29 protein-coding genes and 1 pseudogene are annotated in these 41,885 nt (G+C 40.2%); 12 read left to right on the top strand and 18 right to left on the bottom strand.

The annotated features are described in order from the left end of the window. Positions 1-452: 452 nt before the first annotated feature. On the bottom strand, positions 453-1,349 hold the full coding sequence (locus ACO1XM_RS13340; RefSeq protein WP_486229768.1) for a DUF1349 domain-containing protein: 897 nt from the start codon (positions 1,347-1,349) through the stop codon (positions 453-455). A 78-nt stretch (positions 1,350-1,427) separates the two neighbouring features. Here ACO1XM_RS13340 and ACO1XM_RS13345 point away from each other — a divergent pair, with 78 nt between their 5' ends. The 3 genes from ACO1XM_RS13345 (at position 1,428) to ACO1XM_RS13355 (ending at position 2,986) form a co-directional block, all read left to right on the top strand. Further along, on the top strand, positions 1,428-1,880 hold the full coding sequence (locus ACO1XM_RS13345) for a nucleoside deaminase (RefSeq protein ID WP_486229824.1): 453 nt from the start codon (positions 1,428-1,430) through the stop codon (positions 1,878-1,880). Positions 1,881-1,891: 11 nt separating this feature from the next. Then, positions 1,892-2,251, top strand: coding sequence for a DUF3127 domain-containing protein (locus ACO1XM_RS13350; RefSeq protein ID WP_486229770.1), 360 nt, complete (start codon positions 1,892-1,894; stop codon positions 2,249-2,251). Between the two features lie 126 nt (positions 2,252-2,377). Then, on the top strand, positions 2,378-2,986 hold the full coding sequence (locus ACO1XM_RS13355; protein ID WP_486229772.1) for a superoxide dismutase: 609 nt from the start codon (positions 2,378-2,380) through the stop codon (positions 2,984-2,986). A gap of 49 nt (positions 2,987-3,035) precedes the next feature. Here ACO1XM_RS13355 and ACO1XM_RS13360 read toward each other — a convergent pair whose 3' ends face one another. The 3 genes from ACO1XM_RS13360 to ACO1XM_RS13370 form a co-directional block, all read right to left on the bottom strand. After that, entirely contained in the window at positions 3,036-4,640 is a 1,605-nt protein-coding gene (locus tag ACO1XM_RS13360) for an ATP-binding protein (protein WP_486229774.1), read from the bottom strand. Between the two features lie 389 nt (positions 4,641-5,029). Next, the gene (locus ACO1XM_RS13365) at positions 5,030-7,306 is read right to left on the bottom strand and encodes a Tex family protein (RefSeq protein WP_486229776.1); all 2,277 of its coding nucleotides are present in this window, start codon (positions 7,304-7,306) and stop codon (positions 5,030-5,032) included. A gap of 110 nt (positions 7,307-7,416) precedes the next feature. Further along, entirely contained in the window at positions 7,417-8,715 is a 1,299-nt protein-coding gene (locus tag ACO1XM_RS13370; RefSeq protein WP_486229778.1) for a DNA recombination protein RmuC, read from the bottom strand. Positions 8,716-8,867: 152 nt separating this feature from the next. Between ACO1XM_RS13370 and rocD the strand changes: the two genes are divergently transcribed. Next, positions 8,868-10,106: an ornithine--oxo-acid transaminase gene (gene rocD, locus ACO1XM_RS13375; protein WP_486229780.1), complete on the top strand. Its 1,239-nt coding sequence runs from the start codon at positions 8,868-8,870 to the stop codon at positions 10,104-10,106. 233 nt (positions 10,107-10,339) lie between these two features. Here the strand turns inward: rocD and ACO1XM_RS13380 are convergent, their stop codons facing one another. From ACO1XM_RS13380 to ACO1XM_RS13405, 6 genes are all read right to left on the bottom strand, one after another. Beyond that, a complete protein-coding gene (locus tag ACO1XM_RS13380) occupies positions 10,340-11,152 on the bottom strand; it encodes a DUF4097 family beta strand repeat-containing protein (RefSeq protein WP_486229782.1) in 813 nt (270 codons plus the stop codon). Positions 11,153-11,197: 45 nt separating this feature from the next. Next, positions 11,198-12,091 (bottom strand): DUF4097 family beta strand repeat-containing protein, encoded by an 894-nt coding sequence (locus ACO1XM_RS13385; protein WP_486229784.1) that lies wholly within the window; start codon positions 12,089-12,091, stop codon positions 11,198-11,200. A gap of 41 nt (positions 12,092-12,132) precedes the next feature. Beyond that, the gene (locus ACO1XM_RS13390; RefSeq protein WP_486229786.1) at positions 12,133-12,909 is read right to left on the bottom strand and encodes a HEAT repeat domain-containing protein; all 777 of its coding nucleotides are present in this window, start codon (positions 12,907-12,909) and stop codon (positions 12,133-12,135) included. A gap of 1 nt (position 12,910) precedes the next feature. Next, positions 12,911-13,465 (bottom strand): RNA polymerase sigma factor, encoded by a 555-nt coding sequence (locus tag ACO1XM_RS13395; RefSeq protein WP_486229788.1) that lies wholly within the window; start codon positions 13,463-13,465, stop codon positions 12,911-12,913. Positions 13,466-13,665: 200 nt separating this feature from the next. Then, positions 13,666-14,181 (bottom strand): ribosome maturation factor RimM, encoded by a 516-nt coding sequence (rimM, locus tag ACO1XM_RS13400; protein WP_486229790.1) that lies wholly within the window; start codon positions 14,179-14,181, stop codon positions 13,666-13,668. Positions 14,182-14,262: 81 nt separating this feature from the next. After that, a complete protein-coding gene (locus ACO1XM_RS13405; protein WP_486229792.1) occupies positions 14,263-14,790 on the bottom strand; it encodes a 30S ribosomal protein S16 in 528 nt (175 codons plus the stop codon). Between the two features lie 187 nt (positions 14,791-14,977). Between ACO1XM_RS13405 and ACO1XM_RS13410 the strand changes: the two genes are divergently transcribed. The 3 genes from ACO1XM_RS13410 to lpdA all read left to right on the top strand — a co-directional run bounded on the left by ACO1XM_RS13410 (position 14,978) and on the right by lpdA (position 20,797). Further along, positions 14,978-17,701 carry a 2-oxoglutarate dehydrogenase E1 component gene (locus ACO1XM_RS13410; RefSeq protein WP_486229794.1) on the top strand — a complete coding sequence of 908 codons (2,724 nt, stop codon included), beginning with the start codon at positions 14,978-14,980 and terminating at the stop codon, positions 17,699-17,701. Positions 17,702-17,783: 82 nt separating this feature from the next. Then, positions 17,784-19,322: a 2-oxoglutarate dehydrogenase complex dihydrolipoyllysine-residue succinyltransferase gene (odhB, locus tag ACO1XM_RS13415; protein WP_486229796.1), complete on the top strand. Its 1,539-nt coding sequence runs from the start codon at positions 17,784-17,786 to the stop codon at positions 19,320-19,322. Positions 19,323-19,399: 77 nt separating this feature from the next. Then, positions 19,400-20,797 carry a dihydrolipoyl dehydrogenase gene (gene lpdA / locus ACO1XM_RS13420; protein ID WP_486229798.1) on the top strand — a complete coding sequence of 466 codons (1,398 nt, stop codon included), beginning with the start codon at positions 19,400-19,402 and terminating at the stop codon, positions 20,795-20,797. A gap of 184 nt (positions 20,798-20,981) precedes the next feature. Here the strand turns inward: lpdA and ACO1XM_RS13425 are convergent, their stop codons facing one another. After that, on the bottom strand, positions 20,982-22,163 hold the full coding sequence (locus ACO1XM_RS13425) for a lipoprotein N-acyltransferase Lnb domain-containing protein (protein ID WP_486229800.1): 1,182 nt from the start codon (positions 22,161-22,163) through the stop codon (positions 20,982-20,984). Positions 22,164-22,409: 246 nt separating this feature from the next. On the opposite strand from ACO1XM_RS13425, the gene ACO1XM_RS13430 reads away from it, so the two are divergent. From ACO1XM_RS13430 to ACO1XM_RS13440, 3 genes are all read left to right on the top strand, one after another. Continuing rightward, positions 22,410-25,436, top strand: coding sequence for a SusC/RagA family TonB-linked outer membrane protein (locus ACO1XM_RS13430; RefSeq protein ID WP_486229802.1), 3,027 nt, complete (start codon positions 22,410-22,412; stop codon positions 25,434-25,436). A gap of 34 nt (positions 25,437-25,470) precedes the next feature. After that, positions 25,471-26,793: a RagB/SusD family nutrient uptake outer membrane protein gene (locus ACO1XM_RS13435; RefSeq protein ID WP_486229804.1), complete on the top strand. Its 1,323-nt coding sequence runs from the start codon at positions 25,471-25,473 to the stop codon at positions 26,791-26,793. A gap of 153 nt (positions 26,794-26,946) precedes the next feature. Next, positions 26,947-27,966, top strand: coding sequence for an SPASM domain-containing protein (locus tag ACO1XM_RS13440; protein WP_486229806.1), 1,020 nt, complete (start codon positions 26,947-26,949; stop codon positions 27,964-27,966). 98 nt (positions 27,967-28,064) lie between these two features. Here ACO1XM_RS13440 and ACO1XM_RS13445 read toward each other — a convergent pair whose 3' ends face one another. The 3 genes from ACO1XM_RS13445 to ACO1XM_RS13455 form a co-directional block, all read right to left on the bottom strand. Further along, on the bottom strand, positions 28,065-30,047 hold the full coding sequence (locus ACO1XM_RS13445) for an OmpA family protein (protein ID WP_486229808.1): 1,983 nt from the start codon (positions 30,045-30,047) through the stop codon (positions 28,065-28,067). Positions 30,048-30,200: 153 nt separating this feature from the next. Next, positions 30,201-31,523 (bottom strand): sensor histidine kinase, encoded by a 1,323-nt coding sequence (locus ACO1XM_RS13450; protein WP_486229810.1) that lies wholly within the window; start codon positions 31,521-31,523, stop codon positions 30,201-30,203. Next, entirely contained in the window at positions 31,513-32,883 is a 1,371-nt protein-coding gene (locus tag ACO1XM_RS13455) for a sigma-54-dependent transcriptional regulator (protein ID WP_486229812.1), read from the bottom strand. The genes ACO1XM_RS13450 and ACO1XM_RS13455 overlap by 11 nt, the downstream gene beginning before the upstream one ends. Before the next feature lie 195 nt (positions 32,884-33,078). Here ACO1XM_RS13455 and ACO1XM_RS13460 point away from each other — a divergent pair, with 195 nt between their 5' ends. Continuing rightward, complete coding sequence (locus tag ACO1XM_RS13460; protein ID WP_486229814.1) at positions 33,079-35,451, top strand: ABC transporter permease; 2,373 nt, start codon at positions 33,079-33,081, stop codon at positions 35,449-35,451. Between the two features lie 253 nt (positions 35,452-35,704). After that, entirely contained in the window at positions 35,705-36,652 is a 948-nt protein-coding gene (locus ACO1XM_RS13465; RefSeq protein ID WP_486229816.1) for an AlbA family DNA-binding domain-containing protein, read from the top strand. Positions 36,653-36,669: 17 nt separating this feature from the next. On the opposite strand, the pseudogene ACO1XM_RS13470 reads toward ACO1XM_RS13465, so the two are convergent. The 4 genes and pseudogenes from ACO1XM_RS13470 to ACO1XM_RS13485 all read right to left on the bottom strand — a co-directional run. After that, positions 36,670-37,293 (bottom strand): annotated as a pseudogene (locus ACO1XM_RS13470) (DUF2306 domain-containing protein). Continuing rightward, positions 37,290-39,110 carry a WG repeat-containing protein gene (locus tag ACO1XM_RS13475; protein ID WP_486229818.1) on the bottom strand — a complete coding sequence of 607 codons (1,821 nt, stop codon included), beginning with the start codon at positions 39,108-39,110 and terminating at the stop codon, positions 37,290-37,292. Before ACO1XM_RS13475 ends, ACO1XM_RS13470 begins: the two are co-directional and overlap by 4 nt. Positions 39,111-39,438: 328 nt before the next feature. Next, the gene (locus tag ACO1XM_RS13480; RefSeq protein ID WP_486229820.1) at positions 39,439-40,146 is read right to left on the bottom strand and encodes a hypothetical protein; all 708 of its coding nucleotides are present in this window, start codon (positions 40,144-40,146) and stop codon (positions 39,439-39,441) included. Continuing rightward, the coding region (locus tag ACO1XM_RS13485; protein WP_486229822.1) for a hypothetical protein at positions 40,143-41,885 on the bottom strand (1,743 nt) is incomplete at its 5' end. The genes ACO1XM_RS13480 and ACO1XM_RS13485, both read right to left, overlap by 4 nt.

Below are 41,885 nucleotides of genomic sequence, written 5' to 3' on the forward strand. Positions count from 1 at the left end.
CGCTTTATTCGAATGATTTGGAAATATGCTTATGTCCTTTTATGCACCACCCACGGTAAAGGGCGCTTAGTGTTAAAAGTATATTAATCTAAACCAACTCCTTGTCTCTAGGCGGGGAGAGGTGTGACTAAAACGCCTCATCGATCACAGAGACATGAACAGATTTATTCAGCACATATTGAATTTCTTATGCTTTCTTACAGCATGCTCAGGCAAGGCCTTATGCTATCTTCGGCCTGGCAGGGTATGTGCGGATAGCATATAGCCTTGAATGAGTATGCGAGGCCCAACGGCCTGGGAGTGAAAACTCAAGTGGATAGCTTTATTCGAATGATTTTGAAATATTCTTATGTCCTTTTATGCACCACCTACGATAAAGGCCACTCAGTGTTAAAAGTATATTAATCTAAACCAACTCCTCGTCCCTAGAGGAGACGAGGAGTATAAGATAGTTACTCACCAATTATTTTCAGCAGTGCTTCGTTGCTTAATGAATAATCCACTAGTCTGTTCGTATAAACCTGATTAAGCCATTGCTTACCCGGATTAGGATCGTTGTAGTTTACAATAGGTTTATTGAAATGCACATAGTCAACCGTTAGTCTGAAATCGCATTTGCCAAGATGATCAAATTCTTCATTGTTAAATTTGAAAGGATCGCCCCATAAAATATTACCTGGCACTGCCGTGCTGTTGGTGTAGCAGTTTAATCCTATTTGTAAAACCGGTGGCCAGTCCACCAGGTAAAACCGATCATGCACAGTCCATGTTTTATCTTTATCGTATTTATACAACATAATAAAAGCATTGCCAATGCGCGTAATGCGCAACGTAATCCACTCCGCTTTGGCATCGCGCAATTTTAAATTTGATTTACTGTTGAGTGTATACTTTGTTTCGATTACCTGCTTACCACTTTCTTCGGCTACACCAGTCGTCATAAACATCCAGTTTTCTTCCTTGGCTTTCCACTGCTCTTTGCTTGTGCGTTTGGGAACGCGTACCATCAGTCCACCTAATGACCAAATGGTTTGTGAGATATCAGAAGAGAGTCCGCTAGCTTTGATGCGAGCGCGTACATCAAAATCACCAGCAACTTCCTTGTATAAAAAAGGAGCATTTTTATCTGCAAACCAGCCAGATGTACCAGGCTCAATAATGAGATTACCATCTTTTACTTCTTTCTTTTTGGCCTTGTCGGGCCAGCCTTCGGTGGTGTGCAGCCATTTCCAGTTTTGTAATTCATCGTCCTTTGTAAAATAACTATTTAATGAAGGCGTAGCCTGCTGAGAAAGGGCCGTTGCATAAACAAAGCATGCAAGCAGAAGTGTGGATAAAAATTTCATCATTTTGTTTTGATTAAAGAAGCATATACTGAAAAAGCGAAGGTCAAGTTTCATAGTTTTGTACCCCTACAAGTTGTATTTATGGCCATAGTGGAGGTTTTTACAGACGATTACTTTATGCAAGAGGCGCTGAAGGAAGCGCAAAAGGCATTGGCCATTGGTGAGGTGCCTGTCGGGGCTGTAGTTGTGGCCAATAACAGGATTATAGCCAGGGCGCACAACCAGACAGAGAAGCTGACCGATGCCACCGCCCACGCAGAAATGCTGGCGGTTACTGCCGCAGCGAATTTTCTTGGGTCAAAATACTTAACAGAGTGCACCTTATATGTTACCTTAGAGCCTTGTGTGATGTGTGCAGGTGCGCTGCACTGGGTACAGTTAAGTAAATTGGTGTTTGGGGCCAGTGATGTGCAAAGAGGTTATGGATTGATCAAGTCACCGATACTGCATGCAAAAACAGAGGTAGTTCGTGGTGTGAAAGAAGCGGAGAGCCGCACATTGATCAATACATTTTTTAAAAGTATCAGAGATTAAATTATAGTATAATGGACGTAAAAGGAAGAGTGATCCAGATTTTGGCAGAACAAACCGGAGCTGGAAAAAAAGGAACCTGGCGCAAGCAGGAATTTATTGTTGAGACACAAGGTCAGTATCCCAAGAAAGTTTGTCTTTCGATATGGGGAGATAAAATACAACAATTCGCCTTGTCAGTGGGCGATCAGGTTAGTGTATCTGTGGATTTAGAAAGCCGTGAATACAATGGCCGTTGGTATACAGAAGCACGTGCCTGGAAACTTGAGAAGCAAGGTGACAACGGAGGTGGTGCTGGTTACAGTGCGCCCCCTGCCTATGATACTTTTGATTCATCTTCTTCCACACAATCATCAGATGACCTGCCATTTTAATGGATTATGGTGAACAAATTTTGGAGTATTGTAGTTGTTAGAGTGTATTTCGAATCTGTCAAAAGCAGGTTGCGTGAATATGATGCAGATCATCAATTTAAATAGTTAAACCTTAATATATCAATTATGGCTTTTACATTACCCGCGCTTCCATACGCTACTACAGCCCTGGAGCCACACATCGATGCAAAAACAATGGAGATACACCATGGCAAGCATCACAATGCGTATGTTACAAATCTCAATGCAGCTGTTGCTGGCAAGCCAGAAGAAAACCTGAGCATTGAAGAGATATGCAAAAACATTTCAAAATATCCGGCTGCCGTTCGTAACAATGGCGGTGGACATTACAACCACAGCTTATTCTGGACAGTGATGGGACCAAATGCAGGAGGTGCACCAACAGGTGCATTGGCTGATGCGATCAATGCTGCTTTCGGAAACTTTGATGAGTTTAAAACCAAATTTGCAGCTGCAGGTGCAACGCGTTTTGGTTCAGGTTGGGCTTGGTTGATTGTAGGTGCTGATGGAAAATTAGCCATTACCTCTACACCTAATCAGGATAATCCTTTAATGGATGTGGCTGAAGTAAAAGGCACACCTATTCTAGGCTTGGATGTTTGGGAGCACGCTTACTATTTGAACTATCAGAACCGCAGACCAGATTATATTACAGCCTTCTGGAATGTGGTGAATTGGGCAGAAGTAGCAAAACGCTTTGCTGCTGCTAAATAATTACTGATTTTATTTTTAATGAAAGGCCTGATCAACGATCAGGCTTTTTTTATTTTACATAAGGCAGGTGAATGGTAAAGGAAGAGCCAGTTCCCCACTTTGATGACATGGTGATTTTACCTCCTAATCTTCCAATGGCCTCTTTTGCAATGTATAAACCAAGGCCTGAGCCAGATGAACTTGCCGTTCCTCTGAAGAACATATTGAAAAGTTTATCCTGATACTCTTCCCGCACGCCTTCTCCATTATCGCTTACTTCAATTAATTGCATGCCACTTACTGCATACGCATGTATGGTGATGGTGGGTTGGTGATCCTTGTATTTTTTTTGATACTTAATCGCATTAGACAACAGATTGTTAAGTGTTACACGCATTAATAACCGGTCACTGATGATATAAGGTGTTTCAAGATTGATACTAAATTCAATTTTATCAAAGCCTTCGAGAAACTCGAACTTATTGTTGATATCATAGATCAATTCGGCCAGATCAATTTTTTCGTATTGGATTGTGTTGCGGTTTGCACGTGAGTAATCCAGGACTTCTTCAATAAATTCCTCAAGTCGATTAACACTTTTATCAATCTTATCAATATAAATGTGCGATTGCTGTGGCTCTATTCTGCTGATGTTGACAAGACCTTTAATAGACTTTAAGGGTGCACTTAAATCGTGAGATACACTATAGACGAACCGATCAAGCTCCTCATTTTTTTGTTCCAGTTCAGCATTCATGAGTTCAGCCTTGCTCTTCTGTTCTTTTAGATCTCTCTCGGTTTCACTCAAGTCAGAAACCACACGGCCAACCAAAGCCGAAACGAACAGCATGGTACTCATCCCTAAGTGAACACTGAAGTATTGTGTGGATCCCTGTGTTATTAATAAGGATGAAGCAAAGTCGAATAAGGGCAATAAATAGCTGAGCATAAAAATGATTACATTAAGCACGATCGCGACTTCGAAGCCCCATCGCAAGGCAAAGAATGTGGCGCCAATGCCATAGATAAACCAATACTTATCAAAAGGAAAAAGCAACGACAAGACAACAAAAGTTGCGCAGACAAGGCTTAACTCAAAATAGGCTTGCTTTGAAATTTTTGGCTTATTGAATTTAATAGCCCATTTCCCTGAGCTTTTTGTTGGTTGAATGAAGTATAGCAAACAGATAGCTATTGGAAAAATGGTGATAAAATCAGATAACCAGAACATAGATACCTTATCCATGTCACCCTTCACAAATCCATAGTGGTATACATAGACTGAGTTAATGCATATTGGTATAACAATCCCCAGCAGAACAAAACGTAAAAAGTTATTAGTGTTTGAAAATGGTTGGAAGTTTTTGTTACTACTGAATTGAGTATAGAGCAACCATGATGAGAGCGCCACTGCCGCCTCATGTGTTGTCAGTACTAACATCTTAGGCGGAAATTTAGTTACGCCCCATATCATCATGGTAGTTATGCCATTGATGAAGATGACGGGTAAGATCTTCAGACCAAACCAATGGATATACAAGATGCCCAGCACGAGGGGTAAGTATAGCAGTAGTGAATTAGTAACGTTACCTAACTGATGTGAAAGGTAGGATAAGGTGACTAAGACAGTTTGAAGTACAATAAGTCGAAAAAGGTATTGGGCAGGCTTTTTCAAAAAAATGGTCGTTTTAACGAATATACTTAAAATTGAAAATAAAACGATCCATTAAAGTAAAACCTATTTTCCGTATAGATATAAATACTGTAGTTGTCTAGCAACGCAAGTGTTTACCTAATTAAGAAAGGTCGAGGACTTAATATTAAACTTATGCTTGAGCATGACATATGAATAAGCCTGAGCTCGAAAGTGCAGTAGGTTTTAATAAGCACAAAATTTTTTTGCAAATTTTTAAATCAAAAGAATGTAAGACTTATACGGAAAGTTGAAAGGTGCTATGTGGATACCTTAATTTTAAGGTATTTGGTTTATTGATTTTTTTAGAAATCGGTCAATAAAAAAGCCAGGATAAAATTACCCTGGCTCTTTAAATCAATTCGTTAAAATTACTTTTTGAATTTACTCATCAGCATGGCTAGTTTTTCTTCCATGCTTGGTTCAGGTTTCGCTGGCTTATCATTTCTTCTTTTATCCGGTGCGCCCTTCGCTTTCTGCTGAGCAGGAGCATCACTAAAAGGATCACTCTTCATCGACAGGCCAATACGTTTGCGTGCCACGTCCACCTCTGTAACCGTAACGGTTACTTTCTGTTGAACACTGACCACTTCGTTAGGGTCTTTTACAAACTTATCAGATAAATGACTGATGTGTACCAAACCATCTTGGTGAACACCAATATCAACAAAAGCACCAAAGGCTGTTACGTTAGTAACAATACCCGGTAACTTCATACCAATCTTCAAATCTTTAATTTCATTTACGCCATCGGTGAAACTGAATACTTCAAAACCTTCGCGTGGATCGCGACCTGGTTTTTCTAATTCAGCTACAATATCGGTAAGTGTTGGTAAGCCGACTTTTTCTGTAATGTAATTTTTCAAATCAAGTTGTTTACGCAACTCCGCGGTGCTCATCAAATCTTTTACACTGCATTGCAGATCTTTGGCCATCTTTTCTACAATGGTGTAGCTTTCCGGGTGAACGGCACTGGCATCCAGTGGATTTTGCGCTTCGCGAATGCGCAAGAAACCTGCGGCCTGCTCAAATACTTTTTCCCCCAAACGAGAAACTTTCATTAACTCTTCGCGGCTTTTGAAAGGTCCGTTTTGATTTCTATACTCAACAATATTTTTTGCAATGGAGCTGTTCAAACCCGATACGTAAGCAAGCAGTTCTTTACTTGCTGTGTTTACTTCAACACCGACAGAGTTCACGCAACTCATAACTACGTCATCCAGGCCTTGCTTCAATTTCACCTGATCAACATCGTGTTGGTATTGACCAACACCAATAGATTTCGGATCAATCTTCACCAACTCTGCCAAAGGATCAGTTAAGCGTCTGCCAATCGATACAGCACCACGCACCGTTACATCATAGTCAGGAAATTCTTCACGCGCCACATCACTGGCGGAGTAAACCGAGGCACCGCTCTCGTTCACCATCACCACTAATATTTTGTTTGGCAGGCCGATACTTTTTACAAAAGCTTCTGTTTCACGACTGGCTGTGCCATTTCCAATGGCAATTGCCTCTACATCAAATTTTTCGCAGAGTTCTTTAACAATCACTCTCGACTTGGCCGTTTCGCGCTGGGGTTCGTGCGGATAGATGTTGGTATTGAAAAGTAATTTACCCTGACGATCTAATACGACAAGTTTACAACCTGAGCGAAAACCGGGATCAAGTGCCAGCACATTTTTCTGACCTAAGGGTGCTGCCAGTAATAACTCTTTTAGGTTAGTGCAGAATACTTTGATGGCTTCATCATCCGCTTTCATCTTGCTTTCAATACGCACTTCTGTTTCTAACGAAGGACGTATCAAACGCTTATAGCTGTCTTTAATGGCTAAACGAATTTGCTCAGTGGAGGCATTTTCACCTTTAATGATTTGTCTTTCAATAGATGAAATGGCTTCTTCTTCGCCCGGAAAAATATCCAGCATGAGAATACCTTCTTTCTCACCTCTGCGCATGGCAAGCATGCGGTGAGAAGGTACTTTACCGATAGGCTCTTTCCACTCAAAGTAATCTTTAAATTTCTGGCCTTCCTCTTCTTTACCTTTTAACACACGCGATTCAGCAACGCCTTGGGTCCAATAGATTTCGCGTATACGTTTTCTGGTTTCCTGATTTTCACTGATCCATTCAGCCATGATATCGCGCGCACCTTCTAAGGCCTCTTCTTCGGTATTCACACCTTTTTCGGCATCAATAAAAGTTTTAGCCAATTCAGCGATAGAAATTTTTTCCTGACTGAAAATTCTTTCTGCCAGTGGTTCCAGTCCTTTCTCCTTAGCCACCGAAGCACGTGTTTTACGCTTGGGCTTGTAGGGCAGGTATAAATCTTCAACCTCTGCCAGCGTTTCAGATTTAGCAATAGCCGATAGTAACTCAGGGGTAAGCTTGCCTTGTTTTTCAATGGAGCTGATCACAGCTTCTTTGCGTTTATCAAGTTCCCGCAATTGTTCGATACGGTCGCGCACATTGGCGATCATCACCTCATCCATGCTGCCTGTCATTTCTTTACGGTAGCGTGAGATAAAGGGTATCGTAGCGCCTTCTTCCAAAAGACTGGCTAAGGCATCAACGTTTTTTTGTACTAATGAAAACTCTCTGGCAATTTGTTCTGTCCAGCGCGAAAGATTCTGATCTACACTCATATTGTAAAATAGGGACGCAAATTTAGGATTACCCTGATCGTGGGCAAGTCCGTGTTTATAAAAAAAGAAATAGTTTTTTTGTTGCTTTTTAAGATAATTCTTTGGGCACTTTAATCGGCACGGTCTAACAATTGCTGACTCAGTTGCTTAGTGGTTTTTGCACCCAGTTCCTTGAGTCTTTCAGTTTTGCGCACCAGATTATCCTTGCCTTCAATGAGTTTATTCATCGCATCCTGATAACTGTTTTGCGTTGATTTTAAATTATTGCCCACTTTAGTCAAATCTTCAATAAGGGTATGGAATTTATCATAGAGCGATCCTGCCTGGCGTGCAATTTCAAGTGCATTTTTGTTTTGCATGTCCTGCTTCCAGATATAGCCAATTGTACGCAAGGTTGCCAGTAAGGTAGTGGCAGACACTAAAGCAATATTTTTGTCCAGTGCTTTTTCGTATAAAGAATTATCTTCTTTTAATGCTAGCGTAAGTGCTGGTTCGTTGGCCAAAAACATCATCACGTAATCTGGTTGATTGATTTCATATAGATTTTGATAATTTTTCTCGCTTAACAATTTGATGTGTGAATAAACGCTATCTAAGTGACTTTTCAGAAATTTACTTTGCTCGACTTCATCACTTGTGTTGTAATATTCGCTGTAGGCAGTCAAGGAAACTTTAGAATCGAGGACAAGGTATTTATCATCCGGAAGTTTAATAATGTAATCCAGCCGTTGATTGAGCCCTTCTTCGTTTTTGAAATTCTTTTCTTTGAAATAATGAATATCTTTTTGCAAACCGGCCCTTTCGAGAATGGCTTCCAGCTGAATTTCTCCCCAGGTTCCTTGTGTTTTAGAATCGCCCTTTAGTGCTTTAGAAAGATTGCTTGCCTCTTTTGTTATTTGTTGGTTTAATTCTTTCAGATTAACCAGTTGTTCACGCAAGGCAGAATTGCGGTCAATGCTTTCTTTATTAGTTTGTTCTACCTTCTTTTCGAAGTCAGTAATTTTTTCTTTCAGCGGATTTAAAATTTCACTTAGATTAGTCTTATTCTGCTCTGTAAACTTTTTGCTTTTTTCTTCAAAAATATCATTTGCCAGATTTTTAAACTGAAAAGCAAACTGATTTTGCAGTTCTTCTATCTCCTTTTTACGCTCTTTTAATTTTTCCTCCAGGTTAATATAATTGGTTTCCGTAGAGGCGAGGTTAGTGGCCAGTGCAGATGCCTTATTGCGTTCAGCTTCGAGCTCTTTTTTTTGTTCAATTAATCGCAAATCAAGTGTTTTAGCCTTTTCCTGCTCAGCCAGTAAAAGCCCGGCAGTTTGCTGATTTTCTGACAGGAACTTTGAGCGTAGGGCAAACCAGGCTAAAAGCCCGCCTATCAACAATCCGATAACGAGATAAAGAATTTCCATAGCAATACTGATATGCAAATAAACCCTTTCTTAATGACAAATACTGTCACGTTTTTAAATTCTTAAAGGCTTCTTTGGGTTAACCGAATTGGCTTTCAATCCCTTATTTGGTAAATTTGCAACGTTTGCATAAAAGCAAACAAGGCTTTTTTATGGTTGAAACAATTACATCCAGCCGCGAGGCAATTTTACTGGAAGATAAGTACGGTGCACATAACTATCACCCGCTGCCAGTGGTGCTAAACAGAGGTGAAGGCGTTTTTTTGTGGGATGTTGAAGGCAAACGATACTTTGATTTTTTATCGGCTTATAGTGCTGTAAACCAAGGTCATTGTCATCCCCGCATTATTAATGCCTTGATTAATCAGGCTAAAGAACTGACACTAACTTCACGTGCTTTCTATAATGATAAACTAGGTATTGCAGAAAAGTATGTTTGCGAAACTTTTGGCTACGAGAAAGCACTGTTTATGAACAGTGGTGCTGAAGCCAATGAGACAGCCATTAAGTTAGCACGCAAGTGGGGTTATACTAAAAAGGGTATTCCCGATAATGAAGCCGTGATTATTGCGGTGAAAAAAAACTTTCATGGTCGTACTACAACCATTATCTCGGCTTCAACCGATCCATCGGCTCGTAAAGGCTTCGGACCTTTTATGCCAGGTTTTGAAATTGTGGATTATGACAATGTGCCTGCTTTAGAAAAAGCATTGGCCAATCCGAATGTATGTGGCTTGTGGATTGAACCTATTCAAGGTGAAGCAGGTGTGTATGTTCCGGCTGATGGTTATTTAAAATCAGCAGAGCAATTGTGTAAAAAGCACAATGTGTTGCTGATGATGGATGAAATACAAACTGGCATTGCCCGTACCGGTAAAATGTTAGCCTCTGATCATGAGCATGTAAAGCCAGACATGCTGATTTTAGGTAAGGCCATATCAGGTGGGGTATTGCCTGTATCCGTTGTGTTAACCAGCGATGAAGTGATGCTGGTAATTAAACCAGGTGAGCATGGTTCTACCTATGGTGGAAATCCATTGTCGGCAGCAGTCTGCATGGAGGCTTTACAAGTTGTGAAAGACGAGAAGCTTGCTGAAAATGCCGAAAGACTTGGAAAAGTTTTCAGAGAGCGTATGCAGGCCTTTATGAAAAAAACAAGCATGGTGACTTTGGTAAGGGGTAAGGGTTTGTTAAACGCGATTATCATCAACGATACACCAGACAGCGAAACGGCCTGGAATATTTGTATGAAGTTTGCTGAAAATGGTTTACTGGCTAAGCCTACTCATGGTAACATTATTCGCCTCGCGCCACCGCTCGTCATTACGGAAGAACAAGTACACGAGTGTTGTGATATCATTGAAAGAAGTATACTCGCCTTTGCTAAATAACCTACTCCCCCTCAGAGTTTCCCTAAGGGAACTCTGAGGTTATACTTCTCGGTCTGTGTCTCCACAGACCGAAATATGGTTTGTAACAAGGGATAAAGTAATTTTTAACTTAACAAGCAGCGTAACAATACTGGTCTGTGAGGACACAGACCAGGGAAAAGAAATGTTTTGTTCTATATAAAGTAAAGAGAGCTATCCATAACGATAGCTCTCCTATTTTTTGACAATCCAGATTACTTTTTTCTAATCAAAATATCTCCGTTGTAGGTCTTCATCATAAACTCGGGGCCACCGCCATTGATATCGCCCTTTACCCATTCGTCTATGACCACTTTATACACACCTGACTTTGTGTCTTTCTTCTGTATAGGGGCACTCTTTACAAGGGCCACATCAAAATCTGAAAAAACATCACCTTGTTCGGTTCTCATTTTTAATGATCCTTTGAAAGAGGATGGTACAGTGATATCAATGTCTCCATTGTAAGATGAGAAAGACATGGGTGTCCCTTCTGTAATTTTGTCAAAACTGATTTTAACTTCTCCATTATAGGTTGATGCAACAACAGAACCAGAAATTTTATCAGCAGTAATTTTTCCATTGTAGGTTTCCAACTCTACCTGTCCCTGAATGGCACTGGCACTCAGGTCGCCACTGTTATGGCTGCTTAAAGTAACATCAGCGCCAAAGGGTACTTCTACATATAAATTCATTTTATTACTCCACGAGCTTGACTCAATACGAACGCTGTTTTGGTTTTCAGAAACCTCTAAATCCATAGTGCCTCCGCTTATTCTTTTCATTCCTTCTTTACCACCATTATTTTTGGCATTATTATTTTTACTTTCTTCTGAGGAATACCTGACAAGTACATCTTTGCGTGGTGTACCCATTAAAATAATGCCTCCGTAATTGATATCAACTACGAGTTTAATTCGCTTGGCGGGATCACTTAAGGGTACTGTAAATTCTCCATCACTTTGTGCCGTGGCATTGAAGTATAAAAGGAATAAAGTTGTAGTTAGAAATACGATATATTTTTTCATAATGATTGCTATTTTGAATTGATGATTGAATTGTGTGTAAGGTGTTTACATTTCTTTGATATAGACGTTACCATTAAAGGTTTCAAAATCAAGGAGTATACCACCGTCCCCAATGCGGTATCTGGTTCCACCTACCTTATATTTTAATCCTTTGGTACTTTCTTTTTTCTCTATACTCACAGGAACGACTTCGAGTTGTTCAACATTGGTGAAGAGTTCGCCATTATAACTTTCGAAAGCCAGATCCGCTTTTAATCCCTTTTTAAAATTGGCATTGATGTCACCATTTAAAGTATAGTAGCGACTGTCGGCCGGAGGATTACTCACATAGTGTAAGTCAACATTACCATTAATGGTAGACACCTGGGTAGGTCCTGTAATATTATTCAGGGTGATACTTCCGTTTATATTGTTGGCGATCACTGATTTAGTTGTGTTATCGATCCAGACGTCTCCGTTATTAATAGTGGAAGCCATTACATGAATATTTTTAGGGACTTTGATCACAAAGTTCATTTCATATTCATAGGTTTTTTCATATTCCCTGTTGTTACAATCATTCCAGTCATACCCATAACCATTATACTTTTTATTGTTACGTTTAGCATGAACCTGATTGTATTTACCAAAAGCATTGCATAGACCTTTGGTGTATAAAATAAGCGTATCGGCTTTATCAAGAAACCCAAGTGCGATTTCCTGTTTGCCCTGCTCAAGCCTTGCAGCAGTCTTGGCCGCTATTTTCCTTTCTACTTCAATGATAACTTTATCACCATCATAGCCGCTGATTTTCACATCTCCACTGACATTGAAAAGCATAAGTGCGTTGGCATCACTTATCTTTTCGAAGACAAATTCTTTTTTAATGACTTCGCTGAAGGTCTGGGCCTGTAAAAGGCTTCCAGTCATTACCATTATAATTATTAATATATTTTTCATCGTAGTTCTTTTTTAAATACTTGTATTGAACGACACAAGACTTAGATCAGAACTTCCAGGTTTTTTTGAATTCTTTGCTTCACTTCTTCTGGTGTATCATTGCGCTCAAGCACTTTTTCAAATTCTTTTACCGCATTTTTCTCCTGAATAGCAGCCATTAATTCGGCCATGGCCACTTGTATTAAAGGCGATGCTTGTTGTGCTATGGATTTCACCAAAGCCATGCGCACTGCACTATCGCCAACGTACGGTTTTAATGCCTCGAGTGCAGCCAGGCGAACATTGATGTTTACATCATTATTTAAAGTTTTAATCAGTGCTTCTGTCACTTCTTTGCTGGCCTGGGGCATTTCATCGGTAAGACTAACAGCCCGTAAGCGATCGGTAGCGGATTCTTTTTCTAATAATGAAAGCATCATCATCTCTTTCAAATCACTGACTTCCTCTGTTAGTTGCTTTACTTCAGGGGCGGCTGTTCTGTTAATGAACAAGTAAGCCATGAAAAAACCGAGTATGGTAAAGGAAGCTGCGAAAGAAAGCTTTGGTAAGAATGCAGACCAACTCGGCAGTGAAAAGGTAAATTTCTTTTCTTTTCGCTTTTCGTTGGCCAGCATCTTGTAAAAACGATCATCAAGCTGAAGGGAAGGTGATCCGTTATTAATACGCTCAAGTTTGTCTTGCAGCATATCAACATCCTTCAATTGCTCTATTGATACTTCACCGGATTCGAGCAATTGCTCCAATTGTTGTATTTCAGTTGTATCTGCTATGCCGGCATTGTATTTTTTAATCAATTCTTCTACACGATTCCTTTCCATACTACATGCGTTTTTCTAATTGTTGATAAACAGTCTTAAGTTCTTGTAAAGCCCGAAATACTTTTACTTTTACAGTTCCTTCCGAGCATCCCAATACTTCACCTATTTCTTTGTACTTTTTCTCCTGGTATTTGCTAAGTAATAAAATCTCACGTTTATCAGCTGGCAATCTCTCCATCGCCAGCATGAGTAAAGCCTGTTCGTCCTGCTGTTCCAGTTCGTTCGACTTATGCTCATGATGGATTAACTGGTGTTGCCAGTCTTCAACATTTTCTTTGTTTTTGATTTTATCCTTTCGGTAATGATCATGACTCACATTACGCGCAATGTGAAACATCCAGGTTCTGAAACTGCCTTCTCCTGCATCTTGCACATTGTTTTCTGGCAAGCGAAAGAGATGGCGGTATTTTAAAATGCGCAGGAAGGTATTTTGCACCAGGTCTTCGCTGAGTTCCTGATCTTTATTGAGGTTATAGAAAAACCCGAACAGTGGTTTTTTATAGCGTTCAAAGAGCAGGCCCAGTTTATCCAGGTCATTGTCCTTTACCTTAAGCATTAAAGCATTATCCGAAAGTGCTTCCAATCAATGTGTCGTTCGAGTAGGGTAACTCAGCTTTTTAGAAGAGGTTACTTCATGGGGATAAAATTTACGAAGAATATTCCTGATGCTAGGCTAAAGCTAAATTTTTGAGGTGGCAGGTGGTTTTGCCTGGTGAGAAAAGCGCTAAATATGGGTAGGGCATTCGATCTATTCTTTTACAGATCCAATAAGCCTTCTGGTAAGTCTACTTCTATTTTTTTGTTTGATTTGTTTACGCTGATAATAAAGGGTGCGTTAATGGGGATGGCAATTTCTTTTTCACCCTGCAGTACTATGAGCAGGGGATTAACTTCCTCGTTTTCAACACGAGCCACTTTACCCAATAGCCCTGCCGTTGCGTCATTCACCGTAAAGCCAATAACTTCATCGTTGTAGAACTCACCGCGTTTTGATTTTGGCCTTGCTGATTTGGGTAAGTATAAAGAGGAACCCTTTAGCGTAGTGGCCGCTTCAGAAGTATCCACATCTTCAAATTTCACAAAGGCCTTATCGCCTTTGAAAGATATTTCTTCGATAAAGTAAGGAATCAACCTGCCTTTCACTTCAGCAAAAATGGAAGTTATCGCTTCAAAATCATCAGGTGCACCTGGTTCCAGGGCAATGGTTACTTCGCCCTTTAAGCCATGTGTTTTTTGCACATATCCTATTTTAAAGCAGTCTGAAAGCTCCATATTCTTTTGCTGATGATCGTGGTGGGGTAAAAAAAATGCCGATGAAAATCACCGGCATTTTTATAAAAAATTATTTGAAGATTATGCTTCGGTATTTTCTGCAGGAGCAGCTTCACCTTCGGCAGCAGCCTCAACAGCAGGTGTAGCAGCCACTTGCGCTTTCTTGCGAATCGCTTCAGCTCTTGCTTCTTTAACCTTTGTTTCAGCATCCTTACGCGCTTTTGCACTGTCTTGCTTAGACTTAGACACTTTATCGCGTTTCGCTTCAATTTTAGATTGCTTCTCTTTTACCCAGGCTTCCAATTTAGCATTGGCTTGCTCTTGCGTAATAGCGCCTTTTACCACTCCAATTTGAAGGTGCTTGCGTAACATAACACCGCGGTAAGACAACATTGCCTTTACGGTATCAGAAGGTTGTGCACCATTCATTAACCATTCGAATGCCTTTTCATCGTTTAATTCGATGGTGGCAGGAACAGTTAAGGGGTTGTAAGTACCCAGCTTTTCAATGAATTTACCATCACGTGGTGATCTGGCATCAGCTACGACTACATCGTATTTTGCCAGTTTTTTGCGGCCTCTGCGGGCCAAACGGATTTTTACAGCCATTATTTAATTGTTTAGCGGGAGCTCGTCCCATTTTTTAAGGTTGCAAATATAGGTCTTTTCCGTCAGTCAGCAAGCCCGGGTTCGGAAGAATTTATTTGCCTGATAATCAGTAAATAATTGCTTAAGCGAGTACACGGTTTTTTATTCCGTAAAGCCTAAACTACATTTGTTTACTTGAGCTAAAATTATGGATAAGTTCTCTTATATATCAAATTCAGATGTTGGCTACTTAGACCAACTTTTTCAAAGCTACAAAGCTGATCCGCAATCGGTGGACGCGACCTGGCAGAAGTTTTTTGAGGGATATGAATTCTCTCAGCAGCGCTATGGCGAAAATGGTGCTCCGGGGGCAGACTCATTAAATGTTAAAGAAACGCAAGTAAGAAATTTGATTTTTGCCTACCGCTCTTTTGGTCATTTAAAATCGAAGACCAATCCAGTGCGCGAACGCAGAAACCATAATGTTCAGCTCGATCATAAAACTTTTGGACTGACTGATGCAGACCTGGATGCGGAGTTTGATGTGGCGTCCGAAATCGGTATGTCCCGCACATCACTTCGCAAAATAATCGAACGCCTTCAGGCCCTTTACGTTGGCCCGATTGGTTTCGAATATAACTTTATTCGTAATGACGATGTGCGTAACTGGTTTATCGAAAAAATAGAGAAAGGCTATTTCAATTATAACCCATCGCAGGATGAGAAGAAACGCATTCTGGCTAAACTGAACGAAGCTGTTGTGTTTGAAAACTTTTTACACACAAAGTTTTTAGGACAGAAACGTTTCTCTTTAGAAGGTGGTGAGAACACCATACCCGCATTACATGAAATTATTAATAAGTCGGCAGAGCTTGGCGTAAAGGAAGTAGTGATAGGTATGGCCCACCGCGGTCGCCTCAATGTACTATCTAATATTCTAGGCAAAACCTACGAACAGATTTTTACGGAATTTGAAGGCAATGTAAATCCGGACAACCTTACCATGGGTGATGGTGATGTAAAATATCACTTAGGATACGCCAGTCACATTGCAACACCTTCCGGCAATAAAATATATGTGAAACTAACACCTAACCCTTCACACTTAGAAGCGGTTGATCCCCTGGTGTTGGGTTACACACGTGGTCAGATTGACGATGAGTATGGTGGAGACCTGCGTAAGGCGATGGCGATTCTTATACATGGTGATGCTGCTGTAGCCGGACAAGGTATTGTGTATGAAACACTTCAGATGTCTGGTTTGCCAGGCTATACAACAGGGGGTACAATCCACTTCGTTATCAACAACCAGGTAGGCTTTACGACTGATTATGATGATGCCCGTACTTCTATTTACTGTACAGATATTGCCAAGATTGTAGATGCTCCTGTACTTCACGTAAATGGTGACGATGCAGAGGCTGTGAATTTTGCCGCAAACCTCTCCGTAGAGTACCGTCAGAAATTTGGTAAGGATATTTTCATCGACTTACTCTGCTACAGAAGACATGGTCATAACGAAAGTGACGAGCCGAAATTCACACAACCGAAATTATACAACATCATTGCCAAGCATCCGAATCCACGCGAAGTATATGTGAAGCGTTTGGTGGAACGTGGTGATGTTGATGCAGCATTGGCAGATGACCTCGATGCTAAATTCAGAAACCAGTTACAAGATAGACTGAATGAGGTAAAGCAAAAGCCGCTTCCTTACAAACCACAAAAAGTGGAGGAGGAGTGGAACCACATGCGCTGGGCTAAGGCCGAAGACTTTGATCAGTCGCCCGACACCAGCATTAAACCGGCATTGATTGAAAAAGTAGGAAAAGCTTTAACGACTATTCCGGAAGGGTTTAAACCACTAAAGCAAATTGAAAAATTATTGAAAGACCGCAAGGCAGCTTTCTTTGATGATAAAGTGTTGGGCTGGGCAGAAGCAGAATTGCTGGCTTATGGTTCTCTCATCGCTGAGAAAATTCCAGTGCGTATGTCTGGTCAGGATGTAAAGCGTGGTACCTTTTCTCACCGACATGCTTACTTCTTTGATGCTAACACAAATGCGCCATACTGTGGTTTAGATAATATAGAGCAAGGTCAGGCGAAGTTTCATATTTATAACTCTTTATTGTCAGAGTTTGGTGTACTCGGTTTTGAATATGGTTATTCTATGTCAACACCAAATGCCCTTGTTATCTGGGAAGCACAGTTTGGCGATTTCGCCAATGGTGCACAGGTAATGATCGACCAGTTTTTATCGAGTGCTGAATCGAAATGGCAGAGACAAAATGGAACCGTGATGTTATTACCACACGGTTATGAAGGCCAGGGACCTGAACACTCCAACGCACGCCCTGAGCGCTTCTTGCAATTGGCTGCCGAAAACAACATGATTGTTGCTAACCTGACTACAGCAGCAAATATTTTCCACCTATTGCGCAGACAAGTAATGTGGGAATTTCGCAAGCCTTGTGTAGTGATGTCGCCTAAGTCATTGCTAAGACACGAAGGTGTTGCTTCTCCTTTGAAAGATTTCACTTCCGGTACGTTTAAAGAGGTGCTGGATGATCCGAATGCTGTTGCAAAAGATGTGAAGCGTGTAATTCTTTGTTCAGGTAAAATTTTCTTCGACTTACAGGAAGTTCAGCAAAAGAAAAAAATTAAAGATGCGGCCATTGTTCGTCTTGAGCAGTTGCACCCCTTTCCAGAAAAGCAATTGAATGCTGTGTTGAAGAAATACAAGAATGCGAAATTAGTTTGGGCACAAGAAGAGCCTGCTAACATGGGTTATTGGAGTTACATACTCCGCTTTATGGCAAAGGCAGGTTTGGATTTGGTTTCACGTAAGCCAAGTGCTTCACCGGCTACGGGTTATTCTAAAGTTCATAAAATTGAACAGGATAAAATTGTTAACCAGGCTTTTGAGATATAGACACAAGACACAAGACATAAGTATAAAGTAGTAAGACCTTAGAAAATCTAAAATAGTCATTCGTAAATCGTAAATAGAAATTATGGCAATCCAAGTAAAAGTACCTACTGTAGGCGAGTCGATTACCGAAGTAACCATCGCCAACTGGCTTAAGAAGGATGGCGATGTTGTGAAGATGGACGAGATCATAGCTGAGTTGGAGTCAGACAAAGCAACATTTGAATTAACTGCCCCTCAGGCGGGTGTATTAAAGATTGTGAAACAGCAAGGCGATGTTGTGCCGATTGGAGGATTGATTTGTGAGATTGCAGATGGTGGCACGGCAACAGCGACTGCACCCAAAGCAGCAAGTGCTCCGGCATCATCAGCTGCACCCCAAGCAACAGCGGCAACAGCAGCTGCGCCAAAAACAACAGGTGCCATCAAGGAAATGAAAGTCCCTGCTGTGGGTGAATCCATTACAGAAGTAACCATTTCAACCTGGTTGAAGAAAGATGGCGATTTCGTAAAACTCGATGAAATCATTGCTGAAGTAGAATCAGATAAAGCCACTTTTGAATTGCCGGCAGAAGCGAATGGTATTTTAAGAATTGTTGCTAAAGAGAAGGAAACATTACCCATCGGTGGTTTGATCTGCAAGATTGAGGTAATGGAAGGTGCTCAAGCTGAAGCACCTAAAGCTGCGGGCGCTACACCTGCAGCGCAAGCTGTTACGGGTGGTAGCAGTTATGCGGCTGGTCATGCATCACCGGCAGCGGCCAAGTTATTAGATGAAAAAGGTATTGCATCAGGCAACGTACAGGGTACAGGCGTTGGTGGACGCATCACAAAAGAAGATGCGATGAAAGCACAACAAGCACCTGCAGCCGCAAGCAAGCCTGCGGCTCCGGCATCGGCACCAGTAATTGCCAGTGGCGGTAGCAGAGATAAGCGCTCAGAGAAAATGACCTCACTGCGTAAGACAATTTCCAAGCGCCTTGTTTCGGTAAAAAATGAAACAGCCATGCTCACTACTTTTAATGAAGTAGACATGAAACCTGTAATGGAGCTGCGCGCTAAGTATAAAGATAAGTTCAAGGAAAAATACGGTGTTGGCTTAGGCTTTATGTCTTTTTTTACAAAGGCAGTTTGTGTGGCCTTGAAAGAATGGCCAGCAGTTAACGCCCAAATCAGTGGTGAAGAGATAGTGTATCATAACTATTGCGATGTGGCTATTGCCGTATCTACACCGCGCGGTTTAGTGGTGCCTGTCATTCGCAACGCAGAATCCTTATCCTTTGATCAGATTGAAAATGAAGTAATTCGCTTGGCGACTAAGGGTCGTGATGGTAAACTCTCGATTGAAGAAATGCAAGGTGGTACTTTTACCATCACGAATGGCGGTGTGTTTGGCTCTATGCTTTCTACACCTATTTTAAATGCACCACAATCGGCCATCTTAGGTATGCACAATATTGTTGAGCGGCCTGTGGTTAAAAACGGAGAGATTGTAATTCGTCCGATCATGTATTTGGCTCTCTCTTATGATCATCGCATTGTGGATGGGCGTGAGTCGGTGAGCTTCTTAGTGCGTGTGAAAGAATTACTGGAAGATCCGGGAAGATTGATACTTGGTGTTTAATCCCATTCCAGCCTCTGTAAAGTGGGTACTGAATAGAATTTTAAATTTGAAATATTGAACCTGAAATTTAATTAGTGATGCAATACAACGTAGTAGTTATCGGCTCAGGCCCAGGTGGATATGTAGCAGCCATTCGTTGCGCTCAGCTCGGCATGAAAGTAGCCATCGTTGAAAAATACAATACTTTAGGAGGCACCTGTTTAAACGTAGGTTGTATTCCTTCTAAAGCATTACTCGATTCATCAGAGCATTTTCACAACGCTGCGCATACTTTTAAAGAGCACGGTATTGATATCAACGAGCCAAAAGTCAACATTGGCCAAATGATTAAACGCAAAGGCGATGTTGTAAAAGCTAACGTTGATGGTATTGCCTACCTGATGAAAAAAAACAAAATTGACGTGCACACGGGTGTAGGTTCTTTTGTTGATAAGAACACCATTAAGGTGACAAATGAGGGAAAGGAAACAACCCTTACTGTAGAAAAAGTAATTATTGCCACAGGTTCTAAGCCAACACCACTTCCATTCGCTGCTTTCGATAAGAAAAGAATCATCTCCAGCACTGAAGCGCTTGAGTTAAAAGAAGTACCCAAGCACATGATTGTGATTGGTGGAGGTGTAATCGGAATGGAGTTAGGTTCTGTATATGCCCGTATCGGTGCTAAAGTTACGGTAGTCGAATTTTTAGATAGCTTAATTCCAACCATGGATGGAACCATGGGTAAGGAATTGCAAAAGGCGACCAAGAAGTTGGGCATGGATTTTTACCTCGGTCATAAAGTGACGGCCGTGGAAAATAAAGGCAAAGAAGTAATTGTAAAGGCTGAACCAAAGAATGGTGGAGCTGCCATTGAACTGAAAGGTGATTATTGTTTAGTAAGTATCGGACGCAGGCCTTATACGGATGGTCTTGGATTAGATAAAGTAGGTATTGAATTAGATAAAGGTAAAATCCCGGTTGACGATCATTTAAAAACTAAAGTCGATAATATTTACGCCATTGGTGATGTAGTGCGTGGTGCCATGTTAGCACACAAGGCTGAAGAAGAAGGTGTAATGGTGGCAGAACAAATGGCAGGACAGAAGCCACACATTAATTATAATTTAATTCCTGGCGTTGTATACACCTGGCCTGAAGTAGCAAGTGTGGGTTACACCGAAGAACAATTAAAAGAACAAGGTCGTGCGTATAAAACCGGAAGCTTTCCTTATAAAGCTTTAGGTCGTGCGCGTGCGAGTATGGACTTAGATGGATTAGTTAAAATACTAGCCGATAAAACAACAGATGAAATTTTAGGTGTTCACATCATTGGAGCAAGAGCTGCGGATATGATTGCTGCCGGAGTGGTAGCTATGGAGTACCGTGCTTCTGCAGAAGATGTTGCCAGAATGAGTCATGCGCACCCGACTTACATGGAGGCCGTGAAAGAAGCTTGCTTAGCAGCAACAGCCAACAGGCCGCTTCATATGTAATACGGTTTGTCATGGATTAAACAGATGGCTATACCAATGGTAAAGTATAAAGCTACTTCACTAAAAAAACAAACCATTTAATCCTGCAAATTCTTAAATTCAGAAAATCCTGATGCAGACAATTTAAAGGGCCTGCATCAGGATTTAAGGATACCTGATTTATAGATTAATAGCAGATCCATTCTTAGTTTACTTTACGCAGATGATAATTCACCGCACTACGCATAAGCACCACAAGAACGAGGGGCATTAAATTAAGATTTAGTTGCTGAGGTAATAAAAACCAGAACAATATTGCGATAGACAGTATAACATCGTAAACAAGGAAATATTTAATCAACCACGCACGATCTTTAAATAAAGCAAAGGCCACCACTAAGTGAAGCGGGAAGGCCCACAATACATTAAAGTTTACCGCTGCCGCCTTATGATCGGTAAAGAACCACAGAAAGAAAAGTAAACAACCCACCAAGCCGAGTATTCCAAAGAGCAAAGCATCAAACCACTTGCTTAATTTTTTTCTTTTGAAATCCCAGATGCTTAACACTAAAACTAAAATTGCAAAAACTATAAAAACGATGAGCGGATGGAACAGGCTTGACTTTATTTCTTCCTCGCGACTTTCGTAAACGCTTATTGTCTCGCTCACTAAAGGAAGAGAGCCGATAGTGGCGTGGTTAAAGCCAGACTCTATATAGTCAGGCAAAAACATATATTCCTCAGGACTTGCTTTTTTATCCATGGGTAAACCCAGGCAGATATCGATGCCTAAATCGCCCCAAGGCTGATGCTGTAAATAGATATCTGTTAAATCTCTGATGGTATAATCCGTTGTTACATAAGAACCATCAAATTTTACGCTGTCGCTAAAAACAGTAAGCATTACGTCTCTAACCTTGGTAGCACAGTTGTTATAGAAATAATCGTAACGATAGTTTTGATTTTCAGGTAAGCTATTCCATTGCAGGTAGTCGAACAGCTTTTGTTTTTGCGCCTGACTTAGGTTTAGTTTTTGAGCATGTATGTATCGGTTATAATAAATGTAATGATCCCTGAAACGCTCATAATCATGTACTCCGAGTTTATAGTAGAGGTAGCCCCGGGCAAAATTCAGATAAAAGTTCGGCTGATCGAAATCGAACACGCCCCAGTTATAAACATCGTCTAGACCCTCAGTTGCGTCCACCACTCTGATGGCACTATGGCCAAAAGCGGAGTAAAGTTCACCCTGGTATGGGCCCAGTGTTAGAACATAGATTTCTGCATTCCCTGATAATTTATTTTGTGCAGTTCCTGAGAATGGGATAGCCAGACATGAAATAAAAAATGCATAGCGTATAATTTTCTCAGCTTTTGAATGAATCATGACAAATTTATTTGAAAGTAAAGTTATACATAGGGTTAAGTTTAAGCCCAGCTAAAATCAGGCGGAACAACTTATTATGACAAAAGTCAGTAATTAAGAAGATTGTTTCTAATTATCTAATAAGTCAATTCCTTGATTTATATTTTGCAAACAACCTACTGTAAGAAATATTGTTCCAACAAAATTAACAAATTCAAAATAATAGCCGGATATTGGTATTTATTAACCTAACCTAAACTTAAATCTATGAAGAGTACTGTACTATCGTGCTTTCTTGTGGCGCTGTTCGCTTTCCAAAGCGTGCAGGCCCAGGAAAGAAATGTTACCGGTAAGGTGACATCCTCCGAAGACGGTTCTGCACTTCCCGGTGTAAACGTGGTAGTGAAAGGAACCACCAATGGAACTGTAACTGATGTTAATGGTAACTATGCCCTTAGCATTTCTAATGCAAACGCAGCCTTGATTTTCTCATTTATCGGTTTGCGTACCGAAGAAGTAATTGTCGGAGACCGTGCTGTGGTTGACATCTCCCTGGCCCTGGATGTAACGCAGTTATCAGAAGTGGTTGTATCCGGTTTGGCTACAACTGTAAAAAGATCAAACCTGGCTAACTCAGTATCAACTGTATCGGCTAAAGATCTTGTTGGTACGACTTCCCCAATAACTACAGACGGTGCCTTGCAGGGTAAAATTGCAGGTGCCAATATTCAGTCAAATGGCTCAATGCCAGGTGGTGGATTTAACGTACAACTCAGGGGTGTATCTACGCTTGGATCTTCAGCATCGCAACCCTTGTTCATCGTTGATGGTATCTATGTTGATAACAGCCAGTTCTCTAATGGCCGTTCTCAGGCAAACAAGGCTACTGGTGGTTCAGCGGCTTCATCTCAGGATAACAATGCAAACCGCTTAGCCGACCTTAACCCTGATGATATTGAGAACATAGAAATTCTGAAAGGTGCTTCTGCAGCGGCTATTTATGGTACGCGCGCAAATGCCGGTGTTGTTATCATTACTACAAAGCGTGGTAAAGGTGGTAAAACCCAGGTTAACTTTGGCCAGGATATTGGTTTCAGCAAAGCATTAAGTTTTTATGGAGGAGCTGATTGGACAGAACAAAAACTGACTGATTACTTTAACCCTGCTGATATTCCATTATTACAAGCAGCCAAGGCAAACGGAACCTATACAGATTGGGAGAGAGAAGTATATGGAGAGACAGGTGTCATAAAAAATTCTCGTTTAAGTGTAGCTGGTGGAGATCAAAAGACGAAGTTCTATATTAATGGTAGTATTGCTGATGAAACAGGTATCGTAAAGAATACTGGATTTCAGCGCTATTCTGTTAGAGCTAACCTGGACCATAAAGTAACAAAGTGGTTGGATATCTCGATTAACTCAAACCTGGTTCGTACAAATAACGATAGGGGTTGGGCAGGGAATGATAACTCCTATACTAACTATGGATATTCTTTAGCCTACACTAAACCATATGTTAATCTTTTCCCGGATGCACAAGGTAACTACCCACTCAACCCGGTAGGTGAAAACCCTTTAGCAGTTCGTGATAAAGCAGTAAATAATCAAAAAGTAACACGTGTTTTTCAAGGCTTTAATGCAAATGCCTTGCTGATCAACAATGCCAAGACGTCATTAACAGTAAGATATGCCGGTGGTGTTGACTACCAAAATGGTTATTCACTCATTTGGTTACCAACAGATTTGCAATCGCAACAAGCTGAACCTAACCCTGGTTTCGCGCAGGACACACGTACTGAAGTGTTGAACTACAATACACAATTGTCTGCTGTGTTTACTTTGAATGCTATGGAAGATAAGTTAGGCCTGACTACCTCAGCTGGTTTTGTTCAGTTGGGTACCAATGCAAAACTTAGCTACGTGCGTGGCAGAGGCTTACCTGCAGGTGTTTCAAATCCTGGTCGTGCAGACGTTTTCCAATCTGATGTTGAATACATAGAAAACACAGATCAGGGTTTCTTCTTACAACAGGAAGCCAATTACCAAGATAAGATTATTGGTTCTGCTGGTGTTCGTTTTGACAGATCAACACTTAATGGAGATCCTTCACAGTGGTACGCTTTCCCTAGAGGATCAGTTGCCGCTAACATTCATAACTTGGTTACCATCGGTGGTCCTATCAGCCAATTAAAGCTTCGTGTTGCCTATGGTCAGACAGCAGGTTTGCCAACTTTCGGAACACTTTACTCTAGATTAGATAAAGCAGGTATTGGTGGAGAAAGTGGTCTTGTGCCTCAAACAACATTAGGTAATATTAACATTGAGCCGGAGAAAGCTACTGAATTAGAATACGGACTTGATTTTGGATTATTCAAGAACAGAGTAACTGCCGAAATTACAGTGTATAACAAAAAAGTATTTGACTTGATTCAGCCTTTGAATTTGGCTCCGACTACTGGTGTTGTATCAACAAATATCAATGCAGCTGACCTTGAAAACAAAGGTATGGAGTTTACACTCGCAGGCGATGTAGTACGTAATAGCAACTTTAGCTGGAATGTTCAGCCAATCTTCTGGTTTAACAGATCAAAGATCACACGTCTTGATATTCCTGAACGTTTAACAGGAGGCTTTGGTGCAACCTTTGGTCAGTGGAGAGTTAAAGAAGGTTTTTCACCTACACAAATCGTAGGTCAGCCTAGAACTGATCCGGCAGATTTAACTTCATGGACTGTTTATGGTGATCAACAACCTAAATATGAATTCTCATTAAATCAAAGAATTACCTTCTTAAAGAATTTTGAATTCTCTGCATTGCTTAACTATCGTCACAAGTTTACAGTAGTTTCTTTAACACGTGTATTGTGGGATGAAGGTGGAAATACTTCAGACTGGAATTCAACAAGTTTGGGAAGAGATTCTGGTGGTGATATTCCTGCAGATCCAAATGATGTTGCCCCTAATGGTATTGCCCGTCAGAACGTAAATGGTCTTGACGAAAATGGTGACCCTATTGAAGGTTACAACCCTGTACTTACAAGCTTCTTGAAATTAAGAGAGGTTGCACTCTATTACAAAGTTCCTAAGAGTGTGCTTCAATCAACATTTAAAGACAAAGTACAAGGTATAAAAGTGGGTATATCAGGTAATAACTTATTACGCTGGACTGACTATACAGCAGGTTACGACCCTGAAAATTCAAACTTCGGATCTGCAGCACTTGGTAGTGGTGTTGATTTAGGAAGTATCCCTGCAGTAAGAAGGGTCATGTTCCATGTATCTATTGATTTATAATAATCAAATTCAACTAATTGAATTGTATAAAATCATGAATAATAATTTGAAAAAAATCTTAGCGTGTGCCGTTGTACTATTTACAGCAGGTGCGTGCGAGTTAGAGGAGATCAAAGACCCTAACTTTCCCAGTGTTGGAGCGGTTACATCAAACGCTTCTAGAGCGCAATTGAATGCACTGGCCATCGGTCAGGTGGCAGCGGCAAGAAATGGTTTGGCAACGTATTTACAGGTTACAGGTACCATTGGCAAAGAGCTGTTTAATTTTAACGGTACAGAGTCTCGTTGGATGACGGAGTTAAATGGTACAAGACCTATTGATAACTCTGCCTTCTATAATGGTGCAACTACTGCCTTTGGTTTACCTGTTCGTCAGGCTAATATTATTTTAGCTGCTGTTGATAACACATCTTCAGTAACAGATCAGGAAAAACAGGCGTACAGAGGATTGGCTAATACTTTTAAGGGATTAGCTTCTTTGTATATGCTGAATGCACAGTACACCAATGGTATCCGTTTAGATGTTACAGACCCATTCAATCCTAGCAAACCTGCAACCTATGCTCAGTCCTTGGCTGGTATAGCGCAGTTTTTGGATGATGGCGCTGCACAGCTTGACGCAGCAGGTGCTGCCTTTCCATTCGACTTACCTGCATCCTATACTGGCTTTAACACGCCTGCTAATTTCAAAAAGTTTAACAGAGCCATTGCTTTAAGAGTAGCCATCTATCAGGCCGACTGGACTAAGGCAGCTGCGCTTCTTCCTCAAACTTTTATTGATGAAGCCGGAAGTATGAATCTTGGACCTAAGCACAGTTTTAGCCCAAGCGCACCAGATATTGGTAATCCATTATTGAGCACAGCATCTCAAATTATTGTGGGTGTTGAAAATATCTGGGATGCTGCTGAACCTGGTGATACTCGCTTAAGCAAAGTGGAGGTGGTAAATCCTGAGTTGTCTTACACTTCAGGTGTTACTTACACAACAAGATACCGCGCTGTTCTGTACACTTCAGCTACTCAACAAGTTCCAATTATCCGTAACGAAGAGTTGATTTTGATAGCTGCTGAAATTGCAGCGCAGCAAAGTAATCCTACTGAAGCAGTTCGTTTAATGGATATTGTGAGAAATGCTGCCGGTCTACCTGACTATGCCGGTGCTACTACACAAGCTGACTTGATCAATGCCATATTAAAGGAGCGTTCATTATCCTTGTGGTATGAAGGTCACCGTTGGGTTGACATGAGAAGATATAACAAATTAAGTGAAATTGCTATACCAGTAGCAGGTATGGTGGTTCTTGAGCGACTAGAGCGCCCTAACGCTGAAGTTAACTGGGATGTAGCCAATCCTTAATAAGGCTGATTTTAAAAAAGGCGATGTCGGAAGACATCGCCTTTTTTATTTCATTAAAGTACACCAAAAGGTATTTTGATTGCACTTGCCAAATGTTTATTACTTTTGACTCAATTCAGTGAAAACTGGAATTTCGCTTATGATGAATAGATAATGTGGGGATTTTACGATAGCGTCCGATTTTTAAGTAAAACCGACATTAGAAAGGCGGTTAATCATTCAAGAATCTTATCCAGCTATTACCAATCAACTTTTAATAAAAAGCCTTCCATTAAAGGTCTCCCCATTTCAATCTCTATAGAACCCACTACAAGCTGTAACCTTCGTTGCCCCGAATGCCCCAGCGGACTGCGTTCGTTCACCAGACCAACGGGTATGTTGCAACAGGATCTATTTAAAAATGTAATCGACCAACTGGCACCGACACTCAGCTACCTTACCTTTTATTTTCAGGGCGAACCGTATTTACATCCGCAATTTCTGCCGATGGTTAAGTATGCTTCCGATAAAGGAATTTACACAGCTACCTCTACCAATGCACATTACTTAAAAGAGGAGGCCGCTCAACAAACTGTAGCGTCAGGATTGGATCGCCTTATCATTTCTATTGATGGCACTTCACAAGATACTTATCAATCGTACAGGATTGGTGGTGATTTGAGTAAAGTGATAGAAGGCACTAAAAATATCATTGCCTGGAAACGAAAACTAAAATCGAGAACACCGCATGTTATTTTTCAATTTCTGGTAGTGAAACCCAACGAACACCAAATACCTGAGGTGTACAAACTGGCAAAAGAATTAGGTGTTGATGAAGTAAAATTAAAGACAGCCCAAATTTATGATTTTGAAAATGGATCTGAGTTGATACCAACGCAAGACAAGTATTCTCGCTACCAACTGAATGCTTCCGGAAAATACAGTATTAAAAACAGTCTTGATAATAATTGCTGGAAGATGTGGCAGAGTTGTGTGATTACCTGGGATGGAAAAGTACTGCCTTGCTGTTTTGATAAAGATGCGCAATATGTAATGGGTGATCTCACCAAGCAAACCTTCAAAGAGATTTGGTTCGGTGAACAATACCAACAATTCCGAAATACACTCTTTAAATCACGCAGTGAAATTGAAATGTGCAAGAACTGCACAGAGGGTACTAGGGTGTGGGTATAATCGGGATTTACTGAATAAGTTGCTTTAGCTTCTAGCCGTTAGCTCCGAGCTATTAGACATGTTGAGTAGTGGAAAATGATTGAACCTAGTGCTTAATGTTAAGATCCCTGAATTACTTCAATCTCTGTTCTTCTGTTGATTTCACGACCTTCCATTTCATCATCATTGGAAACAAGCGGTCGCTCCTCACCAAAGCCAACGGCTGTAAGCCTGTCTTGACTGATGCCATTGCTCACCAGATAATTTACAACAGCCTCTGCTCTTTTAAGCGAGAGCTGTTTGTTCAGTGCATCATCACCGGCACTATCGGTATGACCGTTTATTTGTATGCGCAGATTTGGATTTTTAGTAAGCAGCGTTAACACACGTTCCATCTCTCCGATGGATTCTTTTTTCAAATCAGCTTTACCACTATCAAAGAATACGTTTTTCAACACTACTTTAGAGCCTGTCTCAGCTTTCGCCATGAGTATGTGCGTATCAATTTCCTGATACTCCGAAAAAGTGGGCACTTCAAAATTCATGGAGTTAAATAAATAGCCATCCACCGAAGTGTTGATACCATAATTGCCACCATGGGGTATATCAATAGAGAACTGACCTGTTTCCGGACTGGAGTAGACGCGTGAGATAATTGTGTTATTCTCGTTATTAATAAGTACTACTTGTGCTTTTAATGGAAGCGATGATTGGGCATCAATCACGGTTCCTTTTAATGCCGTAGCAATACCAAGGTCCTTTTGTAAACTAATCAAAGGATCAACAAATTCATCTGACGCAGGCTGTTGAGGCACTGTCTCCGCTACTTCTGTTTCTACCTCTACAACCGTTACCTCTGGCTCTAAGAAAGTCACCATGCATAAATCAGTTCTGCCGCTTCCTTCCTGCCGCACCGAAGCGTAATAACCTCTTTTCTTATCATGTGTTAGGTGAAAGAAATTTTCATACTCAGCTGTATTTACCGGATAGCCAAGATTCTCGGGCTTCTGCCATTTGCCGTTGGTGCTGATTGATTTAAAAATGTCATAGCTGCCAAGACCAGGATGTGTATCAGAACCAAAATAAACTGTACTGTCATTGAATAAAAAAGGTGCATCCTCATTGCCAGGGGTGTTTATTTCAGGCCCCAGGTTAATGGCATTGGTCCACTCACCATGTTTATCTTTTTCAACCATGTAAATATCCAAACCACCATAACCCTCGGGGCGATCGCTCGCAAAATAAAATTTATTGCCATCGGGTGTAAAGCATCCTGAGGTTTCGTTGCTCATGGGGCCGTTAATAATAGTACCCATGCTTTCAGGCTTTGACCAGGTCTTGCCATCATAATCAGATCGGTATAAGTCGCCATTGCCTTCACCGTAATACACAATTAAAGTTTTGCCATCGCGTGTAAGAGAGGCGGCTGCATCATGAAATTGATTGTTAATGTTACTGCTTATTTTCTGCGGAACTGTCCACACACCATCTTTCAATTCAGAGATAAAGATTTCTTCAAATAAAGTTTTAGTGCGTCTGTCAAAAAAACTGGAGTCACGTGCAGAGGTAAAAATAAGTTTGTCTTCATCCGCATTGAGTAGCGGCCCATAATCATCGTAAGGAGAATTTACAGGCCAGTCCATTACTTTTACGATGGCGGATACTGCTGTATTCATTAATGAGTCTGCGCGTTTGCACTCTTCTATTTTATGATCGCAAATCGGTCCCATCCGCTTATTGCGTTCTTTATAAAGCTCGAAATGCTTTTGTGCTTTTTTAAAATGGAAGTTCAACTGATTAGACATCCCCAGATAATAATGAATATCGGGGTCAACTTGCTGGTCCAGTTTATAGGCTCTTTCCAGGTGTTGCAAAGATTGAAACTTAGGTGAACTGGATAAAAAAGTGAGCCCGATTTTTAACTGAATTTTAGCATCATTGGGGTCAATTTTTTCAGCGGCTTCATAGGCAGTACGTGCCTTTACAAACTCCTGGCGTGAGTATAATTTATCACCTTGATCAACCAATTTTTTGGTTGCCTGGCCATATAACAGGGATATAGAGCAGCAAAGAGCTACTGCAAGGGCATTGCAATATTTCATAGAGGTTCGGTCACTGTAAATCTATTAAAAATCAGTAGACTGTCTAAATAAACATACCTGAGTTTAATAAGTTTAGAGCGTAAAAATCACCGTTTACCACTAGGGAGGGGGGTATTTAGCCATTCTTGTATGCCTAGACGTGTCATTGTGTTGCTACAATACAATGGTAAAACGCGAACCTTCCCCTTGTTTGGATTGCACAAAAAGCTCTCCGCCATGCAGGAGAACAATCTGTCGGGAGAGGGAAAGCCCTATGCCGGAGCCTTTTATTTTGGTGGTAAAAAAGGGCACAAATATTTTGTCCAGGTGCAGCGGATCAATCCCAATGCCATTGTCTTCAATGCCGATGTTGATACGTTCGGCTGTTCTGTACAAGGTAACATTAACCTTCCCATCTTTCATTCCAACCAAAGCATCCATGGCATTTTGTAAAAGATTCATGATCACCTGTTGAAGGAGTGTAGCATCCAGTAAGCCTACCGTTACTTGTAATTGCTGTTCTAAGCGTATACCCCTGTTTTTAAATTCAGGTTCTACAAGGCGAATGCTTTGTGTGAGAAAATCGTACAAATCAACCTGTTTAAAATTTGGTGAAGGAATTTGTGTGAGTTCGCGATAACGTTTGGTAAAATTCAATAAGCCTTCACTTCTGCTATTGATGGCTTCCAACCCGTGTTTTAAGATACGCCAGTCTTCACCGGCATCTTGCGGTTTGTTTTGGGTGATGGTATGTAGCGAGTTGCTTAATGAAAGGATGGGCGAAATGAAATTCATGATTTCATGCGTGAGTACTTTAATCAAGCGCTGCCAGGCTTCCATTTCAGTAGCACTTAATTCATTCGAAATGTTTTGTGCAGAAATGAGTGTGTGAGATCGATCGTCTAACTTAAACACAGTAGCGTACAGCGATAAGGTGATAATCTGCTGCGTACTTTGTAGTTTAAGTAGTTTCTTTTCTCCGGGTTTAAGATTCAAAAGCGCATCTGAGAAAAATTTGTTTTTGTTTTCCAGTTGTTTAATTGAACTGAGATTGCTTAACCCTGCAAACTTCAGAAAGGCCTGGTTGACCATAGTAACGCTTCCTTTTTCATCGTAACTGATAATACCAAAGGAGATGTGTTCAATAATAGATTCGACAAATCGGTGCTTGATTTCTTTTTCACTGCTGATTTTCCTGAAAATGAAATTTAATCTGTTCAAGGAAGCATACAAGCCTTTGAATGCATGATCAACTTTTTCTTCAGTAAAATGTATGCTGAAATCCCTTTCCTCAATACTCTGAAAAAGTGTGGTAATATTTTTGATGAAGTGTGAAATGAAATTGATCAATTCAATAATTTGAATGATTACGATAATGCCTGCATAAAAAGCACGCAGGTAAAACTGATCGATCAGACAATAACTAAATAAACACAAGCTCAAGGTGAGTAAGCTGATGCGCAGTACTATTTTAAAATAGAAACTTTTAGATAGCATAGCGTTCCATTCTTCGGTACATGGCTCCACGCGATAAGCCTAACTCTTGTGCAGCATGACTAATGTTGCCTTTGTGTTTAGCAATGGCCTTTCGTATAGCCCAGGCCTCCAGTTTTTCAAGGTTGAGTTGATCAAAAATTAATTCACCTGATTGCAGGTGTCGCGAAATACCAAAGTCCTCTAAGCTAAGTGCCTGATTTTCGCTGAGAATAACAGATCGTTCTACTGCATGTTGCAGTTCTCGTACATTGCCCGGCCATCGGTATTTCATCAGGGCGGTCATCACTTCATCTGGTATATAACGATCTTCCTTCTGATAATGCTGTGCGTGCTTTTTTAGAAAATGTTGTGCTAATACAGGTATATCTTCGGGTCTTTCAGCCAGTGGAGGTATCCCGATTTCTACGGTGTTAATTCTATAATACAGATCTTCTCTGAATTTTCCTTCTTTTACAAGTTCCTGCAAATGACTGTTGGTCGCGCAGATAATGCGAACATCGATGGCGATGGCTTGGTTAGTGCCTAGCCTCGTGATTATTTTGTGTTGCAGCACCGTCAGTAATTTAGCTTGCAAGGGCAAGGGTAGGTTACCAATCTCATCCAGAAAAAGTGTACCACCATGCGCGGCCTCAATTCTTCCCATGCGGTCTTCCTTCGCATCGGTAAAAGCACCCTTCTTATGACCGAATAACTCACTTTCAAAAATACTCTCGCTTAAAGAACCGACATCAACACTGACGAACACATGGCTATTTCGTTTTGAAAGTCTGTGAATTTCACGCGCGATTACTTCCTTGCCGGTGCCATTATCTCCGGAGATCAATACGCTGGTATCAGTCGGAGCAATCTTTTCGATTTTATTTTTTATTTGTGCCATCGCATCCGATGTACCAATAAGTGCCTGCTGAATATGCGAAGTTGTTGTCAATATTTTTTGCTGTGCGGTCAGGTGTTTTACTTTTTGTTTCTCCTCATACAAAGCAAGTGCATTTTTGACAGTGACCAGCAGCTTTTCATTTTCCCACGGCTTTGTAATAAAATCATGTGCGCCTCTTTTCATGGCTTCAACCGCCAATGAAATATCCCCATACGCAGTGAGTGGTATCACGGGTACATCTTTATTAAACTCGAGAATGCGCCCTAACCAGAAAAGGCCTTGTGTGCTGCTGGTGTCTCCCGCCCGGAAGTTCATATCCAGGATGACGGTATGAATATTTTCCTTTTCAAGCAGCGACATGATGCGCTCAGGATTTGAAGTGCTGACTACTTCCATTTTGTGCTGCTCAAGCAATACTTTTAGCGAGAGTAATACAAACTCATCGTCATCGGCAAGCAATACTTTACCAGGGCTCTTGACCATGATTATTTCTGATTTGTATTTAAACCTACGAAGTCCTCATTAAATATAGCTAAGAAAGTGCCCATTTATGGACAGTATTTTTTCTACGCATGGGCACTTCGTTGTATTTTTAGGTTAGAAGCTGCGAAATGATTACGAAAATGAAACTTCAGGTTTTGGCATTGCTTTTCAATGTATAAGGCAAAATCAGATCTTATGTTGCGAAATTATTTTATCATCGCCTGGAGAAATCTTAGAAACAACCTGCTCTTTGCTGCGCTAAATAGCATCGGACTTTCCATCGGCATGGCAGCTTGTTTGGTAACAGGCTTGTTTGCGTACGAGCAATACCATTACGATGCACACCACGTTTTTTCTGACAGGATTTACAGGGTGGTGAATAAACAATTTCAGGAAAATCGTTCCACTTATCTTTCATTAACGCAGGGGGTATTGGCACCTGAACTGAAAAAGTCGTTTCCGGAAATAGAAGAGGCCACCCGAATCGGATTTAAGTCAGTGAATATCCTTCGCGAAAACCAGGATCCCATTCAGGTGCGCGTTATGGCGGTGGATTCCACTTTCTTTTCAATGTTCACTATTCCTTTTAAAATGAAAGAGACAAACAAGCTCTTGAAGGAAGACGAAATCTATTTAAGTGAAAAAATGACGAAGGTGATCTTTGGTGAGAAGAACCCTATTGGAGAAACGATTTCATTTGTAGAAGGCATGGAGATGAAGGTCGCAGGTGTGTTCAACGATTTTCCGTATCAGTCGAACCTGGTCACGGACTATATCATTTCATTTTATTGGATTGAGAAGCTGGAACCACAATCCGTTAACTGGCATTCGAACACGCATTATAATTACGTCTTGCTGAGAGAAGGTACCGATGCAAAGGACTTTGGGAAAAAGATGAATGAATTGATTCATCGTTATACGCCCACCTCCTGGGCATCGTATGAGTTTTTTCTGCAACCCTTGTTGTCAATCAACCTACAGCCCGGTTATGTAGGTAACAACCGTGGCGCTATTGGCAAAATACTGGTAAATGGTTTTATGATGGTGAGCCTCATCATTCTCGTATTGGCTTCCTTCAACTATATGAACATGGCTACCGCCCGATCGGTAAGAAGAGCAACAGAGGTGGGCGTAAGAAAAGTAGTAGGTGCACAGCGTTTTCAGATTGTGAAACAATTTCTGATGGAGTCATTGATCTTGTGTGCAATTGCTTTTTTGATCGCAGTACTTTGGGCTGACATTGGTATTCAATACTTCAATTACTTTGCCGGTTTTGAACTTACCTTTAAAACTTTTTATAGTAGTCCTGTTTTAGTTTTTTGGCTGGTGGTGGCTTTCTTAACCATCACCTTTGTGTCAGGTGTTTATCCTGCTTTTTTTCTTTCACGCTTTACACCAGCGCAAGTATTGAAAGGAAAACACAATTCCGATTCAAGCAGAGCACTTCGCAAAGGGCTGGTGCTGTTTCAGTTTACCTTAACCAGTTTGTTGGTTGTATTGATTTTGCTCATTAACAGACAAACCAACTACATGCGTTCGCAGGATATGGGCTTTAATAAAGAACAGCTTCTGCTTTTTGCAGACGACAGAAATAAAGACATAGGACTGGAGGCTTTTAAAGCAGAGTTGTTGCAAGTACCGGGTGTGGAGCGCGTAGCGAGTGCATCGGGGTTTCCGGGCTACTCACGCCTGAGCAGTACAAATTTGTGGGAGATCAATAAAACAGAAGACGAAAGCATTAAGGCCTTGTGGTTGTATGCCGATCACGATTATGTGCAGACCTTGGGACTGACACTATTAGCAGGCCGAAATTTTAATGCGAATGGGTATGATAAAGCAACAGATGTAATCGTCAATGAAAATACAGTGCTGGCTTTCGGCTGGACACGCGAGGAGGCAATTGGAAAAAAGATTGCGGGCTTTACCTTTAGCGACTCACTGCCTGGTGAAATAGTGGGTGTGATCAAAGACTTTCACATCAGTCAGTTACGTAAAGAAATTATGCCCCTGGTGATTCGCTATAGTGCCGATGAAAAATTGTACATGGTTAAAATTACTGACCCTGCCTTATTTACGGCAAGAGCAAAGCTGGATGAAGTGGCAGCGAAGCTCACCCAGAGCAATGATTTTGAATCGAAGTTTATGATAGATGCCCTGGAAGAGGGCTACACAGCCGAGACCAAGAGCGCAGAGATGCTTACCTTTTTTACCATACTGGCTATTCTCATTGGTTGTTCAGGTTTGTATGCCCTGGCAGCTTATGAAGGTGAGCAACGCATCAAGGAATTAGGCATCAGAAAAATTATGGGTGCCAGTACCTACCAGTTGCTTTATTTACTATCAAAAGATTTTTTGAAACTGCTGGTATGGTCGTTGGTGTTGGCGATGCCACTCGCTTACTTTTTAGGTAATATATGGTTGCGTGTTTATCCGTACCGCACCTCATGGACCGTTGATATTTTTTTAGTACCCTCTTTTTTTGTGTTGTTGTTAGGTTGGCTTACGATTATCACACAAGCATTAAAAGCATCAAACCTTAATCCGGTGGAAGCATTGCGGTATGAATAGGTTGTGATTACTAAAAATAGGTTTTACGGAAATGGTCGTAGTGTTTGCTGCGATCATTTTTATTGAATGGGATATATAGAATATCCGGGTTGGGGAGGGAGTAGTGGTGGTATATATTTTAGCTATTACGTGATTAATTTGCATTGTTGAATAGATTCTATCGATATTAGGGTATGAAGACATGAAGTGATTTGGTAAGAGAAAGAATGAACTATCAAATAGCAATTAGGTGTGCTTAAATTTCTAAATTCAAATGGACGCAAAAGAAATTGAGGAATTAGTAACAGCTTACATTGAGCAATCTATTCAAGGACTAGATAAGGAAAATCCAAAATTCGACTTTAAAGCATCTTGGTATGATTTGAAAGAGCCTAAGGATATAAACGAATTTTTAAAGGATACAACATCAGTTGTTAACACTTTTGGCCCTGATGGTTATATCGTTATAGGTTTTGATGATAGAAAAAAAGAGTTTACACAAGCAACATTCAAGGATTGTAAACTACGAGACTCTTCAGAGATAATAAACTTGATAAATGGACGAGTTGATAGCCTTTTCATAGTGAACACCCTTGATATTGAAATTAGGGGAAATAAACTTAGCATTATCCACATACCGCCTTCAATAAACAAGCCGCATATCATTAAGAAATATGTTACTTATGAAAATGGACAGATCAAAAGAGATGAGGAGAATAAGATCTGGGTAAGAAAGAATTCCAGAACCAATTCTGCCACAAAGTATGATATTGATCTCATGTATTATGATAGAAAAAACTTGGAGCCTGACTATAATCTCCATAGTAACTTCCACTTAAAGGCAACGAATATAAGTGCAAACCGTAGTAATAGCTTGCAATTAACTACTTACATGACTATTGAAAATTCTGGCAGGAGGCCAGTAGCAATAAGCGAAATGAAGATCAAAATTGAAATCGGCACATCCCCTTCATTAGAAAAATTTAATTTGGTTTCAGATGCAAGATATGTAGGACAAAATCTCCTTATTAGAAGTGGGGAAATATTGAATGAGAGGATAGAGTTCTTTAGTAGGGAGATTCTTAGTTTTTCCGATAATCAAGCTCGAAATCAAAAACAGCATTATTATGAACTTGAGAAGAAGAATTTACAATACTCGAGTCTTGAAATTACTCTTTCTAATGGCACAATAATTTATTCTGACTTAAAAATGATTGAATAAGACATAACCAATTTGGACTATCGTCTGAAAACTAAATAGACCTCTACTGCCAGTAAATTAAGAGTCCAACTAAGCCAGGCAATTATGGCATAAGCTGAAGGATTCGTAAGATCAACTGTACCAACCGTGATAAAGACGTATAGACGGAAGGTGACAGCCGCAAAGGTAAGTGAGTAGCTTCTTAATATCCAGTTACTGTGAGAAGCCACATCTCCCTTGCGTGCTTTCTGTACAGCTAAGATTGTAAAACCAAACCAAAGTACTGTTTGTAATAGAAAACTAAGCAATACCCAAGTTCCCCTCTATATGGAAAACGACATGACCAAGCCGCCAGGTGCAGCAAAAAAAACGATACCATAAGTATAAACCCTACCCATAAGCCTATGCAATTGCCTCATCTGTGAGCGGAAACCAATTAAGAGTTGAAAGAAGCCCACAAGTAGTATTATGCCTGCTGCTATGACATGAGAGTAATAAAATGGCAAATACCAACCAGTAGCAATAGCGGATTCTTTAAGTTTAAGAAAGCCAAAGGAAGTATTAAAATTAAAATAACTGAGAGCGTTCCACGAAAGAATTGCAATAAGAAACGTCACAATTATAATAATCAACCAATAGGCTATAGAAAGTATTCTCTTCACATTGCTGCAGACGGTTTGGTTTGCTGAATGGGTAAGAAACTATCCAGAAATAGCAGGTTATGCCTGTCTATTTCAGTCATATCATCTAAAAACTCTTCATATTTTGCAAACCTTGGCTCGTACCACTTAACATACTTAAAATCCTCTTGAATTTTGGGGTCAGGGAAGATGTATCCATAAAAAGCCAATATTTCATTTCTCATTTGCTGGATAGTTGATGCAGAAACAAATTTTCGAGATGCTGTATCTTGTTTAAGATTATCCCAAAAGTAAAAAGTGCCACTTAAGTAACTACTATCTAATTTTATGAACTCAGTACAATCAAATTGACGTATACTTTCCAAACGATCAATTCCACCACTATTTTTATTAATTCTGAAATAAGCATGGTAAGGAATGTTCCAATCTTCCTTCGATCTATCGAAACCCCAATCATAAGCATTTCGAAAGATGTCGTTAGCATTTGCCGTGAGTGTAAATTCCAGAAGAGTGCTGTCAATTAATTTTATAGATTTATATTCTATGGTAAGTTCATGCTGACTCAGACGGTTACCATCCTTGTTAATAAACGTAATCAGATGGTCTTGATAAAATTCTTCTCGGCCTCCCAGATAATGGACTTTTAATTTTGTATAAAGAATAGAAAGACTTTCAGTCAGTTTGTTTAATAAAGATTTGTCTTTGTCGATTACCTCGGTTCCAGAGGTTTCTCCATCAAACTCTTCATAGTCAAGAATGAAATGATCTAATACCTCACGAAATATACCAGTAGTAACGTAATGTTGAGATGGTACAATTTTAGCCTTTCCGATATTTTCTATATCAAGAGGCTCTATCATAGTATACTCACTTGGTTTAAGGAGTAGGGGTTTGGTCACAAATGCAAACGACTTGAGGTAAAGTGCTGCGTCTTCATCTGGATAACCGGAGCTATAAATATACTCTTTATCGACCCAGCCATAAGTTGTGTCATTTTTGACTAATGCATAGACACTATCTGATTGATAAGGAATTATCCAATCATAAAGCGCAGGTATCAATTCTTTCCCTGCTAATGAGAAATGGCCAACTTTAGAATCTCTTTTTACTTCAACAACATTTTCTGTATCGAAACTAATAGTTCCCACCAAATCATATTCAACAGGAACAATGACACGGCCTCGGGCGTTGATAAGTCCCATTTTATAATTTGGTTTGTTTTTTTCTCGTCTATTAAAATAATCTTTCCAGTCTCCATTTACAGCATAATAATAAGTGCTGTCGTGGTGGCGTGCGTACCAGATTATCGTGTCATAGTGTTGCTGAAGTTGTGCGGCCTCTTCAAAGTAAACCTCTCTGGTTTTAAATGCTTTTGCAAGGTGTCTAGAGTACCCCAAACGAAAAGAAAGACTATGAAAATCCTGGTAGAATTCATCAGCCTCAATTTTTCGAATTGAAAGATTACCATGATCAGATTTCAACCACAAAGTGAAAGCACTCTCTTTTTTGAAATCAAACTTAGGGTGAATCGATTTAAAAAGCGCACTGATCTCGACACGAATATCAGTTTCTCCAAAAGTAATGCTGGCTGTACTAAAGTTGATAAAACACTGAACACTGTCTTCTTGGAGTTTTTTATTCTGCATAATACGAATTGCTCTGAGTAAGACTTCAGGACTTTTGTCTACTTTGAATTGTTGTAGAATAATCTCATCTGAAGCCTGAAGATTTTGCTCAAACTTACCTAAGTAAGCCCTTACTTTTTTCTCATAATCATTCTTATTAACCGTGGCACATCCTGCTAGAAAAAAAATAAGAGCGTAATTCAATTTTTTCATGTCATTAGGTTAGTTCTAAAATATATAAAAGTTGTTGATATCAGGATTAGACTCTAAGAGCAAAGCTAGCTTTTCAATTTTACTCTTAAGATTGTTTGGAGCCCAATGATTATTTTATGAAGGTCAGTTTCTACTATGAAACCAGGTATTAAAACATTGCTTGCTTTTAATTGGTTAATAGGTATAGATAGAGTTATCTAATCGTCACAATTATTGTCCTGTGGCCAGAGCGTGCCTACACCTACTGGTCTTAGCATCTCGCTAAAACTAACTATATTTTTCTCTATTCTTGTTAGGTCGTAGGGAGACCCTACGACCAGAGCGGGGATCAGTCATACAGATTTATTGTGACGTCACATTCTGATTTTAACTTACTAACTATAACATCAAGTTTTTGAGACCTTAACTTAATTATTATACGATCTAATAAAATGTGACGCAACTCTTTGGGTATGCCATTTTCTCTTATAGTATTGCACAAAAAGATGTCTATTCTATCCCAGTCATCTTCTTTATTGTTTTTTAACAAAATACTTTTAAACCGTGACGGATTATAAAAAAAAAATAGAAAAAAACTTTGACTTACGGTTCCTTCATCATAACCATTAATAATTCCCCTCTTGTCTTCATTAATCTGCTCAAGAATAAATTGATCGGTGACAGTAAAATCAATTTTTTTGAAATCTTGAAATAGTTTCAGTAAGTAATTTTTTGTTTCCTCTGCCTGATTATTTTCAGTCTTAACTTCGTTGATAGAGTAATATATTAAACTCATTAATAACCTTTGTTCATAGTTATCAAACACTGTTTTCCTTTTTACCGATTGGAATTGCTTGAAAGTTTTTGTGAATTTTGAACGATTCACAGTGTCTTGGCATGAATTAATCAATTCTTCACCCAAAAGAATAAGTTTTTCAAATCCAATAATATTAACTCTTGATCCTAAGCTGTTAACATTATCTATGGACTTCTTTGGATTTTGTGACAGACAGGTAGAAAATACCAGCATTAGGGGAATTAAATAGTAGCTTTTCATAAGGGGTCAACTTTTTCTTCACTCTCGTCTATTATAAAGACCTTTTGAACAAATTGTACTTTAGTTTCTTCTTTGATACGCTGTTCAAGAGCGTGGATATAAGCTTTTAATTTAAAAGCAGGATTATCTGGCGAGTCATGGGCATAATAGCTATTGGCTAATGTATATTTATTTCTATCGGGATTTTTTCTTCTCTTTTTTATATCTTTAATAAATATATCCTCGATACGAGCATCATAAGCTTCTGGATAAATATCATATTGTGGCGAATTATAGTTTATCAAAAAGCAACCATTTGAATAATCTGCTCTATCTCCTCCATGAAGTTTATAGCCTGTATCTTCCGCAAGACACATAGTAACATCCCAAAATTTACTTTCATTACCTGTATCAACACTAGAATACAACAAATTGAATCTTCCGGAGGGATGTCGCATAAAGTCTTGCTTTTTTGTTGGTTCACTTCCCTTTGGCCTCTCCAAAATATACCCTTTATAATCAGTCCCCACAATTGTGAATTCACCCCATGTTCGATATTGATTCCTTCCTTTACGCTTATAGTGTATCACAATCTCTTCAGGGACTATAATTTCACAATTCTTCAGGTTCTCGTGCAAGACATCAGCCCTTTCTTTCAGCGCTGCATCTAATCCATTCACAAATGTTTTCTTTGAGCTACTTAGCAGATAATCATTCACAGCTTTTGTACACGCTGATTGCAAACCACTAACCGGATAAAATTTCTCTCTAAAAGATACAGTTTTTAATCCGTCTGCTAAAGCAGTATCATACTTGGCATTTACAATGGCAAGCAGATTAAAGTTATCTGCTTCAATGTTACGCTTAATGCTATCTATCGCATGGTTAAAACTATTCTCAATCAGTTGATCAAATCGATCTATGTTTCCGGGATGAAACCAAATGTAGGCAAAGTAAATATAGGTCTTTACATCGGCTGTATCCAGTTGATACAACTTAGCATCGACATAATTAACTGCATCTTGTGTGAATTCATCTGCTCCCAGACTGCTGACATATGCTCTAGTGCTGAGCTGATCATGCATAAATATATACTCACTTGTTAAGAGGCTTTTCATCGCCCCCTCTTCATCCCCATCAAACAGTCCCAACATGGCCACCGGGTTGTGTATGTAATCCCATTGTGTTTTGTATAAGTTTTTGCCTGTAGCACTGTAGTCCATCAGGTTGTCGCCTTGCTCTGGCAAGGGCGGGAAGCTGTGCTCTAAACGGAAGGCTCCATGGGCCAGCTCATGGGCGATGGTTTTGGTGGTGTTGGTTGCGCTTACTTTCTCCGAACAGATAAAGCCTATCTGTTTCTTGCGCGGCATAAAACCCATCACGCGTGCATCGTCTGTTTTGGGTACTATAAATAAGTAATAGGTGTCAGGCATGATCGATCTGTCCCTTAAATAATGATTGTTGATGCTGCGCATCCCGCTGGTGTAGTTGGAGTACCAGCTGCTGCTGCCATATTCAAGGCCGTTTCTATCGGTGTCATACACTACTTCTGTTATTGTTTGCACATCCTGCACCTGCCAATCGACAACGGCCTGCTTGTAAATGTCATTGAGTTTCGTTTGGAGTGTTTCTTTCGCGATGGATAGTTGTGCGCCATTTACCGAGATCAGTACCAGGTTCTTGAAGGCCTTGTTGTAGCTTACCACATTGAGTTTACCAATGGCTAGCCTGTTTGTCGTAGAGTCTGCATTATTCTCTTG

This window comes from Chryseotalea sp. (genome assembly GCF_057350905.1).

What these genes read in the sequence shown, in the direction of transcription:
- ACO1XM_RS13340 (WP_486229768.1), bottom strand. Translation starts at nt 1,349, where the DNA reads ATGATGAAATTTTTATCCACACTTCTGCTTGCATGCTTTGTTTATGCA.
- ACO1XM_RS13345 (WP_486229824.1), top strand. Translation starts at nt 1,428, where the DNA reads ATGGCCATAGTGGAGGTTTTTACAGACGATTACTTTATGCAAGAGGCG.
- ACO1XM_RS13350 (WP_486229770.1), top strand. Translation starts at nt 1,892, where the DNA reads ATGGACGTAAAAGGAAGAGTGATCCAGATTTTGGCAGAACAAACCGGA.
- ACO1XM_RS13355 (WP_486229772.1), top strand. Translation starts at nt 2,378, where the DNA reads ATGGCTTTTACATTACCCGCGCTTCCATACGCTACTACAGCCCTGGAG.
- ACO1XM_RS13365 (WP_486229776.1), bottom strand. Translation starts at nt 7,306, where the DNA reads ATGAGTGTAGATCAGAATCTTTCGCGCTGGACAGAACAAATTGCCAGA.
- ACO1XM_RS13370 (WP_486229778.1), bottom strand. Translation starts at nt 8,715, where the DNA reads ATGGAAATTCTTTATCTCGTTATCGGATTGTTGATAGGCGGGCTTTTA.
- rocD (WP_486229780.1), top strand. Translation starts at nt 8,868, where the DNA reads ATGGTTGAAACAATTACATCCAGCCGCGAGGCAATTTTACTGGAAGAT.
- ACO1XM_RS13380 (WP_486229782.1), bottom strand. Translation starts at nt 11,152, where the DNA reads ATGAAAAAATATATCGTATTTCTAACTACAACTTTATTCCTTTTATAC.
- ACO1XM_RS13385 (WP_486229784.1), bottom strand. Translation starts at nt 12,091, where the DNA reads ATGAAAAATATATTAATAATTATAATGGTAATGACTGGAAGCCTTTTA.
- ACO1XM_RS13390 (WP_486229786.1), bottom strand. Translation starts at nt 12,909, where the DNA reads ATGGAAAGGAATCGTGTAGAAGAATTGATTAAAAAATACAATGCCGGC.
- ACO1XM_RS13395 (WP_486229788.1), bottom strand. Translation starts at nt 13,465, where the DNA reads ATGCTTAAGGTAAAGGACAATGACCTGGATAAACTGGGCCTGCTCTTT.
- rimM (WP_486229790.1), bottom strand. Translation starts at nt 14,181, where the DNA reads ATGGAGCTTTCAGACTGCTTTAAAATAGGATATGTGCAAAAAACACAT.
- ACO1XM_RS13405 (WP_486229792.1), bottom strand. Translation starts at nt 14,790, where the DNA reads ATGGCTGTAAAAATCCGTTTGGCCCGCAGAGGCCGCAAAAAACTGGCA.
- ACO1XM_RS13410 (WP_486229794.1), top strand. Translation starts at nt 14,978, where the DNA reads ATGGATAAGTTCTCTTATATATCAAATTCAGATGTTGGCTACTTAGAC.
- odhB (WP_486229796.1), top strand. Translation starts at nt 17,784, where the DNA reads ATGGCAATCCAAGTAAAAGTACCTACTGTAGGCGAGTCGATTACCGAA.
- lpdA (WP_486229798.1), top strand. Translation starts at nt 19,400, where the DNA reads ATGCAATACAACGTAGTAGTTATCGGCTCAGGCCCAGGTGGATATGTA.
- ACO1XM_RS13425 (WP_486229800.1), bottom strand. Translation starts at nt 22,163, where the DNA reads ATGATTCATTCAAAAGCTGAGAAAATTATACGCTATGCATTTTTTATT.
- ACO1XM_RS13430 (WP_486229802.1), top strand. Translation starts at nt 22,410, where the DNA reads ATGAAGAGTACTGTACTATCGTGCTTTCTTGTGGCGCTGTTCGCTTTC.
- ACO1XM_RS13435 (WP_486229804.1), top strand. Translation starts at nt 25,471, where the DNA reads ATGAATAATAATTTGAAAAAAATCTTAGCGTGTGCCGTTGTACTATTT.
- ACO1XM_RS13440 (WP_486229806.1), top strand. Translation starts at nt 26,947, where the DNA reads ATGTGGGGATTTTACGATAGCGTCCGATTTTTAAGTAAAACCGACATT.
- ACO1XM_RS13445 (WP_486229808.1), bottom strand. Translation starts at nt 30,047, where the DNA reads ATGAAATATTGCAATGCCCTTGCAGTAGCTCTTTGCTGCTCTATATCC.
- ACO1XM_RS13450 (WP_486229810.1), bottom strand. Translation starts at nt 31,523, where the DNA reads ATGCTATCTAAAAGTTTCTATTTTAAAATAGTACTGCGCATCAGCTTA.
- ACO1XM_RS13455 (WP_486229812.1), bottom strand. Translation starts at nt 32,883, where the DNA reads ATGGTCAAGAGCCCTGGTAAAGTATTGCTTGCCGATGACGATGAGTTT.
- ACO1XM_RS13460 (WP_486229814.1), top strand. Translation starts at nt 33,079, where the DNA reads ATGTTGCGAAATTATTTTATCATCGCCTGGAGAAATCTTAGAAACAAC.
- ACO1XM_RS13465 (WP_486229816.1), top strand. Translation starts at nt 35,705, where the DNA reads ATGGACGCAAAAGAAATTGAGGAATTAGTAACAGCTTACATTGAGCAA.
- ACO1XM_RS13475 (WP_486229818.1), bottom strand. Translation starts at nt 39,110, where the DNA reads ATGAAAAAATTGAATTACGCTCTTATTTTTTTTCTAGCAGGATGTGCC.
- ACO1XM_RS13480 (WP_486229820.1), bottom strand. Translation starts at nt 40,146, where the DNA reads ATGAAAAGCTACTATTTAATTCCCCTAATGCTGGTATTTTCTACCTGT.